Annotated in this window: 47 protein-coding genes and 3 pseudogenes (1 of these 50 running past the window's edge); 27 read left to right on the top strand and 23 right to left on the bottom strand. The window is 60.3% G+C overall.

The window, feature by feature from the left end:
* From NCT05_RS33290 to NCT05_RS33280, 4 genes and pseudogenes are all read left to right on the top strand, one after another.
* A protein-coding gene (locus tag NCT05_RS33290) for a hypothetical protein (protein ID WP_250504301.1) crosses the window boundary here: on the top strand, positions 1–337 show its 3' end. The gene continues 554 nt to the left of window position 1, outside the view; the window shows 337 of its 891 coding nt (coding positions 555–891); its start codon lies off the left edge, out of view; its stop codon occupies positions 335–337.
* A 157-nt stretch (positions 338–494) separates the two neighbouring features.
* Positions 495–602 carry a LacI family DNA-binding transcriptional regulator gene (locus NCT05_RS36895; protein ID WP_350030110.1) on the top strand — a complete coding sequence of 36 codons (108 nt, stop codon included), beginning with the start codon at positions 495–497 and terminating at the stop codon, positions 600–602.
* A gap of 144 nt (positions 603–746) precedes the next feature.
* Positions 747–1,046, top strand: a complete 300-nt coding sequence (locus tag NCT05_RS33285) for a DUF4148 domain-containing protein (protein ID WP_250504300.1) — start codon at positions 747–749, stop codon at positions 1,044–1,046.
* Positions 1,047–1,350: 304 nt separating this feature from the next.
* Positions 1,351–1,566 (top strand): annotated as a pseudogene (locus NCT05_RS33280) (LysR family transcriptional regulator); the annotation flags it as partial.
* A 366-nt stretch (positions 1,567–1,932) separates the two neighbouring features.
* On the opposite strand, the gene NCT05_RS33275 reads toward NCT05_RS33280, so the two are convergent.
* The 9 genes from NCT05_RS33275 to hydA all read right to left on the bottom strand — a co-directional run bounded on the left by NCT05_RS33275 (position 1,933) and on the right by hydA (position 12,126).
* Positions 1,933–2,718 (bottom strand): GntR family transcriptional regulator, encoded by a 786-nt coding sequence (locus NCT05_RS33275; protein WP_350030108.1) that lies wholly within the window; start codon positions 2,716–2,718, stop codon positions 1,933–1,935.
* 15 nt (positions 2,719–2,733) lie between these two features.
* The gene (locus tag NCT05_RS33270) at positions 2,734–3,636 is read right to left on the bottom strand and encodes a polysaccharide deacetylase family protein (protein WP_250504299.1); all 903 of its coding nucleotides are present in this window, start codon (positions 3,634–3,636) and stop codon (positions 2,734–2,736) included.
* 29 nt (positions 3,637–3,665) lie between these two features.
* Positions 3,666–4,424, bottom strand: a complete 759-nt coding sequence (locus tag NCT05_RS33265) for an SDR family NAD(P)-dependent oxidoreductase (RefSeq protein ID WP_250504298.1) — start codon at positions 4,422–4,424, stop codon at positions 3,666–3,668.
* 34 nt (positions 4,425–4,458) lie between these two features.
* On the bottom strand, positions 4,459–5,379 hold the full coding sequence (locus tag NCT05_RS33260) for an NAD-dependent epimerase/dehydratase family protein (RefSeq protein WP_250504297.1): 921 nt from the start codon (positions 5,377–5,379) through the stop codon (positions 4,459–4,461).
* Positions 5,376–7,040: an ATP-binding cassette domain-containing protein gene (locus NCT05_RS33255; protein WP_250504296.1), complete on the bottom strand. Its 1,665-nt coding sequence runs from the start codon at positions 7,038–7,040 to the stop codon at positions 5,376–5,378. Before NCT05_RS33255 ends, NCT05_RS33260 begins: the two co-directional genes overlap by 4 nt.
* Positions 7,037–7,879, bottom strand: a complete 843-nt coding sequence (locus NCT05_RS33250; RefSeq protein ID WP_250504295.1) for an ABC transporter permease — start codon at positions 7,877–7,879, stop codon at positions 7,037–7,039. The genes NCT05_RS33255 and NCT05_RS33250 overlap by 4 nt, the downstream gene beginning before the upstream one ends.
* Positions 7,876–8,916, bottom strand: coding sequence for an ABC transporter permease (locus NCT05_RS33245; protein ID WP_250504294.1), 1,041 nt, complete (start codon positions 8,914–8,916; stop codon positions 7,876–7,878). The genes NCT05_RS33250 and NCT05_RS33245 overlap by 4 nt, the downstream gene beginning before the upstream one ends.
* Positions 8,917–8,988: 72 nt before the next feature.
* On the bottom strand, positions 8,989–10,629 hold the full coding sequence (locus NCT05_RS33240) for an ABC transporter substrate-binding protein (protein WP_250504293.1): 1,641 nt from the start codon (positions 10,627–10,629) through the stop codon (positions 8,989–8,991).
* A gap of 51 nt (positions 10,630–10,680) precedes the next feature.
* Positions 10,681–12,126, bottom strand: a complete 1,446-nt coding sequence (gene hydA / locus NCT05_RS33235; protein ID WP_250504292.1) for a dihydropyrimidinase — start codon at positions 12,124–12,126, stop codon at positions 10,681–10,683.
* A 304-nt stretch (positions 12,127–12,430) separates the two neighbouring features.
* Here hydA and NCT05_RS33230 point away from each other — a divergent pair, with 304 nt between their 5' ends.
* The 9 genes from NCT05_RS33230 (at position 12,431) to NCT05_RS33190 (ending at position 21,356) form a co-directional block, all read left to right on the top strand.
* Positions 12,431–13,774: an amidase family protein gene (locus tag NCT05_RS33230; protein ID WP_250504291.1), complete on the top strand. Its 1,344-nt coding sequence runs from the start codon at positions 12,431–12,433 to the stop codon at positions 13,772–13,774.
* A 39-nt stretch (positions 13,775–13,813) separates the two neighbouring features.
* Positions 13,814–14,695, top strand: coding sequence for a polysaccharide deacetylase family protein (locus tag NCT05_RS33225; RefSeq protein ID WP_250504290.1), 882 nt, complete (start codon positions 13,814–13,816; stop codon positions 14,693–14,695).
* A 36-nt stretch (positions 14,696–14,731) separates the two neighbouring features.
* Positions 14,732–16,102, top strand: a complete 1,371-nt coding sequence (locus NCT05_RS33220; RefSeq protein WP_250504289.1) for an MFS transporter — start codon at positions 14,732–14,734, stop codon at positions 16,100–16,102.
* Between the two features lie 18 nt (positions 16,103–16,120).
* Positions 16,121–16,876 carry an SDR family NAD(P)-dependent oxidoreductase gene (locus NCT05_RS33215; protein ID WP_250504288.1) on the top strand — a complete coding sequence of 252 codons (756 nt, stop codon included), beginning with the start codon at positions 16,121–16,123 and terminating at the stop codon, positions 16,874–16,876.
* Between the two features lie 27 nt (positions 16,877–16,903).
* Positions 16,904–17,662, top strand: coding sequence for an SDR family NAD(P)-dependent oxidoreductase (locus tag NCT05_RS33210; RefSeq protein WP_250504287.1), 759 nt, complete (start codon positions 16,904–16,906; stop codon positions 17,660–17,662).
* Between the two features lie 17 nt (positions 17,663–17,679).
* Positions 17,680–17,994, top strand: coding sequence for a hypothetical protein (locus NCT05_RS33205; protein ID WP_250504286.1), 315 nt, complete (start codon positions 17,680–17,682; stop codon positions 17,992–17,994).
* Positions 17,991–19,049 carry a CobW family GTP-binding protein gene (locus tag NCT05_RS33200; RefSeq protein ID WP_250504285.1) on the top strand — a complete coding sequence of 353 codons (1,059 nt, stop codon included), beginning with the start codon at positions 17,991–17,993 and terminating at the stop codon, positions 19,047–19,049. Before NCT05_RS33205 ends, NCT05_RS33200 begins: the two co-directional genes overlap by 4 nt.
* Positions 19,050–19,081: 32 nt before the next feature.
* A complete protein-coding gene (locus tag NCT05_RS33195) occupies positions 19,082–20,260 on the top strand; it encodes an ABC transporter substrate-binding protein (protein WP_502801820.1) in 1,179 nt (392 codons plus the stop codon).
* 76 nt (positions 20,261–20,336) lie between these two features.
* Positions 20,337–21,356 (top strand): GntR family transcriptional regulator, encoded by a 1,020-nt coding sequence (locus tag NCT05_RS33190; protein ID WP_250504284.1) that lies wholly within the window; start codon positions 20,337–20,339, stop codon positions 21,354–21,356.
* 176 nt (positions 21,357–21,532) lie between these two features.
* On the opposite strand, the gene NCT05_RS33185 is transcribed toward NCT05_RS33190, so the two are convergent.
* Complete coding sequence (locus tag NCT05_RS33185) at positions 21,533–21,766, bottom strand: hypothetical protein (RefSeq protein WP_250504283.1); 234 nt, start codon at positions 21,764–21,766, stop codon at positions 21,533–21,535.
* Between the two features lie 130 nt (positions 21,767–21,896).
* Between NCT05_RS33185 and NCT05_RS33180 the strand changes: the two genes are divergently transcribed.
* The 5 genes from NCT05_RS33180 (at position 21,897) to NCT05_RS33160 (ending at position 28,065) form a co-directional block, all read left to right on the top strand.
* Complete coding sequence (locus NCT05_RS33180; protein WP_250504282.1) at positions 21,897–22,406, top strand: hypothetical protein; 510 nt, start codon at positions 21,897–21,899, stop codon at positions 22,404–22,406.
* Between the two features lie 595 nt (positions 22,407–23,001).
* Positions 23,002–24,279 carry an HsdM family class I SAM-dependent methyltransferase gene (locus NCT05_RS33175; RefSeq protein WP_250504281.1) on the top strand — a complete coding sequence of 426 codons (1,278 nt, stop codon included), beginning with the start codon at positions 23,002–23,004 and terminating at the stop codon, positions 24,277–24,279.
* 11 nt (positions 24,280–24,290) lie between these two features.
* Positions 24,291–25,181 carry a phosphoribosyltransferase-like protein gene (locus NCT05_RS33170; RefSeq protein WP_250504280.1) on the top strand — a complete coding sequence of 297 codons (891 nt, stop codon included), beginning with the start codon at positions 24,291–24,293 and terminating at the stop codon, positions 25,179–25,181.
* A gap of 8 nt (positions 25,182–25,189) precedes the next feature.
* Complete coding sequence (locus tag NCT05_RS33165) at positions 25,190–27,142, top strand: ORC-CDC6 family AAA ATPase (protein ID WP_250504279.1); 1,953 nt, start codon at positions 25,190–25,192, stop codon at positions 27,140–27,142.
* The gene (locus NCT05_RS33160; protein WP_250504278.1) at positions 27,142–28,065 is read left to right on the top strand and encodes a hypothetical protein; all 924 of its coding nucleotides are present in this window, start codon (positions 27,142–27,144) and stop codon (positions 28,063–28,065) included. The genes NCT05_RS33165 and NCT05_RS33160 overlap by 1 nt, the downstream gene beginning before the upstream one ends.
* A 5-nt stretch (positions 28,066–28,070) precedes the next feature.
* Here NCT05_RS33160 and NCT05_RS33155 read toward each other — a convergent pair whose 3' ends face one another.
* A complete protein-coding gene (locus NCT05_RS33155) occupies positions 28,071–28,511 on the bottom strand; it encodes a pyrophosphatase (protein WP_250504277.1) in 441 nt (146 codons plus the stop codon).
* 660 nt (positions 28,512–29,171) lie between these two features.
* Here NCT05_RS33155 and NCT05_RS33150 point away from each other — a divergent pair.
* Positions 29,172–29,957, top strand: a complete 786-nt coding sequence (locus tag NCT05_RS33150) for a hypothetical protein (RefSeq protein WP_250504325.1) — start codon at positions 29,172–29,174, stop codon at positions 29,955–29,957.
* A 374-nt stretch (positions 29,958–30,331) separates the two neighbouring features.
* Here NCT05_RS33150 and NCT05_RS33145 read toward each other — a convergent pair whose 3' ends face one another.
* Positions 30,332–31,249 (bottom strand): DUF2971 domain-containing protein, encoded by a 918-nt coding sequence (locus NCT05_RS33145; RefSeq protein ID WP_250504276.1) that lies wholly within the window; start codon positions 31,247–31,249, stop codon positions 30,332–30,334.
* An 89-nt stretch (positions 31,250–31,338) separates the two neighbouring features.
* Here NCT05_RS33145 and NCT05_RS33140 point away from each other — a divergent pair, with 89 nt between their 5' ends.
* Complete coding sequence (locus NCT05_RS33140) at positions 31,339–32,337, top strand: DUF6896 domain-containing protein (protein ID WP_250504275.1); 999 nt, start codon at positions 31,339–31,341, stop codon at positions 32,335–32,337.
* Positions 32,338–34,040: 1,703 nt separating this feature from the next.
* On the opposite strand, the gene NCT05_RS33135 is transcribed toward NCT05_RS33140, so the two are convergent.
* Both NCT05_RS33135 and NCT05_RS33130 read right to left on the bottom strand, forming a co-directional pair.
* Positions 34,041–35,939, bottom strand: coding sequence for a hypothetical protein (locus tag NCT05_RS33135; RefSeq protein ID WP_250504274.1), 1,899 nt, complete (start codon positions 35,937–35,939; stop codon positions 34,041–34,043).
* 1,337 nt (positions 35,940–37,276) lie between these two features.
* Positions 37,277–37,672 (bottom strand): annotated as a pseudogene (locus NCT05_RS33130) (transposase); the annotation flags it as partial.
* Positions 37,673–38,299: 627 nt separating this feature from the next.
* Between NCT05_RS33130 and NCT05_RS33125 the strand changes: the two are divergent.
* The 3 genes from NCT05_RS33125 to NCT05_RS33115 all read left to right on the top strand — a co-directional run bounded on the left by NCT05_RS33125 (position 38,300) and on the right by NCT05_RS33115 (position 42,885).
* The gene (locus NCT05_RS33125) at positions 38,300–40,141 is read left to right on the top strand and encodes a hypothetical protein (RefSeq protein WP_250504273.1); all 1,842 of its coding nucleotides are present in this window, start codon (positions 38,300–38,302) and stop codon (positions 40,139–40,141) included.
* Between the two features lie 351 nt (positions 40,142–40,492).
* Complete coding sequence (locus NCT05_RS33120; RefSeq protein WP_250504272.1) at positions 40,493–40,723, top strand: hypothetical protein; 231 nt, start codon at positions 40,493–40,495, stop codon at positions 40,721–40,723.
* A gap of 1,697 nt (positions 40,724–42,420) precedes the next feature.
* Positions 42,421–42,885, top strand: a complete 465-nt coding sequence (locus NCT05_RS33115) for a hypothetical protein (RefSeq protein ID WP_250504271.1) — start codon at positions 42,421–42,423, stop codon at positions 42,883–42,885.
* A gap of 315 nt (positions 42,886–43,200) precedes the next feature.
* Here the strand turns inward: NCT05_RS33115 and NCT05_RS33110 are convergent, their stop codons facing one another.
* From NCT05_RS33110 to NCT05_RS33070, 9 genes are all read right to left on the bottom strand, one after another.
* Positions 43,201–44,196, bottom strand: coding sequence for a D-2-hydroxyacid dehydrogenase (locus tag NCT05_RS33110; RefSeq protein ID WP_250504270.1), 996 nt, complete (start codon positions 44,194–44,196; stop codon positions 43,201–43,203).
* A gap of 82 nt (positions 44,197–44,278) precedes the next feature.
* Complete coding sequence (locus NCT05_RS33105) at positions 44,279–45,592, bottom strand: dicarboxylate/amino acid:cation symporter (RefSeq protein WP_250504269.1); 1,314 nt, start codon at positions 45,590–45,592, stop codon at positions 44,279–44,281.
* 73 nt (positions 45,593–45,665) lie between these two features.
* The gene (locus NCT05_RS33100; RefSeq protein WP_250504268.1) at positions 45,666–46,049 is read right to left on the bottom strand and encodes a VOC family protein; all 384 of its coding nucleotides are present in this window, start codon (positions 46,047–46,049) and stop codon (positions 45,666–45,668) included.
* Position 46,050: 1 nt separating this feature from the next.
* A complete protein-coding gene (locus NCT05_RS33095) occupies positions 46,051–47,373 on the bottom strand; it encodes an MFS transporter (RefSeq protein WP_250504267.1) in 1,323 nt (440 codons plus the stop codon).
* 57 nt (positions 47,374–47,430) lie between these two features.
* Positions 47,431–48,441 carry an SMP-30/gluconolactonase/LRE family protein gene (locus NCT05_RS33090; RefSeq protein ID WP_250504266.1) on the bottom strand — a complete coding sequence of 337 codons (1,011 nt, stop codon included), beginning with the start codon at positions 48,439–48,441 and terminating at the stop codon, positions 47,431–47,433.
* Between the two features lie 12 nt (positions 48,442–48,453).
* Entirely contained in the window at positions 48,454–49,419 is a 966-nt protein-coding gene (locus NCT05_RS33085) for a hydroxymethylglutaryl-CoA lyase (protein ID WP_250504265.1), read from the bottom strand.
* 12 nt (positions 49,420–49,431) lie between these two features.
* Positions 49,432–50,622 (bottom strand): CaiB/BaiF CoA transferase family protein, encoded by a 1,191-nt coding sequence (locus tag NCT05_RS33080; RefSeq protein ID WP_250504264.1) that lies wholly within the window; start codon positions 50,620–50,622, stop codon positions 49,432–49,434.
* A gap of 122 nt (positions 50,623–50,744) precedes the next feature.
* On the bottom strand, positions 50,745–51,650 hold the full coding sequence (locus NCT05_RS33075) for a LysR family transcriptional regulator (protein ID WP_250504263.1): 906 nt from the start codon (positions 51,648–51,650) through the stop codon (positions 50,745–50,747).
* A gap of 762 nt (positions 51,651–52,412) precedes the next feature.
* Entirely contained in the window at positions 52,413–53,303 is an 891-nt protein-coding gene (locus NCT05_RS33070) for a LysR substrate-binding domain-containing protein (protein WP_250504262.1), read from the bottom strand.
* Between the two features lie 104 nt (positions 53,304–53,407).
* On the opposite strand from NCT05_RS33070, the gene phnA reads away from it, so the two are divergent.
* The 4 genes and pseudogenes from phnA to NCT05_RS37120 form a co-directional block, all read left to right on the top strand.
* A complete protein-coding gene (gene phnA, locus NCT05_RS33065) occupies positions 53,408–54,637 on the top strand; it encodes a phosphonoacetate hydrolase (protein ID WP_250504261.1) in 1,230 nt (409 codons plus the stop codon).
* 48 nt (positions 54,638–54,685) lie between these two features.
* Positions 54,686–55,975, top strand: coding sequence for an MFS transporter (locus NCT05_RS33060; protein ID WP_250504260.1), 1,290 nt, complete (start codon positions 54,686–54,688; stop codon positions 55,973–55,975).
* Between the two features lie 126 nt (positions 55,976–56,101).
* Complete coding sequence (locus NCT05_RS33055; protein ID WP_250504259.1) at positions 56,102–57,277, top strand: ABC transporter substrate-binding protein; 1,176 nt, start codon at positions 56,102–56,104, stop codon at positions 57,275–57,277.
* Between the two features lie 64 nt (positions 57,278–57,341).
* Positions 57,342–57,569 (top strand): annotated as a pseudogene (locus tag NCT05_RS37120) (aldehyde dehydrogenase family protein); the annotation flags it as partial.
* Positions 57,570–57,671: the final 102 nt, after the last annotated feature.

The raw sequence follows: 57,671 nt of genomic DNA, 5'->3' as shown, positions 1-57,671 counted from the left end.
GTTCGCCGCGCTCATCGTCACCCTGAACGACGCTTCGCTCAACGTGCTGCGTCAACGCTTTGATGCAGATTTCCGAGGAACAGGCGACATCGAAGATTACGCCTGGTTTCCAGCGTGGCTGCTCATCATCAAACCGGCAGTCGCAGAAGGGCTCGGCGAGGCGCGCGTCCAGCGCGATCTGCCGGCATCGCGTGCGACTGCCTTACTCCGAGAGGTTCTGCGTCGGGAATGTGAAGGCGAACAGCACGAACTGATTGCCCTGCGTCAAGAGATCCGCCGCCTGCATTCGGGCCTTTTTGACATATACATGGCAACGCGGAACGTGCAGCACCGATGAGGCCACGCCGCGTACGTTGCAGGGCCTGGGCCCCCCGCGTCCCGAACGAAAACCGAATCACTGACTCGGAAATCTTCGCTGCAGACTTTCGGCTGCGTGTGGACGGCGATGCGGACTTTGGCGTTTGCATTTTCTCCATAGGCATTGTTCGCCGACCGTGCAGGACGTCGCGCGCCGCGCGAATGTCTACGTGGGTTTTGTATCGCGCGTGCTCAATGGACGCGACAACGTCGCGCCGATGATTCACAAGGCCGTGACCCACTGAGTAGCTCGACCTAGGGTTATCCCGAATACAGCAAGAATTTGTTGTTCAAACGCTCATTAATCTTAAGCGGGCGCTTACCTATACTGAAGTCACTGAAACGCAAACAGGGCTGTTTGCGAAAAACAAGACTCGGAGGTAAGTATCATGAAACTCGCAACTATCGTCGTCGCCGCTGCACTCGCTATCCCGGCAGCTTCTTCGTTCGCTCAGAGCCAACCGGTGACCCGCGCACAAGTGAAGGCAGAGCTGGTTCAACTGGAACGCGCTGGCTATAACCCGACCGCCGATCAGACAACATATCCCGCGCAGATTCAGGCAGCGGAAGCGAAGGTCGCAGCACAGAACGGGCAAGCGAGCTACGGCGGCGCGGCTGACACTGGATCGGCATCGGGCGGTCCCGCCCATACCGGCAACAGAGTCGCTCCTGTCTATTTCGGTCACTAATCGACCGGCAGAGTCGAAAGGCTCTCGCACAATAAGAGGACTGGCCGCTGTGGTGGTACGGCCAGTTTACCTAACAACACCTCCGCCACCGGCCTAGCCGATGGCTTGCCCAGCACCTAAGTCGTCCTGGGCCTTTTTGCGTGGGTGTTTTCCGGAGGAAAGGACAGCGGCGATATCTCTGGCGTCAGCAGGAGCGTGAATTGCGTCGATGCGCGGGTTGCCCGGTCACGCGGTAGAAGACCGGGCAGCTGCCGTAACAGGATGCCGCACGTTGCCCTGTTTCCGTCACGCGTCGTTTTCGATGCGCGCCAATAGCGATCTCTCGCAACTCGCACTGATCCGAGCGGGTGCGGGAATCGGCGGTTGTCATGTCGCGATTGCGCGCTGCGATGGTCTCGTACGCGTGCTGTCGAAAGCGTTCGCGCTCCCGCTCGAAACCTGGGTGACGATGCACGAAGATCGGCGCGCGAGCCCGCGCTGCCGCGCTACCTTCGATTCCCTTGCTGACGCGCTCGAATAGTGCGCGCGATAACGCCGCGACTGGGCGACACGCGCATCCGCGCGTCGGCGCGCGCTAATCGCCGATTGCGCCCTGCGTGGCTGGCCGTCATGTACTTCAGATATACCGTCTGGGATTTGACGCTTTGCCTGACCGGTTCGGCGGACACCTTATCGGCCCAAATTCCCGCGGTCCATGGACAGTCTAGTGCGACGATCCAGAACCGCGTCGGTAATGGTCGGTCAGACGATGACGGCAGTCCGCGAAGTGGCTTTGATGTATCGTGCTGGCCGCAATCGCTCGGCGAAAGACAGAGAGGGAGGCTAGCTCCGCACATGCGGCACGTCTGGGCCAGCCCTGATTCGGCGGCCGACCGCGGCGAGGGCCTCAATCGCGCCGCCTGAATATCTCCTCGAGGTCGACCTGTTCTTCGACGACATCGAGGTTCAGCGAGCTTTCGATGTGGTCGAGGTGATGAAGCATGAGTTCGACCGCCCGTTCGCCTTGGCCCTCCGTGATCGCGTCCACGACGGCGGCATGCTCGTCAGCCCGGCAACTCGCGCTTATCGGTGCGTCGTAGAGCAGGATCACCAGGCAGGTAAGCGTCGTCAGCTCACGCATGCTGCGCGTGAAGGCGGAATTGCCCGATAACGTCGCGACGAGGTTGTGGAATTCCCCGGAGAGCCGAATGACCGCGCGCTTGTCGGCGCGCTCGCGGGCATCCATTTCAAGGGCTAAGTGGTTGCGCAGTTGCGCAAGCTTGTCAGGCGTGGCGGCCCGCGTAAGCCGACGTATGACGGCCGGTTCGATGACCCTGCGCGCCTCGAACACGTCTCGCGCCTGATCGACCGACGGCTTCGCGACGAACCAGCCTTTCTTCGGATAGACCTCGACGATCTGCTCATAGGCAAGACGGCTGAGGGCATCGCGAACGCGCGCGCGATTCACGCCGAAGATGCTTGCAAGCCGCTCCTCGGCGAGTTTCGTGCCGGGCAACAAACGGTGTTCGAGCAGCGCAACGTAGATCTGCTCGTAAATCTCTTCGCTGGTATTGTCGCCCTCACGCATCTTGCGGGGTTTGCCTGTCTGCTTTTCGCCGACTGTTTTTAGCATGTGCTGCACTTCGAGAAATAGCGCATGTCGAGGCCGACATGCCGTTGAATTGACGTCCACGAGCGCTGGTCGGTGTTACGCAATGAGCGGATGCTCCGCAATCCAGTGCCGCGCGATGTCGATACGCCGCGTCACCCATACGTCTTCGTGCTTCATCACGTGATCGAGGAATCGCTCGAGCCCGGCGGCGCGCGCCGGATGACCGATCAGACGCATGTGCAGTCCGATCGACATCATCTTCGGCTGCGTCGCGCCTTCGCGATACAGCATGTCGAAAGTATCGCGCATGAATTCAAACCACTGACTGCCGGTTCCGACCGAACTCGCGTACTGTCCGTCGTTCGTGGTGAGCGAGTAGGGTATCACCAAATGCGGACGATTCCCGACGACCTTCCAGAACGGCAGTTCATCGCCGTAGTAGTCGGAATCGTAAAGGAAACCACCTTCTTCGGCGAGCAGGCGGCGCGTGTTCACGGACGGCGAATAACGGCAGTACCAGCCATAAGGGCGTTCGCCGGTGGTGTGGGTCAGCGACTCGATGGCGCGGCGAATATGCTCGCGTTCGGTGGCTTCGTCCAGTTCGTAATGCTTGATCCATCGCCAGCCGTGACTGCATACGTCGTGGCGTGCCTGGCGGATCGCTTCGGCGGCTTGCGGATTACGCTCCAGCGCAAGCGCGCAGCCGTAGACGGTGAGCGGCAGGCCGCGCTCTTCGAAAAGCCGCATCAGGCGCCAGAAGCCGACGCGGCTACCGTATTCGAACAGACCTTCCGCGGCGAGATCGCGGCCGCGCACGCCCGAGTTCAATCCGTGCGATTCCGTGAACCAGGTCTCGGTCGCACTCTCGCCATCGCCGATGGAAGGCTCGGAGCCTTCCTCGTAGTTCATCACGAAGTTGATCGCGATGCGGGCCTTGCCTGGCCATCGCGGGTCCGGCGGCGTTGCGCCATAGCCGATAAAGTCGCGCTCCAGTTCCATGCGTCGCTCCAGTTGAGTCGAATGAGTGGTCAGAGCATCACGTCGCCGCCGTTGGGCGAGAGCGTCTGGCCGATGAAATACGCGCCGCCCGTCTCGGACGCGAGCAGCAGCGCCGTTGGCGCGATTTCGTCGCTTTCACCGAAACGGCCGGCGGGAAGCTGCGCGAACTTTATTGCGCGCCAGGCGTCCGTGAAGCTCGCCAGCATTGCGGTTTCGACCGGCCCCGGCGCGATGGCATTAACGGTTACGCCGTGCGGTGCGCCTTCATAAGACAGTGCGCGCGTGAACCCGACGACGCCCGCCTTCGATGCGCAGTAGTGCGCCATGTCGTGCGTGCCCTTGTAGGCGAGCTGCGATGCAATGTTTATGACGCGCCCATACTTGCGCGCGATCATGGCGGCGAAAAACTGCTTCGTCACGAGGAACGTGCCGCGCAGGTTCACAGCCATCATGCGGTCCCATTCGTCGATGGACAGGTCGACGAATGATGTTTCGCCACTGATGCCGGCCGCGTTCACGAGAATATCGACGGCGCCGAGTTTTTCGCGTGCCCATGCGCCGAGGCGCGCGACGGACGCCACATCCGTCACGTCGCATTCGGTTGTCGCGACACGCGTGCCGTTCGCGCCGAGTTCATCGGCGAGCGCCTGGGCGCCGGCTGCATCGCCGATATGCGAAATGCCGATGCTCGCGCCCTGCGCCGCGAAGAGCCGCACGATGGCGCGGCCGATGCCGCTGTTGCCGCCCGTCACGAGCGCGGTACGACCTTTCAGCGAAAACGATTCCATGAACACTCCCTGTCAAGAGGAAACCGGCGCCGCGTCAGCGGGCGGCTGCTTCGGCAAGCCATTGCGCATACGCCCGGATGCCGGTCTCGATGTCGTGGCGTGGGCGAAAACCCAAATCGGTGGCTGCGGCCGAGATGTCGAACTGCTCCTGAAGTTCGTCGAGCGGATCGGGCCCGGGTTCGAGTTCGATATCGGCGTCGGGCATCACACGGCGCACGACCTCCGCCACTTCGCCCAGCGTGAGTCGGATGCCGCCCGTGATGTTGTAGACGCGCCGGCGAAGCACGGGCGCGTCGAGGGCCGCGAGCAGAGCGGCGGCGGCGTCGTCGACATGGATGTACTGGCGATGAAAGTCTGCGCCGAACGGCACGCGCGTCGGCTGCGCGCGCATTGCGTCGGTCAGCATGCGGCGAATCACGCAGTCGTTGGTGCGATGCGGACCATAAACCCACGACAGACGCAGACTCACGCCGTCCACGCCGTATTGCTTCGCGTAGGCGCTGACCAGTTGCTCGCCGCAGACCTTGCTCGCGCCATAGAGGCTCGCCGGCGCCATCGGCACGTCCTCCTTCACGGGGCCGGGCGGCGTATCGCCGTAAGCGCTCGTCGACGAGCAATAGACAAAGCGCCGCGCGCCGTGGATGCGTGCGAGTTCGAGCATGTTGGCCGTGCCGCCGATGTTGACATCGAACATGGCGACGGGATCGTCGCGCGCGACCATCGGCCCGGAAAACGCGCCGCAATGAATGACGGCATCCAGCCCGTCGCGCGCGAGCGCATGCAGCCGATGCACGTTGCGCAAGTCGCCTTCCAGTACGGTCATCTCGCCGATGCGCAGTCCGCCCTCGCGATCCACCGCAATCACCGCGTCACCGCGTGCGTGCAGCAAATGCGACACGGCGCGTCCGACGAGACCGGCCGCGCCGGTCACCAAGATTTTTTGCGGCTGGCTCATTGTCGTGCCCCTGCGACGTCGAGATGATGAACGGTTTTCGCCACTTCCTCGATCGGAAGCTCGGCCTGCAACAGCTTGCGCGTGTAATCCTCGACGGGCCGCTCGAACACGGTGTCGGCGGTGCCCGTCTCGATGATCTTTCCGTGCCGCATCACCGCGACATAGTGCGCGAGCGAGCGCACCGAGTTCAGGTCGTGCGTGATGAAAAGTGCGGACAGGCCCATCTCGCGCTGAAGATTGCGCACGAGGTCGATGATCTGTGCGCGCACTCGGATGTCGAGCGCGGTCGTGCATTCGTCGAAGACGACGAAATCGGGGTTCGCGGCGAGTGCGCGCGCAATGCCCACGCGCTTCTGCTCGCCCGCCGTGAGGTCGTGCGGATACGCGTTCGCGCGGCGCCGCGAAAGATTCACGAGATCGAGCAAATGCAGAATGCGCGCCTCCCGATCGGCGCGGCTCAGCTTGTCGCCGAGTGCGAACGGCTCGGCGATCAGATCGCGCACCTGCCAGCGCGGATTCAGCGACACATACGGTTCCTGAAACACCATCTGCATCCGTCGCCGCACGCTGCGAAACGCGCGAGGCGTCATGTCGAGCGTACTCACGCCGTCGAAGCGCACGACACCCGAGTCCGCGTCGAGCAGACGCAGTAGGCATTGCCCGGTCGTCGTCTTGCCCGAGCCGCTTTCGCCGACGAGCGCGAGCGTCTCGCCCCGTCCGATCGAAAACGAGACGTCGTCGATCGCGCGCACCACGGCGTGATTGCGGTCGGAAACGAAAGTCTTGACCAGATGCTCGACTTCCAGCAGTGGACGCGGCGTCTGCGCGGCTTGCTCTCCGGCGGCTTGCGCGCCGCGCGGCGCGGGACGCACTTTCGCGGCATCGAGCAACTCGCGGCTGTAGGAGCGGGACGGTGATCGAATGAACGGGCCGACGTCCGCGAGCTCGATCAACTGGCCGTCCTTCATGATGGCAACGCGGTCGCAGTAGTTCGCAACGATGCCCAGATCGTGCGTCACCATCACGACGCTGAGACCCAGTTCGCGCGCCTTGCTCGCGAGCAGGTCGAGCACCTGCAACTGGATGGTCGCGTCGAGCCCGAGCGTCGCGTCGTCGGCGAGGAGAACCCTCGGCTGCGCGATCAGCGCCATCGCGATCACCACGCGCTGCGCCATGCCGCCCGAAAGTTCGTGAGGATACGCGTGGGCCCGCGCTTCCGGATTGACGATGCCCACTTGTTCGAATAGTTCGATGGCTTCGCGCCACGCCGCTTTCCGGCCGATGCGCTTATGGACGCGCAGCACGCGCACGATCTGCGCACCGACCGTCTCGACAGGATCGAGCAGCATTTTCGCGTTCGTGCCGATCAGCGCGACATCGCCGCCGCGATAACCGCGCTTTTCACGCGCGGACATGTCCAGCACGGACTTGCCGTCGAGCACGATGCGGCCGCCGACCACGCGGCCGCCCTCCGGCAACAGGTCGATGATGGAACGCGCCAGCACCGACTTGCCCGCGCCGGTTTCGCCGACGATGCCGAGGATTTCGCCCTTGCGCAGCGCGAAGCTGACGTCGTCGAGCACGTGCCGGGACGGCGCGTCGTCGAAGGCGACGCTCAGGTTGTCGACTTCGAGCAATGAAGTTGAGAGCGAGCTGCTCATGACTTGCCTCGCGTGACGGGATCGGAGAGACGCTTGACGGCATCGCCGAGAATCGCGAAGGTCAGCACCGAGACGATGATGGCGAGGCCCGGAAAGAGCGCTGCCCACCAGACGCCGAGAATCATCTGCTGCGCGCCATTGGCGACCATCAGGCCCCACTCGGGCGTCGGCATGCGCACGCCCGCGCCGACGAACGAGAGCCCTGCCGTCAGCAGAATGGCCATGCCGATGCTGATGGAAATCTGCACGATGGCAGGCGTGATGGCATTGGGCAGGATGTGGCGGAACATGATGGCCTTATCGGTGGCGCCACTGCACACCGCCGCGCTGATGAAGGGCCGGTCGCGCAACGACAGCACTTCAGCCCGGATCAGGCGCGCGAACATCGGTATGAAAAGGACGGCCAGCACGATCGCGACGTTCCAGATTTCCTGACCCATGACGGACACGAGCGCCATGCCGATGACGAAAACCGGAAACGACTGGATGAAGTCAAATACACGCATCACGAGCGTGCTCACCAGGTTTCGGTAATAGCCGATGAAAAGCCCGATCGGCACGCCAATCGCGAAGGCGATGGCCACCGCCGTGACGCTGATGAGCAAGTTGATGCGGGTCGCGTAGATCACGCGCGAAAGGATGTCCATGCCCGACACATCCGTGCCGAACCAGTAGCGCCACGACGGCGGCTTCAGGATGTTGGACGGATCGGCGTCGATCGGCGAGTGCGGCGCGATGACGGGCGCGAAAACGATCAGCACGATCTGCAGCGCGAGCAGCGCGAGCCCGATGACGAGCGTTGCATTCGCGCGGCCACGCAGGGAAAAGAGCGGTTTCATATCTCGATCCTCGGGTCGGCGAGGCCGTAGAGCACATCCACGGCGGTATAGACGAGCAGGATGAATGCGGCGGCCACGAGCACGAAGCCCTGCAGCGCGGGATAGTCGCTGTTCATCACCGCTTGGACCGCGTACTGGCCGAGGCCGCCCCACGCGAAGATCGTCTCCACCAGCACCGCCGCGCCCAGCAGGAAGCCGAACAGAAAGCCGATCATCGTGATGATAGGAGGCAGGCTGTTGCGCAGCGCACTCAGCACGAGCGTGCGCTCGGAAAGACCGGATGCGCGTCCGTGACGGATGAACTCGCTCTTGTAGAGGCCCTCGAACGTGGCGCGCGTCAGCTTCATCAGGCCGCCCATGTTGACGATGGTGAGCGTGAGCACCGGCAGCCACAGATGCGATACCGACGAGCGCCATGCTTCCCAGTCGCCGGCGATCACGCTGTCGATGGTGTAGAAGCCCGTGACCGTCGGCGGCGGCGTGACGAACGAATCGACGCGTCCGAACGGTGCGGGCGCAATGCCGGCGAGATGAAACAGCGTGTAGATCAACAGTAGGCCGACCCAGAAATCGGGGATGGCGCCCGCAGCGAGTCCATACACGCGGCTCGCCCGATCGACGATGCCGCCGGGACGCACCGCCGATGTCACCGCGATGCCGACGCCCAGCACCACGGTCAGGATCATCGAGTAGACGATGAGTTCGAGCGTCGCGGGCACGCGTTGCAGCAGGTCGACGGTCACGGGATTCGACGTGAACATCGAGGTGCCGAGATCGCCGTGCATCAGCGCCGACACATAGCCGCCGAACTGCGACCAGACGCTGCCGTTCAGATGCAGCCGCTCGCGCAACGAAGCAATGGCTTCGGGCGTCGCCATGTTGCCGAGCATCAACAGGGCGGGATCGCCGGGCAGCAGTCGAATCAGCAGAAACGTCGCGAACATCACGCCGAACATCTGCGGAACGAGAATACCGATCCGCGCGATGACGATGCGCAACGGGCGCGGAACGAATCGCCATGCAGTGAAGAGAGACATCGCACTGGTCCTCGGTGAAGGAATGAACCGCGCGCACGCCCGAGGAGGCCGGTGTGCGCGCGCCGGTGCTGCTTAGTTCTTGGAAAAGTCGTACCAGGTGTTGCCGTTGGTCGTGTTCCAGCTATAGCCCTTGACGTTCGCGCGCGTGGCGAGCTGGTAGCCCGGATTGATCAGAAAGACCCACGGCGCTTCGTTCATCACGAGTTCCTGGACGCGATGCATCTCGGTCGTGCGCTTCGCTTCGTCGGTAATGGAAAGGCTTTCGTTGATGAGCGAATCGACTTCGGCGTTCTTGTAGTGCGAGTAGTTGATGAGCGATGCGCTATTGAGCCACAGGTTCGTCACGTAGGCGGCGTCCGGGACGATTGCCATGTCGCGGAAGAAGTACATCGGGATCGTGCCCTTCGAATAGCGCTCGACGAGCGTCGATGCCGGCAGCTTCTGCAATTCGACATCCACGCCGATCTTCGAGAACGCGGTCTTTAGGATGATTGCGAGCTCTTCCTCGGTCTGGTCGCCGGTCGGGTAGCCGAGCTGCGTCTTGAAGCCCTTTTCATAACCGGCTTCCTTCAGCAGCGCACGTGCTTTATTGAGGTCTTCGGTGTAGTGATAGTACTGATCGGTATAGGCCGGATAGATCTCCGACACCGGGCTTTTTGTCGGCCGCGCCGTGCCATAAAACACCGACTTCAGGATCTGCTCGCGCGGCACCGCGTAATTCAGCGCCTGACGCACCTTCTCGTTGTTGAACGGCGCGGTGTTGTTGTTCATCTCCACGCGCTGGATGTAGTTACCGTACACCTTCCAGACCTTCACGCCCGGCATCTTGTCGAGCGTGGTCTGCTCGCGCGGCGCGAGCCATTCCGCGACGTCGACCGCGCCCGCCTGCAGCGCGGCAAGGCGGTTCGCGGACGTCGGCATTTCGCGGAACATGATGCGCGTGAGCTTCGGCGCGCCACGATAGTAGTTCTTGTTCGCGTCGTAGACGACTTCCTGGCCCGGCGCGTACTTGGTCACCTGATACGGTGCGAAAGATGCCGAATGGCTCGCGAGCCAGCGCGAACCCCACGGATCGTCGGAGGTGACGTGTTTCTTGATCTCGACCGAATCGATGATTCCGAGATCGTTGTTCACCCAGATGCGCTCGATCAGCGGCGAAGGCTTCGGCAGCGTGACCTTGACCGTCTGATCGTCGATCTTCTGGAACGCGGCCTTGAAGTCGCTGATCTTCAGCACCTGCGTCATGTACCAGCGGAACGTCGCCTTGAGGTTCCAGCCGCGCTCGAAGGTCCACATGACGTCGTCGGCGGTGAGCGTGTTGCCCACATAGCTTTTCACGCCGCGACGCAGATGGAACGTGATCGAAGTCTTGTCCGGCGACGTCTCCCAACTCTCCGCGAGCGCGCCGCGGATCTTGCTGAAATCTTCCACCGTGACGCCGTTCTCGCCGGGCTTCGTCTCGTACGAAAGCAGCCGTTCGTAGATGTTGCGGCGCGCTTCGTGGCCTGCTTCAGTCGGCGGATATTCCTGATCGAGCGATTCCGGCGTGCGCGGACCAGCCACGACGAGGATCGCGTTGTTGCCCTGCGCATGCACGGGTATCGCGCCCGCAGCGATGCCGATTGCGACGGCGGCCGCGATGAGCCGTCCAAACCCGAGGGAACCCGCTCGCGCCGATGCTGACGCGCGGGCTGCTTCGTACGATTGCGACATGACACGCTCCTTGCGTGAAGAGTGAGACGAATGGCGTTGGAGACTTGAAGATCAGCGCGCCGCGCGTTCGGCGGTCCTGCCTGGAACAATGGTCGGCAGACCGCGTGCGAGAAAGCGTCCGCGTCCGGGCGTACCGAGAAAACGCTCGCCGTCCCACACGATTTCGCCACCGGCCACCGTGTAGCCCGGCCACGCTGAGAGCGCGCGGCCTTCGTACGGCGTGTAATCCACCGCGTGATGCAGCATCGCGTTGGTGAGCGCAACCGGGTCGCCGGGTCGCTCGTTCCAGATCACGAAGTCGGCGTCCGAGCCGATCGCGATCGTCCCTTTGCGCGGATGCAGGCCGTAGGTCTTTGCCGGATTCGTCGCGGTCAGCTCGACGAAGCGGTTGACGGAAATGCGCCCCGTCATCACGCCCTCTGAATACAGCAGCGGCAAACGCGTCTCGATACCCGGAATCCCGTTGGGAATGTGCGGGAACGCAACCTCCTCTCCGTCGGGCTTTTTGCCGTGCGGGTCGTCGAAGGAAAACGGCGCGTGGTCCGACGAGAAAATCGTGAAGGTGCCGTCCGCGAGCGCTGCCCAGATGGCCTGCTGACTCGCGGTGTCACGCGGCGGTGGACTGCATACGCATCGCGCGCCTTCGTAGCTGTCGTCGATGCCGAGATCCTCGGCGGTCAGAAAGAGATATTGCGGACAGGTCTCGGACAACACCTTGAGGCCACGGTTGCGCGCCCACTGAATCTGCTCGACGGCTTCCCGCGCGGATACGTGCACGAGCAGCATCGGAACGTTGACGAGTTCGGCCAGGCTGATCGCGCGATGCGTCGCTTCTCGCTCGACGAGCATCGGCCGCGATGCCGCGTGATAGCGCGGCGCAGTGAGTCCCGCGTCGAGCAGGCTTTGCGTGAGCCAGGCGATGCAGTCGCTGTTTTCGGCGTGAATCATCGCCATTGCGCCATGTGCGCGGGCGAGGGCAAGCAGACGCAGGATCTGGCCGTCGTCGAGCTTCAGATCGTCGTACGTCATGTAGATCTTGAACGACGTATAGCCCTCGGCGATGAGTTGCGGCAGCTCATTCGCGATGATGTCCGGTGTCGCGTCCGACACGATCAGATGAAAACCATAGTCGATGCACGCACGCCCGTTCGCCCGCCGGTGATAGTCCTCCACGGCCGCGCGCAGCGTCCCGCCTTTGTGCTGCGCGGCGAACGGGATGATGGTGGTGGTCCCGCCGCATGCCGCGGAGCGCGTGCCGGACTCGAAGTCGTCGGTCATGCGAGCGGGCGGCGCGATGGGCTGATCGAGGTGGCAATGCGCGTCGATGCCGCCGGGCGTCGTGACGCGGCCGCCCGCGTCGATTTCACGTTTGCCGGGGGCGAGCGAAAGCCCCATTTGAGCGATGCGGCCGTCGCGTACGCCGATGTCGGTCAGGAATGTATCGCTCGCTGTCGCGACTTGTGCGTTGCGCACGATGAGGTCGAAAACTGCGTTCATGGAGGCCCGTTGTCAGATTCGTTGTTGACATGGCAACTTAGGCTAATGCGTCAAAATAAATGTCAAAAATAAATTTGTTGTTGACATTGATGTTGACTAGATCGGTGTTCGTCATTCGCGGATGGGGCGAGCAGAGAGCCGTCGCAACCTGCGACCGCAAACTCGACTCTCCAGCGGCAACTAAGGGTAATCCCTCAGTTGCTGTTTTTTTTTGGTGTTTGCATCGTAAACGTATGTTGTTGACGAAGTACATTTTCGCGAGGACCTTCGATTGCCGAGCCAGCCTCCCCAGACAGCGTCCGCCGTGACGCTTGCCGCCGCGTATGCGGACGGAAGCGCGCATGTGGAAGACGTCGTGCGCCAGTCGCTTGCTGCCGCGCGCGGTGCCAACAGCTGCTTCGTCTCCATAGACGAAGTCCGCGCAGTAAATGAGGCCCGCGCCGCAGCCGCGCGCTGGCGCGACGGACGTCCCGCGAGCGCGCTCGACGGCGTGCCGGTCGCGTGGAAGGACCTTTTCGATGTCGCGGGAAGCGTCACGACGGCGGGGTCGGCGCTGTTCCGCGCCCGCGCTCCAGCAACTGCCGATGCGTCGCTCGTCGCGGCAAGCGTGCGCGCGGGACTGGTCGGCATCGGCAAGACGAACCTCAGTGAATTCGCGTACTCGGGCCTCGGGTTGAACCCGCACTTCGGCACGCCCTTCAATCCCGTCTTCGATGCAACCGTCGCAGATGGCGGACATCGCGCGCCGGGCGGCTCGTCGTCGGGCTCGGCGATCGCGGTGGCGATGGGCGTTGTGTCGATCGCCGTCGGCACCGATACCGCCGGCTCTATCCGCGTGCCCGCCGCGCTAAACGGCGTCGTCGGCTATCGCGCGAGCCGGGCGCGCTATCCGCAGCAGGGCATGACCGGCCTGTCGCGGTCGGCCGACACCATCGGCCCGCTCGCCCGCACAGCCGCCGACTGCGCCGCGTTCGACGCGGTCGTGCGTGGCCGCGAAGCCATCGGCGCGCTGGCCGATCTGCGCGGCCAGCGCTTTGTCGTGCCGACCGGATGGCAGGCGCGTTTCGCGGTGACCGACGCAGTCGCGGGCAACTTCATGCGCTTCCTGTCTCGACTGGCGAAAGCCGGCGCGCGCATCGACGCGACGCCGGTCGTCGCCTTCGACGCCGCCTGCGATCTCATCCGCGCGTGCGGCTGGTTCGGATCGCTCGAAGCCTTCGAGACGTATCGCGGCGTGCTGGATTCTGCCGATGCCGGGCGTATCGACCAGCGCGTGCGCACGCGGCTCGAACTAAGCCGCGGTGTGCCTGCATCGCGTCTTGACGAGTTGCTCGCGGACCGGGAGCGTCTCATCGCCCAGTTCGGCGACGAACTCGCGGGCGCGACGCTGCTGCTTCCGACGGTGCCGCACGTCGCGCCGGAATGCGCGCCGCTCGAAGCCGATCCGGAGCGCTTCGCCCGGGTGAACCTTGAGACGCTGTCGATGACGATGCCCGGCAGCTTGCTCGATACGCCCGCTTTCGCGATGCCCACCGGCGTCGACGCCGCGGGCCTTCCCACCAGCGTGCAACTCATGCGCGCCCAACACGACGACGATGCGCTCATCGCGCTCGCGCTGGCCGTCGAGCAGACGGTCGGTCCGAACTGAATCGCTCAATCGCTCAATCGCTCAAAGGAGAACATCAAGATGGCTAAGGAAATTCTGGTCGCATTCGGCATCGACGTGGATGCGGTGGCGGGCTGGCTCGGCTCATACGGCGGCGAGGATTCGCCCGACGACATTTCGCGCGGCCTGTTTGCTGGCGAGGTTGGCTCCCTGCGCCTCCTGAAGCTCTTCGAGCGTGAAAAGATCAGGACGACGTGGTTCATTCCCGGACATTCGATAGAAACGTTCCCCGAGCAGATGAAGGCGGTCGCCGACGCGGGACATGAGATCGGTATCCACGGCTACAGCCACGAAAACCCGATCGCGATGACGCCCGAGCAGGAAGAGGCGGTGCTCGACCGCAGCATCGAACTGGTGACGAAGCTCAGCGGCAAGCGGCCCACGGGCTATGTCGCGCCCTGGTGGGAGTTCAGCAACGTGACCAACGAACTCTTGGTGAAGAAAGGCATCAAGTACGACCACAGTCTGATGCACAACGACTATCACCCGTACTACGTGCGCGTCGGGGATTCGTGGACGAAGATCGACTACAGCAAGCATCCCGACACATGGATGAAGCCGCTGCAACGCGGCCGCGAAACCAGTCTCGTCGAGGTTCCCGCCAACTGGTATCTCGACGACCTGCCGCCGATGATGTTCATCAAGAAAGCGCCCAATAGCCACGGCTTCGTCAATCCGCGGGATATCGAGCAAATGTGGCGCGACCAGTTCGACTGGGTGTACCGCGAACACGATTACGCGGTGTTCCCGATCACGATCCATCCCGACGTCTCCGGCCGCCCGCAGGTGCTGCTGATGCTCGAACGCCTGATTGCGCACTTCCGCAAGCACGAAGGCGTGCGCTTTTGCACCTGCGATGAAATCGCCGACGACTTCCTGCGGCGTCATCCCCGCCAGTCCTGACCTCGACCCGACAACCGACCGACACGAGTCCCGACCATGTCCACTCCCGAGCTCCAGAGGAGCAACACGATGAAAGAGAATCCGTTGTCTGCTTCGGGCTTCAGGCTCGAACAGATTCTGCCGTCCGATGTGAAGCGGGCGACGGTCGTCGCGTTCTTCGCATGGGTATTTGCCGTCTACGACTTCATTTTGTTCGGCACGCTGTTGCCGGAAATTGGCAAGCACTACAACTGGGACGCGGCGGCGCAGGCGGAGATCGCCACGCTGGTCGCCATCGGCACGGCGGTGATCGCGTTCGCCATCGGGCCGTTACTCGACCGGCTCGGCCGCAAGGCGGGACTCCTGTGGACGGTGGCGGGCGCGGCCGTGTGCTCGGGCCTGACGGTCGTCGGTGGCGCGATGGGACAGGTGCCGCTTGTGCTGATCCGCTCGCTCTCGGGTCTCGGTTACGCCGAGGAAACCGTCAACGCGACGTATCTCAACGAACTGTATTCGGCTGCCAACGATCCGAAGCTCAATCGCAACAAGGGCTTTATCTATAGCCTCGTGCAAGGCGGGTGGCCGATCGGCGCGCTGATCGCCTCGGGCCTGACGGCGCTGCTGCTGCCGCGCATAGGCTGGCAGGGCTGCTTCATCTTCGCGACGTTTCCGGCCATCGTCATTTTCTTCATGACGCGGCGGCTCAAGGAAAGCCCGCAATTCCTGCTGCACAAGCGCATCAAGCAGTTGCGCGAAGCGGGGCAGGACGGCGAGGCGCGCTCGCTCGCGAACACCCACTCCGTCGACTACGAAGAACACGCCCGCGCCGGTCTCGCCGAAGCTTTCCGGGGCAGCGCGCTGCGCGCGACGCTCGTGCTCGGCGGCGGCATTCTGCTGAACTGGTCGGCCATTCAGGTCTTCAGCGTGCTCGGCACCACGGTGCTGACGCGCGTGCACAACGTGTCCTTCGAGAACTCGCTGCTGATTCTCGTGCTGTCGAACGTTATCGGCTATTGCGGGTATTTGAGCCACGGTTTCATCGGCGACAAGATCGGGCGGCGCAATACGCTCGCCATCGGCTGGATGTGCGGGGGGCTCGCTTTCGCGGGCATGCTGTTCGGGCCGAGCAGCGCGGGCGTCGTGGTCGCCCTATACAGCCTGGGGCTGTTCTTCCTGATCGGACCGTATTCGGCGGCGCTGTTTTTCATCGGCGAGAGCTACCACACGGTGATTCGCGGCACCGGCAGTTCGATCGTCCATGCGATGGGCCCCATCGGCGCGATTCTCGCGGGCGTCGGCGTCACCTCCATGCTGAACTACGGCGGCGACTGGCTGCACGCGGCGCTGTGGTTCGGCGCCGTGCCGTGTTTCCTGTCCGGCGTGCTGATTCTGTTCGCGCGGCACGTCGATCCCGCCGAAAACAAATAATCCGACTGGAGGAATGCTGTGAAAGTAGCCTTGATTACGGGTGCGGCGAGCGGTATCGGGCAGGCGCTGGCGGTGGCGTACGCGCAGATCGGCGTGGCGGTCGCGGGCGGCTATTTCCCCGGCGATCCGCACGATCCGCAAGCCACCGCGCATGCCGTCGAGCAAGCGGGAGGCGAGTGCCTGATGCATGCGGTCGACGTCACGCAGGCCGGGCAGGTCGAAGCCTTCGCGAACGCCGCGATGGAGCGCTTCGGGCGCATCGATTACGCGGTGGCGAATGCGGGGCTGCTGCGCGCGTCGCCGCTGACGGAGATGAGTGACGCGCAATGGCATCAGATGCTCGATGTCGATCTGTCCGGGGTAATGCGCACGTTCCGCGCGGCGGCGCGCCACATGCCGGACGGCGGCGCGATGGTGGCGGTGTCGTCCATCGCGGGCGGCGTGTACGGATGGGAGAACCACACGCACTATTCGGCGGCGAAAGCCGGCGTGCCCGGTCTGTGCCGCGCGATCGCGATGGAACTCGCGCCCCGCAACATCCGCTGCAACGCAGTGATTCCGGGGCTCATCGAAACGCCGCAATCGCTCGATGCCGTGAACTCGCTCGGCCCGGACGGATTGCGCGAAGCGGCGAAGGGCATTCCGCTCGGGCGCGTGGGCAGGCCGCAGGAAATTGCTTCGCTGATTCGCTACCTCACGAGCGACGACGCGTCGTACATCACGGGCCAGTCGATCATCGCGGACGGCGGGCTGACGGTCCGCTGGCCAGGCTGATTCATCGCATACAGGACGCTCAACGATATGGCATCGGCATTCTCACTCGATGGCCGCCGCGCGGTCGTCACCGGGGCGGCCAGCGGCATCGGCGCGGCGATCGCGCTGGCGTACGCGCAGGCCGGCGCGCGCCTCGTGCTCGCGGATCTCAACGAAGCGCGCCTCGCCGCGCACGCGCAAACGTGCCGCGCGAGCGGCGCGCAGGTGGACACCGTCATCGCCGATGTGGGCGACGAAGCGGGCGCGCACGGCATCGTCGATCGATGCATCGCGGTGTATGGCGGCATCGACATTCTCGTGAACAACGCGGGCATGCTGACGCAGGCGCGCTGCGCGGACCTCACCACGCAAATGTGGGACGATATGCTGCGCGTCGATCTGCGCAGCGTGTTCCTGTGCTCGCGCCGCGCGTTGCCGTCGATGACGGCGCAACGCTGGGGGCGCATCATCAACGTCGCGTCGCAGCTCGGCATCAAGGGCGGCGCGGAACTCACGCATTATTCGGCGGCGAAGGCGGGCGTGATCGGCTTCACGAAGTCGCTCGCGCTCGAAGCTGCGCCCGACAATGTACTCGTGAACGCGATTGCGCCGGGTCCTATCGAGACGCCGCTCGTGGATGGCATCAGCGCAGCGTGGAAGGAAGCGAAATCGAAGGAATTGCCGTTGCGGCGCTTCGGCCACGCGGAGGAAGTCGCGCCCACGGCGGTGCTGCTCGCGTCCGATCCCGGCGGCAACCTGTTCGTCGGCCAGACACTCGGCCCAAATTCCGGCGATGTCATGCCCTGACGAAAGGAGTCAGCGAAATGTGCGGTATGTGCGGTTTGCTCGGCGGCGGGCGCCACTGGTCGAACACGGTCGCGGCGGGCGAAGGCGCGAGCGCGCGGCAGCAGCGGTACGTGCAGGTCGCCCATGCGAACCGCGTGCTGGAAGGCTTCCGGCTGAAGCTCGTGGATTTCCACGGGCAGTCGTTCGTGCTGTCGTCGCCGACGGGCGCGCAGGTCATCGTCGAGGATTTCATGCAGGTGTGGAAGGCGGCCGAAGGCATGCTCGGGCGTGCGCTCGATCCGTTGACGCTGTTCGATGACAACGATCACGACAATGAGGAGGCGCACGCATGAGCCTTGCCTACGACGTGATTCCGGTGACCATCGTGACGGGCTTCCTGGGCAGCGGCAAATCCACCTTGCTCGCCGATGTTCTGAAGGGCGACGCCGCGCGCGACACCGCCGTGCTCGTCAACGAATTCGGCGAGGTCGGGCTCGACCATCTTCTGATCGGCCAAGTGGATGCGCAGACCGTGTTGCTGGACAACGGCTGCATCTGCTGCGCCATTCGCGGCGAACTGAAGGATGCGCTCGCCGCGCTGTTTTCGCGCCGCGCGCGCGGGGAAGTGCCGCCGTTCTCGCGCGTCGTGCTGGAAACGACGGGATTGGCGACGCCCGCGCCGATCGTCGCGACGCTGCTGGGCGACCGCATCGTGTCAAGTCATTATTCGATCGCCGCGATCGTCACGGTCGTCGATGCCGTGAACGCGGAGCAGCAACGCATGCGGCATCCGGAATGGCTCGCGCAGGTGACGGCGGCGGATCGCATCGTCATCAGCAAGACGGATCTCGCGGGCGATGCATCCGCGCTCGAAAGGACGCTTGCGCAACTGAATCCGGCAGCGCGGATTGTGTGGCGAACGAAGAGCGACGATCCATCGATCGTCCTCGACGAAGCGGCGAACGGGCACGACTTCGCGGATTTTGTGCGGCGCACCGGCATGCGCGGGCACGACGCGCGCAGCGACGCCGGCAACCCGCTAGCGCGATTGAACGCGACGCCTGGGCACTGCGAAGGGTTGGAGGCGTTGAACGCCTTCTGCATCGAGTTCGATGCGCCGCTCGACTGGCCCGTGTTCACGCTCTGGCTAACGCTGCTGCTCAACCGGCACGGTGATAACATTCTGCGCGTCAAGGGCATGCTAGCGCTGACCGGCGCGGCACAACCGGTCGTCGTGCATGCCGTGCATCATCTCGTGCATCCCGTTTTGCATCTCGATGCGTGGCCCGATGAAACCGCGCATCGTTCGCGGCTCGTTTTCATCGCGCAGGGTCTCACGCGCGAGGCCGTGGCCGATTCCTACCGGCGTTTGTGCCGGCATCTCCGAACAGCCGAAACTGTCGATTGAAACCCGTCCGTCCGAGTCCGTCCGCGCCTGCCGTGCATCCGTCCAAAGTGGAGTTGCGCGTGCTTGGCACGACCGTGACGCTGCAGGAGCACATCCGCAAGCGCGCCGAGCAGGATCTCGGCATCCGGCTGCGATTCATCGTGCAGGACGGCGGCGCGGTACAGCGCGACGGCGCGATGCATCCCGAGCGCTACGAGCTTTACGACCAGTGGTTCCATAGCCTCGACTGCGTGTGGCCGACGCACGCGCTGCAACCCATCGAACTGGCGCGCATCCTGCGCTGGAACGAAGTCAACGCGCTGCCGCGCACCGGGCGCATCGATCCCGGTCAAGCCACGAACGCAGGTTGCACGCCCGCCGACCGCCTGTATGTGCAACCGGACGGATCGCTCGGGCGCGAGGCAAGCGGGCGCATCAGCATGCTGCCGCTCACGCATAACGCAGACAGCTTCGTTTATCTCGAAGACGCCATGCCCGCCTCGCTCACTGGCACGGAAGAGAGCTGGGCGTGGCTGCTTGCGCCGGAGTTGTCGGGGCGGGTCGCGTTGCAGGCGGATGCCGCGATCGGCGCGATCGATGCCGCGCTGGCCGTCGAAGCGAGCGGGCTCATGCGCTTTGGCGACATCGGCAATCTGAGCATCGAGGAAATCGACGCACTGATCGCCGTTCTCATCGACTTCAAGCGGCGAGGGCACTTTGCGGGCTTCTGGTCGAGCTTCGCCGAAGCCGCGCAACTGATGATCGCGAACAAGGTGGCGATACAAAGCATCTGGTCGCCGGCGACCATCGAACTGGAACGCGCGGGCCTGAAGTTCCGGCTGGCGCGGCCGCGCGAGGGATATCGCGCGTGGTTCGGGGGTATCGGCATATCGCGGCTCGCGCATGGCCGTGTGCTGGATGCGGCGTACGATTATTTGAACTGGTGGCAGGAAGGCTGGGCGGGCGCGACGGTGGCGCGGCAGGGTTTCTACATCTCCAATCCGGAACGTTCGCGCGCGCACATGGACGCCGCCGAATGGTCCTACTGGTACGATGGTGCTCGCGCGAGCGCGGACCTTCCCGGCCCCACCAGCAAGCATCTCGTGCCCGTGGGCCAGATGCGGGACGGCGGCAGCTACCTCGCGCGCATGAGCCGGATCGCGGTCTGGGATTCGGTGATGGATGAGCACAATTACCTCGTGCGCCGCTGGACCGAGTTCATGCGCTCCTGAAGGCGAAGTTCGTTCGACGATGACAAGACGCGCAGGCGCCCCCCGATCTACACGACCCGACGCGACAGCCCGCCGGGTGCCCGACATCGATTCGACCGATGTCTCGTCCGAAGCCGACAGCCGTCTGCGTTACCGCGTGATTCACGATCAACTGAAATCGGCGATTGCGCTCGGCAACATCGCGCCGGGCCTGGTGCTGCTGGAAGGGCCGGTGGCACGCATTTTCGGCACGAGCCGGGTGCCGGTGCGCAAGGCGTTCGAGATGCTGCACGCGGGCGGCTTGCTCATTACCTTTGAAGGGCGCGGCTATCTCGTCGCGCGCGCGGACGGCAGCGCGCCCGAACCGCTGCGCGCGCCCATCTCCGAAGAAACGCTGGGCTTCGACCGCCCGCCCGAGCCGCTCGATATTCCGACCAACGCCGAGCGCATCTACGACTCGTTGGAAGCTGCGATTTCGTTGGGCATTGTGTTCGGGCATTTTCGCATCGACGAGAGCAATGCCGCCGAAGCGTTCGGCGTGAGCCGCGGCACCGTACGCGAAGTGCTTAACCGTCTGCGCGACCGTGGACTGGTCGAAAAGTCCGCGTATTCGCACTGGCTTTGCGGGCCGCTCACCGCGCGCGCCGTGCGGCAGGATTACGAATTGCGCACGCTCCTCGAACCTGCCGCGTTGCGGGCCAGTGCCCCGACGCTGCCGCGCGAGAAGCTCGAAGCGGCGCTGCGCGATATTGAACGCGCCATCGACGACCCGGACGCTGTTCATGCCGCAGCGCTGCATCAACTCGAGACCACGTTACACGATACGTTTCTCGCGGGGGCATCAAACCGCAAACTGCTCGCGACGATCAGCCATGCGCACATGCCGCTGATCGTCAATCACGCCTTCTATGATGCGTTTCGCTTGCATCCCGAAATGGGCATGCTAACCGAGCACCGAACGGTCATTGAGCTGTTGCTGCAAGCAAAGTTCGACGCAGCGTCCGAAGCGCTTGCGGCGCACCTCAGGAACGGCGAAACACGCACGCGGCAGCGGTTGAAAGTCCTTGCGGTGCTGCCCGATCCGAACCTGCCGGCCTACATGCAGCGAATCGCCTAGCGACGGAACGGGCAAAATTCCGACGGTCGGCCGCACTACGGCTAGCGTTCGAGGGGCGGCTTCGTTTCGAACTCGGCCTAAGGGCCAATGTGGGCTTATCGGCCATTGCGGTCAATTGGCCGATGGCCGGATAACGATCGCTATAGCCAGCTCAGCGGTCGCTGTAAGACCTTTATTTAGAGTGAGAGTTCTCGTACCCCAGAGACCGGCGCCCGGTCCGCTGCTGTCGTTTGGGCGGTTGCAGTTTCGACGGCGGGTACGGTAACCTCCGTTGCGCTAGAAATCAGCCCCTTGGCGAATACGTCCGAGTCCTGCACGATTTTGTTTTCTTCGTTGGTCTGATACAGCGCGATCACGGCGGCAAGGATCAGCTTCGACAACAGTGCCGATGGCGAAGCGCGTACCGTCATCGGCCCGTTTCATGCACATAGCCGAGTCTCGTCGCGAAAACTTGACGGGCCTAGCTCTGGCATACTCATGTGGCGGATCAGTTTCTCGGCGGCACAGAACAAGCCTCCGCAGTCATTTCACGGAGATGCAATGCAGAAAAAGGTAAAGCCCAGGGGCATCGACAAGGACGACCGGACCACGGCGATCGGCCTTGCCAGATTTGCCTTTGAATACATCGACGCGGCAATCACCGTCGACAAGAACGAGGCCGAGAAAAGCCCGAACAACGCAATATCCCCGACGCCCGCCTACTTTCTCGCGTATCACGGCATCGAACTCACGCTCAAGGCGTACCTTCGACATAAAGGCTTCACTCTTCGTGAACTGAGGTCCGGCAAATATGGACATGACCTGCATGCCTGCTACCGCCAAGCCAAGCAACTCAAACTGCGGGATATCTTCAAGGAGACGCAGGATGACATTAACGCAATGGAGTTGCTTGTCGCGCTAAACGTCGATCACGGCCTTCGATATATTCAAACTGGCTACAAACAGTTTCCGTTGTGGTCAATCGTCGAGCCACTTGCGGTTCGGATGCATCAGGCGGTCGCACCTTTGGTCGGCTATCGCTCCTTCAGCAAGACGTACGGAGGCTACTGAGGTCGAGATCCTCCGGCGGTCCCCCACCATCGCCGCAGCGACCGCACCAGTTCAGTCGTTCAGTCGAAGGTAGAATTCGAGTTCTTCAATTGGCTGGATTTCCGCCGCGTGCTCTTGTCCAAAAACTGCCGGGTATTCGATGAGACAATTCGGCCTTTGCCATTCGTCGTTCCGTCAGCGCACGGCTGCTCCACTTCGCTTCGCTGTCGTTGGCGGTGCGGCAATAAATTAATGTCGGCTTCCGAGAACGGCGAATGAGTCTTTGCGAGCCGAAGGGGGCGTCCGACTAAGCAACACGACTGACTGCTCAGTGCCAAGCACCCGAAAGCGGACCTCCGATGTCCGGGACATACCGACGTGACATTGCTGGCGCGATGGACCTTGACGGCTCCTTTTCAATGCTTAGGCCGGTTGCAGCGACCACTGGCGTCGCGAGCGGCGCCGCACCAGCGGTCGCAGTAAGAACGCCCGCTGCAGTCGTCGAAGCTCGCGCCTAATCGTCAAAGCTCCCGCGTAAGATACAATCTTTGGACGAAACGATCGAGACGCGGGGTCGCCTATAGCGTTAGGAAATCGCGTTGCGCAAGGGGAGGAAATGACGGCGTCATCAGGCGGTCTCAGGCAATACCTAACCCAGTCGGGCCAGTGCTCCGATCCATGGGGGCGCTATTATACGTCGGCTGAAATCAGCCGCTCGCTGATCGAGCGCATCGAGGCACGCAAGCCCAAGCTGGTGCTGGAACTCGGTTCAGGCGCAGGATCTCTGTGTATGGCCGCCGCCAACCGATGGCGCGACGCCCAGCTTGTCACAGTGGATGTTGATCTCGAGGCCCCGAAGCGACTAGATGTGGGACATATTGGCCGAGACACGAAACATATCCACTTTGTGCACGACGCGCTTGATGAAGCTCTCTCGGACAAGATCGGACTTTGTCTGGGGACCGTAGACGTCGCGGTCTGCAATCCACCCTACATTCGGCCGCGGTGGCGATGCGACTTCGGCAAGATTCTGGAGGACGCAGGCCTTTCAGGGGCTCTTGCCTCACTTCGGGACGCCGGCGCCGACCTGCTTTTCTTGGCACAGAACCTGCGGCTACTACGACCCAACGGCAAGCTCGGATTGATTCTGCCGGATGGGCTGGTCACCGCCGAGCGTTTCAGCGGCGTGCGCAAAGCTCTCATGCGCCAACACAAGCTTGAGCAAGTCATTCAGCTTCCGCGCGGAGTGTTCAAGAACACTGAAGCCCAAACCTACCTCGCCGTGCTCTCGAAAATGGCAGGCGAGACCGAGCAAGTGAAGGTGCGGCAGATGAAGCACGGCGGGTGTCTGAGCGCGGCTATCGAGGTTCCTCAGGATCTCGGAGCCAAGCGACTCGACTACAGTTTCCACGCGCGGCCGAGCGTTCAAGCGCGCGAGGGCACCGTTCAGCCGATCACTATAGGCGCGGCCGTTACGAATGTCGTGCGGGGGACGATCTGCTCGTCAGCGATCGCGGCCTTCCCGGAGCCGGTGTTCCACCTTGGCGACTTTGCTGAGTCCGCTGGGCAGCAAGCTGCTCGAATCGTCCCAAAACGCTTCGCCCTCGGAAAACGATCCGCCACAATTGCGTCGAACCACGCCCGCCTGGCGCTACCCGGCGATATTCTGCTCGCGCGCGTAGGCCGTAAGCTCGAGAGGCATCTTGCGCTGGTGGTCCACGGCCCGTGCGTGATAAGCGACTGCATCTTCGCTCTGCGCACTACCGACGAGCACCGGGAAAGGCTCTACCGTTTCTTTGAAAGTGAAGCTGGCCGGCTTGCGCTGGCGACATCGGCCCATGGGGTCGCGGCCAGGTTCTTATCAAAGACCAATCTTCTCGAAATCGAATTTTGAACGGCCAGACGATGTCGCAGATACCCCCGCTCGGTGGCTTCGATCAACTTGGCGTGGAGCGAGCGGTCCACGCCCTTAGCCGCTCGAACGTGCGCAGCCCTCTGTCGGTCGAGCGCATCAAGGTGTGGGTCAAGCAGTTCGTGTCGGACGAGGAAAAAACGCTTGCTTGGCTGATCCTGCGCAACCTAATTTTCAGGACCAACGAACAGCTGTTGTCGTCAATGCGGCAAGCGTTGAAGCAGGCCGCGCTGCATTTCCTCGACAAGACCGGCCAGCGGGCAACGGTCGCGTGGACCGACGCCTTGAAAGGCGCCGCTGGCTTGGATTTCTACTGCGGTCCACCGTCGGTCGTGCTCTATGGTATGGCGAAGCCCGGCAAGAGCGGCGACGTGATCGCCAGGGCGATCAATCAACGGTACGGGATCGCGAAGTTGTTTCCGTCCGACGTCACCGTGCTGAGTGAGAAGGAGCGGTTCATCGTCGTGGACGACGGCACTTACACCGGCATGCAGCTTGCCGCCTTCCTTCGGAGTTGGGAGCAAGACTATTCCAGCGGACGCGTGGCCATTGCTGTCGGAATGGCACACCAAACGGCTTGTGATCACCTGCGTGCCCAGTTCCCTGAGGTACCGCTGTTCCACGGTGAGTTGCTGACGCCGGAAACCTGCTTCGCCTCGCTTGCCCAAAAGTGGATCGAGACTCAGCAGTGGAAGTACGAAAAATCGCCCCTTGATGTCTACGCTGAGGTTCACAAACGCGCCCAGCCATTTGAAGGCGGAAATGGAGGAAATGGCTACGGCAACATTGGGGCGTTGGTAGCATTCAGCCATGGCGTGCCGGATGACTCAATTCAGTTGCTCTGGGGCGTTTCCAAAAACTGGAAACCTTTGGTCGAACGATAGCCTTGATCATGCATATTGACGCTTCCATGCTCGCGCGAACCCGCGCAGAGGAACACAGCGCCGACATCTGGGGCGAGTTCTTCATCCCTCCCTACTTTGAGCGGTTGGCTCTCACGTCGGCAACGCGCTCGGTCTACATCACCGGCAAGCGCGGCTGCGGCAAGACGATGCTGCTGAAATACTTCGATTACCACACCGCATTTTCCAAGCGGCGCAAAGAAATCCCGTTCGATGCCATCAACCATGTCGGCATCTACTGGCGCGTCGATACCCAGTTCTGCAGCTCGCTGAATCACCGTGGCATCGGAGACGACGAATGGAGCGTGGTGTTCGAGAGCTACTTCGGCCTAGTGATCGCCACCGAACTCCTCCGTGCCGTCGAGACTATCGCCGAGAGCGCCTTCCCAGGCTTCAATCGTGAGGACCTGGCCGCACAGAGCCTGCCCAGCGCCCCGGACTTCCTTCCAGGGGCACCGACTAGCGTGCGGGAACTGACCAAGTACTTGGAATCGCTGCGGCGAAGATTCACGACTTGGGTGTCCAATGTCAAGGCTATGGATTGCCCTGTCCTCCCTCCGGGTCGAGAGTTCATCTTGTCCTTGATCGCTGACTTGCAGGCGAACGTGACGCTTTCGACGCTCGCCGTCTTCGTCTACGTCGACGAGGTCGAGAACTTGGTCCCTTACCAGCGCCATGTGCTGAACTCCTTCCTAAAGCACAGTCAGCGCCCCATGATCGTCAGCTTTACTTCGAAGGAGCATCCTTCCGACAACGACACTTCCGGCGCGGAGTCAATTAATGCAACCCACGACTATCGGCTGGTGGACCTGGACTACTTGCTGACCCTCAGCGAGGCCGCGATGACGTTTTTCGCCGAGGTATTTCTCGGCAACCTAGACATCGCCGCCGGCCGACCCGAGAGTGAGCGGCTGGAAATCGTGAGGTCGCACAACCGACTGGCTGAGCGTCAAACGCCCGCATATCAGAAGGCGGTGCTGGCGGACATGCGCATGCGGTTCCCCAATATCGCGGACAAGCAGATCGCGGCCCACGCTCTGCAGCAGGCACCGCTACGCAAGAGCATCCACGAGCGGATCAGCAAGGCCCTTAAGGACCGTAGAAGTAGCCTGACCGTTGATCGCTTTCTGTTCGAGGGCGCGCCGGCTGAAGCCGTTGTGATACTGCCCGCGCTGCTCAACAGGGAAACGCTCCACCCCGACAAGGTGCTGGCGGAGCTTAAGAGCTTTGCGGCCGACCAGAAGGGCTCATTCAGCAGCAGCTGGGTGCACAACAACCTGTTCGGAGCCTTGCTCGAGCTGTATCGACCTTTCGGGCGCGAATGCCCTCTGTACAGTGGCTTCGAAACGCTGTGCACGATGTCAAACAATAATCTGCGAAATTTTCTTATCCTTTGTTATAAGACCCTCGAAGTAGCGGAGCTGCGGGACCAGCCCGACGCGCCTTACGCTGTGTCGATTCAATGTCGCGCGGCATACGACGCATCCGAACAATTGATCAAGGAAATTCGGACGTTCGGGCGATTCGGCGAGCCTCTACGGATGTTCGTGCTAAGGTTGGGGAATATTTTTCGAGCGCTGCAGGCCAGCCCGACCATGAGCGAGCCTGAGCAGAATCAGTTCACGATCAATTCTGGCGGTCGCGCGCTCAATGAAGCCGAGCTGGGCTTCATCGGGGAGGCGCTGCGCTACGGAATCTTGGTCGAACAATTGGAAACCAAGTCGAAGTCCGGCGTTGGACAGGACATCGTCGACTATCAGTTGAACCCTATCTACGCGCCCTACTTCCAGATTAGCTACAGGCGCAAGCGCAAACTCGAGATGTCGGTGGAGCAGTTCCACACGCTCGTGATGGGCAACGAGAACGAATATAAGGAGCTGGCGCGTGGCCTCGCGCGGCAGCTATCGGACGCCGACGCCCAACAGCTCGGCTTGCAGCTGTGATGAAGATAAATTTTTTCTCGGCCTCAGGCAAAAGCGCTGCAGACCTCCAACTTCCCGAGGACATGGTCTTGCTGCACGGCGAGGAGCTGGATGATCGAGGTGAATCGGCCTGCCGCGTCGCGCCTGATAACGGCCGCGTCCAATTGAGCTTCGGAGTGGACGACATGTCGCTGACCGTGGGTGCACGGAAAAAATCCAGCGACTCGGCCGTGGAACTGCTGAGCGAGTACGACTGGCGGAAGGTGGTGCTAGAAGCCACCACGCTCGGCTTTGCGGAGCTGTTTTGTGCCGTTAACGCGCTGCTGGCCAGCGGCGCCACTTCGATCAACATCATCTACGTGGAGCCCGCCCAGTACACACGTGACGGCAGGGGCGCCGAGCTGTTTGCGTTGTCCGAGCCGACCCGCGGTTATGTGGCAATCCCGAACGCGATCGTCGATCTGGCTAGCGAGGAGGTCGAAGCCGGTGTCTTCTTCCTCGGCTTTGAGCCCGAGCGGCTTGACCGTGCACTTGAGGAATATCAGATGATCGCGTCGAAGTACGTAAAGGTCGTGTTCGGCATCCCGGCATACCACCCGGGCTGGGAGCTCGACGCCATCATTCCGCACCTCACGGCCCTAGAAAGCCACAAGCTGCAGCTCGACTATTGCTCCGCCAACGACCCCGAGGCCGCATTCGAATGCCTCGAACGCACACGCGACACGCTTGACGCGGAGAAGCGGATGTTCGTTGCGCCGATCGGCCCGAAACCATGCGGCATCGCTTCGGCGATCTTCGCCAGTGTCTATCCCGAGCAGGTTGGCCTTCTGTTCGACCACCCGCGTCGCAAGAAGAAGCGTTCCTCGGGCATTGACCTGTGGCACCGATTCACGGTGACGGTCGACCGCAGCGACGAATCGACCGCTGCCACCGCGCCCGCGTAAGCCGCTTAGGCCTTGGCGTTGGTGATAGCGGCCTGCAAGAGTTCCCTGATCTTCGGCTCGGGCTTCCAGTAGCTCGGCCCCTTCAGGAACTTACCGTTGTCGTCGTAGATCGGCTTGCCATCCGCGCCGAGTTTGCTCTCATTGCTATCCATGATGATGGACAAAACTTCTTCGAGCGGAATGCCGTATTTCAGCGCTTCAGACCGGCAGTAGACAATCACGTCGCCAAGAAGATCGGCCACTGCCACGAGGATATCTAGGGGATCCGCCTGCCGTTCCAAGGCAGTGACAATATCGTCGATCTCATTGACCTCGTCCAGCAGGATCGCCTTGAATTTTCGCAACCGGTCAGCGGATGCGGCTGACAGCACGGGGCTCGGCTGCGCCGGCAGCTTGTACATCGCATTCATCGCGGCGATTCGCTTGGCAAAGGTCGTTTCACTCAATCTTGTTCTCCAACAACGGTTCGAGGATCAGCTACAACTATACCGCCCGCCTCAAGGTCACTTCTTCTGAAGCTGTCGCCGGCGCAAGGCGACAGAGCGGCGAATGATTCTACTGCGTCAGCATCGCCAGCCTCAAGCCTCACATGCTCTTCACCAGCGACGACCGCGCCCGCTGCTGCTGCTGCTGCTGCTGCAAGCAGTAGAACAGGTTTCGAAGCAATCCGTCCAGTCGCTCTGTCAGAATCTAACTTTGTTGCTGTCTTGGCATCAGCAGGGGCTCGTGTCCAAGCGGACCTAACGTTCCGCTTTCGGCCTGATGCGGTCAGCCAAGAGAATGCACCTACCAATTGCTTCTGGCCGACTGTTCGCGTGAGGCTGCCTTCATCGGAAGCCGCCGTATGCACATCCAACCTGCGGCAGTGGCAGCTTTTTGGCGTCATGGATGAGCGGGTACAGCCGGCCATGAAGGGACATTCGTCGGTTGCGGCGCGTCGCCATTCAAAGGTCGGCTCGCTGTTCGATATTCGCCACTCAATGCGGATCTGGTCGGAAGGCAACTCGGGGTCGGCAAGCGAAAGCGGTCCGGGTAATCGCGGCATTCGCCGGCCCTCGCGACCCCACCACACGTTAGAATGCGGCTTTAAGTGCCTTGAGATCATGATGCTCGCGCTCAAGCTGACGCTGGTCCCGCTTTTTCTGCTTGTCGTTTCGATGTCGGGAAAGTGGTGGGGACCGTCGATCGCTGGCTGGTTGGCGGGATTGCCGGTTGTAGCTGGGCCGATTTTGTACCTCTTGACGCTTTCCCACGGGCCTGCCTTCGGAGCCCGCGCGGCGAACTTATCGCTGGCGGCAATCCTAGCGTCCGAGGCGTTCAATTTCGCTTATGCGTGGACGTGCCGATCGCGCAGTTGGCCAATCGCGTTAATTGCAGGCCTGGTCGTCTGGTTCCTGTCCGCCTGCGGTCTCTCGCTCCTGCCGACCTCGCCTTTGTGGGCCTCGATCTCTGCAGTCACAGCGGTTTGCTGTGGGCAGTCGTTCTTGCCGAGGACTACGGCCGTTACGGCCGGTGCGCCTCTTTCTCGGTTCGATCTGCTCGGCAGAACGACCGCCGGGGCTCTTCTGACTTTGTCTGTCACATCGGTGTCGGCCTGGGTCGGCCCAACGTGGAGCGGGTTGCTTGCGGTCTTCCCGCTGCTCGGGATCATCCTTTCCGTTTCGTCCCATCGCGCGCACGGTCCGGCTTTCGTGATTTCGTTATTGCGAGGTATGGTGCTGGGGCGTTTCTCATTCGCCGCGTTTTGTCTTGTTCTGACGTTCGTGCTTCCCTTCCAACGACCCATCGTGGCATTCCTCGAAGCGGCGTTGCTCGCGATGATTGTTCAATGGTGCACGAGGCGCATTGCAGCGAGGCAAGAACACGCGTCAGTCGTCGTTGCCGCTGAATGACGCATTGCATCCCGAGCCAGTTGAGCGTGGCGGATCAGGAGGCGGGCGCCGGCCACAAGTTGCCGCTCGACTCAGCCATGAAGCGGCCTTTCGAACGGCGGGTCCGCTAGGATTTCTGTCTTTGAGGTTTGATGGCATGCTCGGCAGAAACACTGTAGGACGGGCTCATTCGCTTAACCAACCGAATCGCCAACTGCAAGCAACCGAACACTGCGTCTTGCGATCCGATGCGGCAACGATGAACGAGCGTCCGATGCACAGACGCCTTCTAGCAATGGACGGCTGCAAGAAGATGTCGTAAAGAACGCGCCGGAGGACGTTCGCGACCGTTACAGCCATAAACCGGTCTTGCCAGCGCTTCGAAGCGACTGAAGCTACCTAGGCTGAGCATCCGCGGATCTTGCGGCGACGCTCTTGGATCTTGAACTTGGTCGTCCGTCCCACTGCTTAGACGGCCCGACGAGATGGGTGAAAATGCCGACGCCGTAATGCCTCGGGGAAAGAGTCGCCTTCCACTCGTATAACCGTCGGCGACCGAGTTTCTCTCGGCGAGCAATCATCGTCTGAACCCGTTGTACGGTCTCGGGTGTACAGCGGGCCCCATAAATCACACCGACAAGCGCGCCCGGCGCGAAAGGGACCGACGTTCTGGTTTGCCCACGCAAAAAAAGCCTCCACTCCTCTTCGTACCTCCACTCAAGCGATTTGGTGAGGTATGCGCGAAGCGCACCTTTCTCACGGTCGGTCCTATCGAGCATGTTCACTACGGGGAAATTTTCTGAGTAAACAACGGGTAACGCGCCCTTGAATAGCGAGAGATCTTCCGGCAGGTAGAACTGGAGGCAAATACCCTTATGTTCTGCAGCGTAGTGCGCCCACATCAACAAACTGCGAGGCGTTTCTGCAAGCGAATAAAGTCCGATGCTGTCAGCGATCTCCTCTGTCGTTCGCTGCGAGAGTTTTCTAGCCCTGTCGGGATCAAGAAACTGCGTCCGCAACTTTTCCCGTGTCTTAAATGAGATCTTTCTCCCTTCGATCAGTTCTCGGAACCGCATTTGTCTTTCCTGGCCGGACCCTTCCAGGACTGTGTTGCACCGGGCGTCAAACGGATCATTGAAGTCGTCGCGGTGAGAGAAATACAGTTCGGAGTGAACGATTAAGCGATCAAGATAGTCTTCGTTGCCTGTCCGATACTTGTACAGGAACACTGGGTAGGGATTGCGCGTCTGCTGGACCGTGATTAAACGCCTTACAGACCGATCGGCGTCAGGAAGTAACTTGCTGAGAGACATTTGACATAGCCTAGAAGGACGACGGCGCAGTATAACGGTTAAAATCACGCACAAACGGTTTGAATGCGAGGCCCGGATTGCAGACAGGATTGCCCAACCTCATTGCCGATTACCAGGCGAGTGTCCGCTCGGCAGTCGCGCTTATGTATCGCTCCGGGATCGAGCTGCCCTCTTGTAGCTCGGATTGGATCGACTCCGGGATTGACCTCAACGGCATGCTCGATGGTGGCATTCGATATCTCAAGCATGGTACTGGATGCGCGGTGTTTCTACCAGCCGGTGAAGTCGACTTCGACTTTGGACGACACGGTGAAATTAACGGTATTGATCCTTGGAAACTTCTCTGCTTTGCAAGAGACCATTTGCCCAGCTACGGTTTCACGGAACGATCCTTCAAAGAAGCGTTCGCAAAAGCAGTGCAATCAGGCGAGCTGGTCCTCTCGGATGACAACTTGCACTACGTCGCAAATGAACCGCGCGCTTTTGCTGTTGAAATCGACAGTACTATGCCAGGTGACAAGCTTCCAAGCCGAAACCTTGATCGGGTTTTAGACCTGTATGCCCATCAGTATCTCGCTGCGGAATTGATGCGAAAGAATTACGATCGACTTTATGACAGATGGCGGAAACGCCGATCGTTACCCGCCACGCAGACCACCGAACTCAGGATATATTGTTTATCATGGCTGGCCTACCTTCGTGCAACGTGCGAGGGATTTGAGGCGCTTCGCGTCCGAGTCTTGCTTTTGGAAGATCGGCCCGAAGAATTTGTAGAGCTGGTCCCCGATGCAGATGCTATCGGGAAGGCAATGAAACGACATTCTGATTTGCTGCGGAGGGTAAGAAACAACGTTTTTCATCTTCGTTCAGACGTTGATGTTGTCCGGCGCTTCTTCATTGAGGGCGCTGACCGACTAGCTTGGGCGAGGGAGGTACACCTTGCGTTCGCGGACTTCTTTTCTTCTTACCGTGTTCTATGCGAAGTCCATTACATGGTGAACGGTCGTTACGGGGAGCTGACGCGGGGTCGACGGGGAACTGCTCGGGCGAGCGGGATCGGACGCCATAAGGAATCATCGGTTGGGTGAGCTGATGTGTAACTAAGTCGTCTCGTCCGGCCGTATTCCGCCTTCGTGGCGGCGCGATAGAAACGAACAGTCACCCGTTTGTAATAATAGGCTGGTCGTCTTCCTCGAGAATATTCGATCGCTTATCTCCTACAGCTGAATTATCGCTTCGGATGGTTGCGGCGGTCTGCTCATGGCTACGACGCCTTCTTTGTTCGGCCCGCATCCGAATGTCGGCGCTCTTTCAGTTCAAAATGGAAAGATAGGGGAGGTTTGGCAACCAGTCTTCGGGCTTACCTTTCATTTGTAAACCGCTGTGCCTATACTCTGGGAACCGCAAGGAGGTGCCAGAAATGCTCAGCCGATATCTGATGTTCTTTGTGCTTGCGGGTGTTGTCGCCTAGCCTGCGAAATGCTACGTACGACCGCAACGGCGTGGGAGGTGAGCGATGAAGGACGGTTTGCATACGATCCACGGGCAGACGCGCTGCGGTCTCTTACATGCCTTGGCTCGTTCGCGCAGAGCATTAGGACCAGTCATGTTGACTTGGCTGATTAGCGCCTGTGTTCCTCTAAAGACCGAACAAGAATCGACTGCCGACATCAAGTCGACGGGGGCTGCGGGTCCACAGTGCCAATGCACTAGAAGCTATGCTGAATACCCGCTTTTCCCACAGAACAATCCCACTACCAGTTTCTACGCGTGCGTCTGCGGGTCCGCAATGTGCGGCATTGTCGTTGGCGGCCACTCCGCGTCGCCGCCGGTCGCCATTTCCTGCACGAAACTTGGGCCGTGAGCACCACACTAAGGGCTCCTCGCAGCGGTCAGCAGATCAGCGCAACGGTCGAACTACGATCTCGGGCCCAATTCGCCGTTGTCCTCGAATCCGGCAGATTGGCCATTCGTTGAGTGACTGCTCAACCTTGGAAAGAGACGCCGAGGGCGTTGATGGCCACCGGCCGCAGTGGGTCGCGTCGACTTCCTGCCCTGAATTCGGCCCCTCACTTGCGATCTCGAATTTTTGCGGCGATTTATTTTGATGCGGGCCCGGGCAGTTGCCGGGGTGAGAACCACGCCAATGCCGCTTGTCACCCTGATCTGACCGGTAAAAGCGATCGGTGCCTCAATCACTGAATTGACCCCGAACCGGCGCTTTTTGATAAGACAGTTCTAGATGCCTCTGGGCCCTCGATTCTTGCTGGTAGAGTCCAAGGACCTGTTCATTGGCAAGAATACTCGGGGGACCAACTTCCATTGGCTTGACAGCGCTTGCATTTGGCTTGGGCGCAATGGGTTGTCCAAGAGAGACATTTGCTCACGCCACTGCCGCGCAGCCAGTGCCGGTGCCGTTGTCGCATTCACTTCAGGAGGCGTTGTTCTGTCCGCTGGGTAATTTTGCGAATCGAACGCGGAACAGCCACAAAGCGCAACCGTAAGGACCGAAAGTAACGCCGATGCAGAGGAATGTTTTCATTGCCTGCGTCCAAATTATCGAGATCGCGAACTAGAGATCAAACGGAGGCGAGGGTAATCCGTATCGGACACAGAAGTCGGAGCGCCGTGGAAACGTCGATTTGAAGTCGCTATAACATTGGTTCCGTGCCCGATCAAAATGTAGACCTTGTACATTCAGCGTTCGGCGATCTTTAGAAAAAGCGGATATTTCTTGTGCCGCCGCCGTTGTGGCAGACCTCTCGACCTATAAAGACACTGAAGTGTTGAGTCATTGCAGGAATTGGCTAAACGCGGACCACGATCTACTTAGATCGCCGTCAACTCGTACATAAAAGCATCTATCTCTGCAGACGTAGCAATTCCCATATAACTGACCGATTATTTTTAAGTTCTGAGTAACTATCGCTGATCCAGAGCTTCCGGGTTCAGTATTGCCTTCGGCAATTAGGCTGTGAAGGTATTCCGACTTCGGAAGTCCAACTGAACTGCAATAGTTCATGTGCTCCTGAAAGTCACCGATTCCCCGTGAATAGGACTGCGACAGCAACCCAGGATGAGAAACTCTGTGAAACATGTAGTCGTTATACAGTTGGATGCCAAGCTGCCATCCAAGCGCAGTCCTTTCGCCGCCAACAGCTGTCACCTTAAAGAGTACTGCATCGCTTTCAAATCTTGCAGCAAGCAAACGCGCCTCACGGCTCCGTGGCAGAAGTAGTAGCTCCGCATTCCCGAACATCACCGGTCCGCTCGCGTTGCAGGTCGTTGTGCGGTAGTCCCATATCACCTCAGTTGGAGACACCTCCTCAGGCGACGCGTTTCGTTTGGGCGGGTTGCCATCAGAAACGAAACAATGATTTGCCGTAAGGATGTAAAAGCCGTTAGGGTCACGCAGACTAGCGATTCGTGTGCCGGTACAGAACCCTGAGACAAATGTTCCTCTCCCTCTGCCGACAATGGTGGAGAGTAGTACGGTCGCGCTTTCGAGCTTTCTGACAAAATCAGAGGCATTTCTATATTGGGTATTAGTGTCATTTTTACATGAGCTATCTATTGCGACATGGCGCGGTGTTGCCGGAAGCGCAATGGGAGAAGCCTGGAAACTGGAGCCTTTTACGAGAGGCAAGTTTGCCTCGCCAAGTTCGAACATTTCCATGACTAGATCCACAACGACACGTCCATTCTTCGAATCGGAGTCGATCTGGATCCAAAGCGTATCTCCGGCAACGATTGGCGTCCAGTTCGCGTCGGCATTTGAACGTGAGACTGGCATTTTTAAAGAAATATTGCTTCCCCAGACGCCTATCCGAGTCGTGCTAGATAAGCCCGTCGTTTTCACACGAGCTCGCAACATATATGCATCGTGGATCTTTATCCTAGCGATAAAGGTGTAAATATGGCGAACAGGATCAAAGCTTGCCGGAGCAATGCGGTCGAGTGCCAGCACCGCCTCCTTCGGCAAAGTACGACTGATCCCATTCAAGACAGGCGATAGGAACTTAGAATTGTGGTTTGATATGTAAAGTAGTTGCTCGCGTGCGGCCTTTGATGCCGGCTCCAAAACCGCAAGGAACGGCGTGTTCTCGACCGTGACCTTAGCAAATTGAACCGCTTGTGCAACTGTCGCCCGTGTAGTGACTGCTTCTGCCTGCGTGACGTCTGTCTTAGTCCCAACGATTTTCCAACCCGACGTCTCCATTTTGAGAGTGACCTCGAAGGATACATCAGTGAGGGGGATCTCAGTAAGTGAAGGGACCCTCACCATGTTCGCCAGGGGAATAGTTGAAACGCGTTCTGGACCGTCGCCAAGTTCTCTCGCGACGGTAGCTTCCCAATCTGGGCGCCGCCCGGTTATTCGAACACGAGCTTTTGCTTCGTCGTGTGCGATTTCAGCGAGTTCTGATACCTTGGTATCCACGAGCGCGATTTTGCTTTTCTCAAATGCCACGTCCCCCGGGCTGTCACTGCCAGAGTACGTCACAAGTTCATTTGCAGACTTCGCGTCTCCAGTCTGGACTGCCTCGACAAACCTGCGTACCGTTGATACTGGATCTGCTTGTGATTCACTTGCCCCGTTAGTTTGTTGCGCTGCCGACGTTCGTGAGAATATTGGCGAAAAAATGCTGCCGATTGCGACCGCAAGGCATAACAACATTTGAGTGATGTGCACGCTGGTCACTCCGATGTCATGTTATGAAAAGTGCCTGCCAATGCAATCATATGGTTGCTGTTGCGAGCCGGGACAATTCATTTCGAGCACTCCATTGCAAACGTCGGAGAATTGGAAACCAGTGGAGGAGAGGACATGACGCACTGCAATGCGCGGCATTGACAATTGAAAATGTAAAAGGTCGAATTTTGATGCGCTCTTGGATCTCTCATTGGTGTCTCTACGCAACAACATGCCGCCGGCAGCCCTTATCGGCGGACAACTGTCCAGATGGAGCTTGTTGGGCAGCCGTCGCGCAAACGGTGTCAGTAAGAGTTCCTAACCAAAAAGTTAGCAGGAGCAACGTTCTAAACCATCTTTCTAATGTTTTTCATTTCGCACCTATATGGAGCGATCTCTTGGTGTTGCCAGGCGGCTCCTCAAAAATAGCACTATGAAAGCAATGTAGACCTACCAGTCGCGCCATGCAAAAGCTTAATACTTCGCGTGAACCTGCCCGCCACGACCGGGCTCATGCTTCGATTGGTGAAGCTGCGCACGAGGACGGAAGAAGGAGGAGATTGTCGACGATCTCGGCGATAAAGGCATGTATACCAACCTTCCGAGAAGACGTATCGCGCCGTGTGCTATCTCATCAGAACCAGCCGGTCCAATTTCGATTTTGGCCTCTTGCAAGTCAACCGTAACCTTTGAAGCTGTTACATGGCGGTCTGACGCTCAGACGCGGTTTGCAGCGAAGGGGTTTTCGCAGGGGGCATGGCTATTTCGATAAGATCGATATGGGGTATCCATTTAACCGGAGGTGATCGCATACTACCCGGCATGGAGATCCCAATCGCAGGCATTGACTACCCTCGTTCCTTTGGCGAGTTCCAGACCTGGTTCCAGTCCGACGCCGACTGCTTGGACTACCTGGAGTGGCTGCGCTCACGCGGGCGGATGGCGGCTGGGAGACGGTAGGGTCATGTGTGCGGACTGTGACACCCGAACATCCGTGACGGCGGGGACCATCTTCGACCGAACCCGTACGCCACTCACAGTTTGGTTCGCAGCTTGCTGGAACTTCGCCTGCGGCAAGGACGGAATCTCGGCCCTGAGCCTGAAGCGGACTTTGCAAATCGGCTCGTGGCGCGAGGCGCATCGCCGGCGATCGCTGAACCCGCCCCTTGAAAGCGAGCTCGCTCAAGCCACTAAACTGGGTCGAGTGCGGCAGCTCGCAGGGCGTCGAATAGGGTGCTCAGCGCCTGTCTCTATCTTCGGTGGAGGGCGACAAATGGAATGAACGCCCCCAACCTTTCGACGTCATCCTGCAAACTTCGATTCACACTTTTCGTTGCTCAAGTCGGCTTTGTACTCATATGCTCCGGGTTATATGCTCTGCCATGCATGAGCACCGCCCAGATTGTTCGCGCCATCTTGTTCGCCATCGCTACCGTGACGACATTCGATGGTCGTCGCGTCTGCAACTGCTCGACCCATGGCCCCGTCTGCTTGCCATGGAAGAGTACGCTGCGTGCGCCGTCGATCAGGAGCGTGCGCACGTGTGTATCGCCGCGTCGACTGATGCCCAGTAGCTGGACCTTTCCGCCAGTACCTATCTGCTTAGGGACGAGGCCAAGCTAGGCGGCAAACTCGCGTCCGGATTTAAATGACTTCGCGTCTCCCATTGTCGCAACCGTCGCGGTGGCCGTGAGCAGGCCGACACCGGGAATCGCCGCGATCGCTTTACAGGCGTTCATATAAAATCATCTTGGCCGCCAGCCAAGATGGTTGTCGGTAAACCGGCCGTGCTGCTTGACGCTGTCCACTTCGGCAACGGCCCAAGAGCTCGGCTCCGACCTATGAAGCCGCAATTCGAGTCCCAAGGTAAAGCAAGAAACGGCAAATCCCGTCAGACTGGTGCGGTCCCGTCTCCAAATCAGCATTGAGATCATTGTGGCGAGACTTATACGGACTTCCCCGACCTTGCCTTTTCCTTTTCAGCGACTACGCTAGATTCTTGTTAAAGGCGGTTAGAAGGATGCCAGCCCAAAAGCCGTAAAAATATCTTCTTGCAACGCTTACCGTAAGTCCCGAATGTCAAAGAGCGCGGCGCAGATGACCACGGGGTCTTGCCATACACGTAAGCCGAGGGTTACATGCTTAGCCGCCAATTGGTCAGTTTGTAACGCGCCGCCGGGCAATTAGTCGCTCGCCCGTATTCGCTTTGCGGGTCAAAGTCTGTATCGGCAACGCGTGCAGAGCACTAAATGAAATTGGCGACAATATGTTCGATCGAATGCCACGCCCGGTAGGAAAAACCGCGACGTTTGAAAATCGAATCGGCAGGCAAAGCCGATTTTCGAATGCATGGGAGGCGCATGAACGTTCCAAAGTTAATGGCATATCTCACCGCTGCAGCGCTATATCTCTTACCTTTCCCAATCCACAGTCTACCTTGTTTTGCCTTTTGCGGCGACGATTTGATAAATGTTCAAGCAGGCGGCGGAATCGTAGACGAATACCTGGCGACGCCGACTATAGACCATTTCGATGACGCCTTAAAAAGACGGAGCGAAGAGACAATAGAACTCGCAAGGAAGGTTTTGAATGGAATTCTAAGCGATAAGTTGAAAGAGCTTGACGAAATGGCGAAGAACAGCATTGACCTTGCTGAGAAGAGACTTAGGGCAATCAGTAGCGATGCATTGAAAGATTTAGACGCCGTATTTTCGCAAAATATCGACAAAATCAAGAAAGCGCTGGATGAAAGTGAGGCGAATATCTATGTGATATTAACGACGATCATCGCTTTTCTTTCTCCCTCATTGATTTTAGCCTCGACCGCGGCGGCTTTAATTGCTGTATTTGTTGTGTTTCTTATGAGAAAACGCAGAAAAAATGCCGCCAGCTTTGAATGGAGTGCACTCATTAAAATAAGCGCGGTAACGACCGTCTTTGGAATCGGGCTGGCCGCTTTCAGTTTCTTCTTCATTTCCCATCTATTCCAGTTCTATAACGAGAAGCAAATGTTCAGGGCGCTGGAGGAAAGAAGAATAGTGGACGCTGTTTTTTTCGCTCATGCACTAAATCGTTCCGATGGAGGCAACAAACGATATAAAAATTATGAAAGACGTGTCTTGCTGTTGCAGGACATCGTCTTCAGGCCTCAGCGCGCATCGCAAGACGCAGACGATATGCTTGTGCGCGCGATGGAAACAGTTTCTTCCGTTTTTAATGAAGAACAAATTTTTGATGAAGCCTCATTCAGTCTTATCCCTGTGATTTATTGGACAGGTCACAAGAACCGGATATCCGAATTCATTGCTGCACAACTGGCCGCAGTGGCATTGCAAGAAGGCAACACAAAGGAAAAATGGCCAGTGACGTCGATCTTTGAAGGAACAATGCGAACAATTATACGAAACTACTTGATGTTCCCGTTGAGTGCGGAGGAAATCGCTTTCGGTGAGGGGGCGTGGAAACAGGCAACCGAAGCCCTTCCGCTGAGTGTCAAGCCTATTGATCCCGCTTCTCTACTCTCCCGCTTGGGCGATACTTCACAAGTCGAATACTCGGGCAGGGTTCGAGCATTGTCGATACATACGTCAGACGCGTACTTTCATGTTGTTGACACTATATCAAAAAGAAGTTTAATGCTTTCTGCGACTGATCTGACCGACTTGAAAAAATATATAGACAACATTCTCTCGGAATGGGACGCGTTTCTTAATTCAGCTGAATATAAGCATAGTTCGAAGACGGAGAAAATATTTACTCTCAAGTCTCCAGTTGCACTGTTGGGCCGGATCGCGGATTATGCAGTGGCGCTCCAGAAAAATGAGATTCGATCGGCGCCTAATCTGTCATGTCAAGGGTATGTTCCTGAGAGCGACGATCGGGACGAGCAAGATCGAAAGACAGACAGAAACCTACGGACCATCGCGGGATTCATTGCGCCGACAAGAAGCCTTGACACAATTATTGACAAGCTAATGTCGGCCCTAGTAGATCAGAGGCTCAAGGATAAGCTCCCCTATGCTGCAGTTCTCGCATTGCGTACCGAGGTCTTGGCGGCATCACGACGTCTCACTAAAGACTTATATGAGATGGAGGATGAACTCGTCTTCACTCGGCTACCCGAGGACGCAATCATCACTGATTGCCTGAAGGTGTTGCCGAAGAATATGCAGTGCGGGATGCCCCTGCGTGGCGACATTTAATCAGCGCCGTGCCCGGAAAACAATGAGAGCGCAACGGTCGCTACGTGCGTCGTTGCTACGCAGTGGGGGGTGGCGGGTCCGCTTTTCGCCCCCTCCGTTTGCCCAGATCTGAGCAAATTCAAGACTTCATCTGTTAATCGTCTACCTATATTGAAAAAGTCAGCCGAACGCGTCGCTTCGCTAGGGATCGTCGTGTGTGAGTCAACAGACGCGTCGTTAGGCGCGTTATCGAAGTGTCCAAACGGAAAATACCCCATGCCGGCATACCAGACGTTAGGTGCAAAGCCTCTAGACAGTCTGCGATCGGCTTTTTCTGTAGCCAATCTTGTCCCGACATCTTAGGGGGAGTCAATGACGAACAAGGTAATGTTGCGCTATGCCGGGATGGTTATTTTGACGTTGGCAGTATCTGGCTGCGTTAAAGGTTGTTCGGGTTCGATTTCGGTTTCCGGTCTTCCTTGGAGCGACAACAACGACGCCAAGAAGGAGTGCGAGAATTGCTACAACGAATGTGAGAAAAACGCCAACCAATGGTTGTGCAAGCAAGGCTGCGCAAGCTCTCAAGCATGCAAGAAACAATGAGACCGTTGATATGCTTGCCTCGTGCGGTTTGCTCCGCTTGCGTCCCACAAAATCCTTGTCGGGGTGCAGCTCTGCGATTGGTCTTTGTGAATCCGGTCGTTGTCGCGACGCCCACGCGCGAACCTTGGCGCACGCCTAACCAGCGTTCTTCTAGCCGCGTTTCGGCAGCCGCGCGCCGCTTTTGCCATTCGCTATCGCTGATGTCGTTTCCGAAAGCACTCGCGTAGGCTCATCGTCGCGAGAATGAGCGAAGACACCATCCTTGCCGGTCCAGTACGCGATACACATAGCTCGTCCAGTTCTGCGGCGGCGCCCAGGAAGCTCACGCCGCAACATCTCCGCTTGCAACTTGAAGGCCGACGCGGCAACTTAGTCATCCTCGCCGATGTGACTCTCCCGTAAGCGCACGCATGCTACCTTCTCGAATCGAGGTTTTGCGAATAGGAGTGCCATAAAAGCGGCCTTTGGCGACCTCACCTGATCGTCCAGTTTCTGCCCATTCTCGACAATTTCCGCATAATCACTCAACCGGGCGATCGATTCTTTAAGGCACGCACGTAGACCGAGGATCGAGCGGTGCGATGGTTTGACCTCGACACCGTTCCGGAAACGGCTCTTTCTTCGCTACTTGATTAATTGTTGCATTCAACTACAACAGAAGACGACAACGAGGGGAGCAAACATGGCGCGGGGAATGTGGTCGACCGAAGTCCTGCTAATCTTCGCGCTGACAGCCTGCACGGCCCAATCATTGCAGATACTTCAGCCGCTACGTCAGGTCGACGACGAAGGCAACCCAAACATAAGCGCTGTCGTGCCCGCATGGGAGGCAGAGTTGTATTGTGACGCTCCGTACAGCCCATTTAAGGGTATTGACGAACGGCATTCTTGGACGGAAACCATTCCCCCCGATATGAAGCTGTGTCGCGTCGATACCGAGCTCCTTACGGGGCCCTCGCACGCTTGGGCATCCTGGTCTCTTGCTGCATCTAACAGAGTGCAATTCTCGTGCAAGGCGAAGAATGGTCCATGGTTCGACCGCTTTGGCGGCGATGTCCACATCCGTTATCGGGTTTGGTATCTACGGACTGAAACGCCACCGGGTAAACAAGACATTATTTTCGATAGAGGTATTTGCCGACCCGACAAGAATTGGCGCATCGATTCAGACGGCCCCGTGTAACCGTAGCGCTATCTGATGTAAGTGACGGCAGCGGAACGGGCGGGTAGTCGGACCGTTCAGCGGAAGAAGTCCGGCTTTCCCACGGCATGCATCGAGCGCCCAACTTCGAAGAGGCCGGCACCTGCTAAGGGCCAGGTACTAATTGACGTGAGCGGCGGAATCGGGCGTGACCGGGAAACGGTGGAATCGGTGGGGATGGTGGTGACGGGCACGATGGAGGCTCCGGTGGAATGCCTCGGCGAAGAAATCGAACGCCAGACCAAAAAGGCTGAGGGTCCTAAGCTGATTGCACTTGCCGGCACTCCAAAGCAACAGACTACGAGGTTCTGGTCCGAGCCGTGCACCGGCTTGTGCGCAAAATCCGGGGGGCCACGGCGCTGATTTTCGAGGAGGACAAGCCGATTAGTCGGTCTACCAAGCTCTCTTCGGTCGGGTGCCCGTTGTACCCTTACAAAAAGGCCGTTGCATCTCTGACGCCTCTACTGTCGGCAATGGGTCGGTTCGCACGTCGCTTTTGACGGACGGCACCGCGTACGGACGCCCCGCAGGCCCAGACGGTGAAGAGTTCACGCCGACTACAACGCTACCCGTTTTTCAACCGCTTGATATTGACGTCGAGTGGAAGGTGTTGCCCGTCGATCTAATGTACGCGATTTTGCGACTTCCTGACCAGCATGAGCAGCTTCAGAGCTGGCTGGCTGGTATCGGAGAGTTCGACGACGACTACCCCGACCACACCGACTACTTTCGCAAGAGGAGGCGAGGATATTCGAGTCTCGGCCTCCAGGCCTCAGACTTGGCGCGGCAGGTCCGGAAGCACGTCGGGATGCCGCTCGAAGACGATCCTGCGCCCAATGGCTGGAACCGGGACCAGGGGCTGAGAGAACTGATACGACAGATCGACGCGGCGCAAGCTGAGTATGATCGTCGGCTCGCTGAAGTCGCAGCGAAAACGCCTTCTGTCTCCACGCCCGAATAGGGGAGGCTCCGAGACGGTGCTTGTGTGGCCGTTGTACTATAAAAGCGGCCATTTCGAAGGAGACATGTCGAGCGGCCGGGTTGGGTCGCACGCAGTCGGCCGACTCTCTAGCCAGACGGCAGCGCCGTACGCGCATCATCTCAGGCGCCGACCGGCCACTTGCCATCATTGAGCGTGATCGGACGTTGCCGTTCCGATTGGCGGCTCCAATTGCGAATAAGGCCGCCGACTGAATTCTTGCTCGGGAGGACGTAGACGGCAGAGATCGACGCAGAGCGCAAGTACTGATCCTTTAGAAATAGTTCCGGGACCCGGTTACCAGCCAGTGGTGCGCGGTGCGTTAAGGACGTTTCGCGGTTGTCCCGCGACATACGCACCAATGTTCTCCATCAGTTGATCGGCGAGCGCCTGAATGGCCTCTTCGCTGGCCCACGCGACGTGAGGCGTCAGAATGAATGCGGGATGATCTAGGATTTCATTCAACGGATTGGCTTCCGGCAGCGGCTCCTCAGTGGCGACATCAAAACCCGCGCCGGATATCGAGCCGTCTTTCAGCGCACGAACCAGTGCCGCTTCATTCACCAGTCCACCGCGCGCCGTGTTGATAAGAATAGGGCGTCGCTTCATTCTTGCGAATTCAGCATCGCCGATAAGGTCGCGGGTCTGATCGTTTAGCGGGCAATGCAGCGTGATGATGTCGGATTCTTCGAGTACGCGGTCGAACGGCGTGTAGAGCATGCCCATGTCGTTGCGCCCCTTGAACGACGAGAAAAGCACCTTCAGCCCTAATGCTCCTCCAATTTCGGCGGTCGCCTTTCCCAACGCGCCATCACCGACGATGCCGAGCGTCGAGCCCGTCAGATCCTTGATGGGATAGTCGAAGAAGCAGAACTGTCCGGACGCCTTCCAGCGACCCGCCTGCACTGCCGAACGATAAGCCGTCAGGCTGCGCCTAAGCGCGAAGATCAGCGCGAAGGTGTGCTCAGGGACAGTGTGCACCGCGTAGTTGCGAACGTTGCAAACCGATATGCCCATTGCATCGCAGGCGTTCATGTCGACGTTATCAGCGCCGGTTGCCGCGATCGCGACCAGTTTCAAGCGTTTCGCATGAGCGATAACGTCGGCGGAGAGCTTCACTTTGTTGGTGATGACGATATCGGCATCGCAGACTCGTTCGCGCACCTCTTCAGGCTTGGTGGATTCGAACACCTCAAATTTGTTACTGAAGGGCAAACTCTTCAGGCGCGTATTGGGCGGAATGGTCGATCGGTCGAGGAAGACGACACGGAGCGGTGACGATGATGAAGTCATGTTCTGTCGGTTGCTTCGGCTGCGGTGGTGATGAGGCGCTTCAAGGAGCGATGCGTCGGTTCGAACGGAAAGATGCGCGTACTCAGTCGTCACCCGGTCCCGATGCGAGCTGGCGTTTCAACGTGTCGCGGTCGAGCGCCTCTTCCCATTCGGCGACGACGATCGTCGCGATGCCGTTGCCGATGACGTTGATCAGCGCACCGCCTTCCGAGATGAATCGATAAATGCCGAGCACAAGGACGAGGCCTGCGACGGGAATGCCGGGCACCGAGCTAAGTGTCGCGGCCAGTACGATGAATGCGCCGCCGCTGACGCTCGCCGCGCCCTTGGACGTGAGCAGCAGGACAAGCAGAAGCGTGAGCTGGTGACCAATGCTGAGTGTGCTGTCCGTCGCCTGTGCGATGAAGATCGCGAGCACGGTCATGTTGATGCAACTGCCATCGAGATTGAAAGAGTATCCAGCGGGAACGACGAGACCGATGACGGATTTTTCGCAGCCGAGTTTTTCGAGTTTCGCCATGAGCCGAGGCAGCGCCGACTCTGAAGAGGACGTGCCGAGCACGAGCAGCAGCTCCTCGCGGATGTAGCGCAGAAAGGCGATCAGACTGAATCCTGCGAGTCTGCAGACCGTGCCGAGAACGACGAACACGAACACGAGCCCGGTCAGATAGTAAGTCAGCAGAAGTTGTCCGTACGAGCTGAGCGAAACGACGCCGTACTTGCCGATGGTGAACGCGATCGCACCGAACGCGCCGATCGGTGACGCGTACATCACGATGCGCACCATGTTGAAAAAGGTGTTCGCGCCTGCATCAATCACGAAGAGCAGAGGCTTGCCGCGTTCGCCGAGCATCTGAAGCGCGAAGGCGAAGATGATCGAAATGAACAGTACTTGCAGAATGTCGCCCTCGGCCAACGCGCCAAACACCGTCGTTGGAATGATGTGCGACAGGAATCCAACGACGCTCTGGTCGTGCGCGGCCTTGGTGTACGCTGCGATGGACGAGACGTCGAGCGTACGCGGATCGATATGCATGCCGCCGCCGGGCTTCATCAGATTCACCGCGACGAGACCGATGGCGAGCGCGAGCGTGGTCATCGCTTCGAAGTAGATGAGCGACTTGATGCCGACACGTCCCACCGACTTGATGTCGTTCATGCTCGCAATGCCGTGCACCACCGAACAGAAGATCAGCGGCGCGATCATCAGCTTGATGAGCTTCAGAAAATTGTCTCCCAGCGGCTTCATCGCTTCGCCGACAGACGGATAGAAGTGCCCGAGAAGGATTCCGAGCACGACCGCCAGTAATACCTGGATATACAGATGCTGGAACCACCGCTTGCGCGGCCGGGAAATGGGTTGCGCCTCGACGGGCGCTTCCGTTGCGATGTTCATGATGTGTCTCCTGCTACGTCGTTGAGAAGCGGGTCGACCTATCTGCCGTTCACCGCTCGATGTGGACCGTCTGTTACACAAGTTCGGATATTTCGATGAGGTTTAGATCGGGATCCCGCACGTAGACAGAGCGAATTCTTTGAGTGGCGCCTGTGCGTTGCACCGGGCCTTCGATGATCGGCCAGTTGCATTGCGCCAGATGAGCGACGACATCGTCGAGCGGAACCGCCGCGATGAAACACAAGTCCAGCGCGCCCGCGACCGGAAGATGCGCTTTCGGCTCGAACTCGGCCCCGCGAACATGCACGTTGATCTTCTGATCGCCGAAGCGGAACGCGATGCGCCCCTCGCCGAAAGTCTCGAGCCGCATCTGCATGACTTCGGTGTAGAAGCGCTTGGTAGCGTCGATATCAACACAGGTGAGGACGAGGTGGTCGAGATGGTCGATGAGGTTCACGTTAGACTCCCCTGCCGGGTTCGAATGTCGAAACGTCGGAGCTTTCTTGTCGTCGTGTGCCCCGCATCCTGCGCGTGACAAAGAGCAGAATGACGAGCGCCGCGACACCAAACGCCGAGATTAGTCGCAGGCCGCCGTCGAAACTGCCGGTGGCATCCTTGACGAGGCCGACGGCATACGGATTGACGAAGCCAGAGAGATTGCCGAGTGAGTTGATGAGCGCGATGCCGGCCGCAGCGGCAGCCGGTCCTAGCAATCGGGGCGCGACTACCCAGAACACCGGCAACGCCGAGAACACGCCGAAACTTGCCAGGCACAGCAGCGCGAGTTTGAGCACGGGCGCGTTGACGATCGTCGAGCCGGCCAGTCCGATTGCAGCGAGCGCCAGCGGAACGAGTAGATGGAAACGCCGCTCATCGGTGTGATCGGAGTGACGGCCCCATAGAATCATGCCCGCCGCGCCCGCGACAAACGGCAGCGCGCTGACAAAACCCACTTGCTGGAGGGTCAAATCGAATGCGCGTACGATCTGCGGCAGAAAGAAGCTCAATCCGTAATTGAAGCCGGTGACGCCGAAGTAGGCGAGCGCGGTCAGCAGGATCACCGGACTCTTCAGCAGATTGAGTATGCCGCGCTCGACGGCCGTCGCGCGGTTTGCGCGTTCGGCGGCCAGCGTCGATTCGAGCCATGCGCGTTCGTCGTCGTCGAGCCATTCGGCGTCCTTCGGCGAATCACGCAACACGCGCAGGACGACGAACGCGAGCACGAGCGATGGCACCGCCTCGAGCAGAAACATGATCTGCCAGCCAGCAAGGCCGAGCCATCCGTGCAGGCTCATCAGATAGCCGGAGAGCGGCGAGCCTATCACGCTCGCTAGCGGCATCGCGGCCATGAAGCCGCCTATCACGCGCGCGCGGTGCGTCGCCGGAACCCACAGTGTCAGGAAGAACACGACGCCGGGAAAGAAGCCGGCTTCGGCCGCCCCGAGCAGTACACGCACTGCGTAGAACGACGACTCGCCTTGAACGAATGCGGTCGCCGCTGAGCAGAGGCCCCAGGTCAGCATGATGCGGGCGATCCAGCGCCGCGCGCCGACACGTTCCAGCAGGATGTTCGACGGAACTTCGAAGATGAAGTAGCTGACGAAGAAGAGTCCGGCGGCGAGCCCGAAAGCCGATGCGGAAAGACCGAGGTCGCGGTTCATCGTGAGCGCGGCGAAGCCGACGTTCACGCGATCCAGAAAGGCGACCACGAAGCAGATGGTCAGAAGCGGCGCGAAGTGGCGCAGTAGTTTGCGCATCGTTCGCGATTCGATGTCGTTCATGCTCGTCTCCTGCATAGGTCGATGATGGGATCGGTGTGGCTCTGCGGCCTCATCCGATCAGCTGATACGGCGGCTTCGATGCGGCAACGCCAACCCAGCGATCGGGCTTTGGAACGAACGGATGCAGTCGTCGAGCAGACAGCCGAGGTACGCCGTGCGCATGTCGCGCTCGCCAAATGCAATGCTCGACACATTGCCGAGCCGCGAGCGTCCCGGCGTCTGCATGTCGGCGTGTTGCAGCGTGCCCATGCGTATGCCGCGTGCGATGCGGTCGGCGTGTTCGGCGTCGGTATCGGCGAGGATCACCTGCACCTCGCCATCGGGGCGCACGAGCAGCACGCGATTGCTCGCAATGCAGGTCAGCCACAGCCCGCCGTGCGCGTCGAAGGCAAGGCCGTCGGGGAGATCGGCGCCATCGAGCTGCGCGACGGTTTCGCGCGGACCGAGCACGGGCGCTTCCTGCTTGCCGAGCAGCGGGAAGCGGCTCACGCGCTGCGCGTAGGTTTCGTTCACATACAGCCAGTTGCGGTCGGGCGAGATCGCGACCTCGTTGGTGTAGCCGAGTCCGTCGGCGAGAATGCGCGCGCCGTTCTGATCGACGACACCGATGAAACCGTCCGGCACCGAGTGGTTCCACGCCTCGCTGCGCGGAATCTTGCGCGTGCTGACGGTGAACCACAGCACGCCGTGCTCATCGACGAAGAGGAAGTTGCTGGGAGGAAGCGCGATGCCGTCTACGGCATCGAGCACGGTTTCGAGCTTGCCCTGCCTGTCGATGGAAAAGAGGCCGCCGTGCGCGTGGCCGAGATCCGCGAAGAGCACGCGGCCATTCGGCGCGAGCGCGATGCCGTTCGGCACATAAGCGCGCTTCGAATCGCGCGGCTCGATCAGCCGGTGCGTGAGCGCGCCATCGGACGCGATGACCGAATAGCCGCCTTCGCCGTGCGCGGCGATCACCGTGCCGTCGTCGAGCGCAAGCACGCATTCGGGTCGTACAAGGCCGCGCGCGACCAGCTTCAGATCGCTGAACGACACGTGGAAATCGCGCGAAAGAGGATAGCTTTGCATGCCGTCGCTCCCTCAGTCCGCTTGCGCGAAGGCGCGTTGTGCCGGCCGACCGTCACTGGCGGCGCACGGCATCGCGTGCAGATCGAGACGACGCCCAGCCTTGAGCAATTGACTCGGCACGTCGTGCCCGATCAAACCCGGCAGCAGTGCCGACGCGCACAGCAGCGCGGACAGATCGACGCCCGTGTCGTAGCCGTCGAGTTCGAGCATGTGAACGAGTTCTTCAGTGCAGACGTTTCCGGTCGCGCCCGGCGCATACGGACAGCCGCCCAGCCCGCCGAGCGATGCATCGAAACGGTCGATGCCCGCATCGAGCGCGGCGAGCGTGTTCGCCAGAGCCATGCCGCGCGTGTTGTGAAAGTGCAGCGTGAGTTCCAGCGTGGGAAAGCGCTCGCGTGCCGCCGCGCACAACGCGCCGACCTGCGACGGGAACGCCATGCCGGTTGTATCGCAAAGCGTGACGCCATGCACGCCGTGATCGGCGAATCGCTGCATCCACGCGAGTACATCCTCCTGGGCGATGTCGCCTTCCATCGGGCAGCCCATCGCGGTCGAGAGCGACACGTTGATCGCCACGTTCGTCTGCTTCACGACGCCGATCACATCGCGCAATTGCGCGAACGACTGCTCGCGGCTCATGCGCAGATTCGTGCGATTGTGGCTTTCGCTTACCGACATCACCAGATTCACTTCATCGACGGCGCACGACAGCGCGCGTTCTGCGCCACGAATATTCGGCACGAGGACGGTGTAGACGATGCCTTCGCGCCGCGCGATGCCGTGCATCACCGCCTCGGCATCGCGCAGCGCGGGAATCGCTTTCGGCGAGGTGAACGAGGTGACTTCGATCTTCGCGTAGCCGCACGCGCTCAAGTCGTCGATGAGAGCGATTTTCGCGTCGGCATCGACGAATTGCGCTTCGTTTTGGAAGCCGTCGCGGGTCGCGACTTCCTGGATATGCACACGCTGGCCAGTCATGGAGCGCTCCTGTCAGATGATGCCGCGCGCACGCCATGCGTCGCGGGTCGTTTGGTCGATGCCGATGCGTTCGAGCACCGCGTCCGTGTGCTGGCCGAGCGTCGGCGCTTCGCTTTCGACCGTGCCGGGCGTCGCGCTCAGCTTCGGAACGATGCCCGGCACTTGCACGGGCGTGCCGTCGTGCAGATGCGCATTGAGGATCATGTTGCGCGCGCGATAGTGCGGGTCGCTCGCGATATCGGCGACGTCATAGATCTTGCCCGCCGGAATGCGCGCTTCGTTGAGCGCGGCGAGCACGTCGTCAAGCGGCTGGCGATTCGCCCATTCGGCGATGGCGGCGTCGATACGCTCGACCTGCTTCACGCGGCCGTCGTTCTGTGCGAGGGCGGGATCATCAGCGAGATCGCGGCGGCCGATCAGATCCATCAGGCGGCGGAAGATGCTGTCGCCGTTGCCCGCGATCAGCGCGTATTTGCCGTCAGAGCAGCGATACGCGTTCGACGGCGCGATGCCCGGCAGGCTGCTGCCCGCCGGCTGACGCACCGTGCCGAACACGGAGAACTCGGGCAACAGGCTTTCCATCATGTTGAAGACCGATTCGTACAGCGCGACATCGATCATCTGTCCTTCACCGCCGTTCTGATCGCGATGACGCAGCGCGAGCAGAATGCCGATCACGCCATGCAGCGCGGAAAGCGAATCGCCGATGGACACGCCCACGCGCACCGGCGTGCGGCCGGGTTCGCCGCTTAAATGCCGCAAGCCGCCCATTGCTTCGGCGACGACACCGAAGCCGGGCCGGTCGCGATACGGCCCAGTCTGGCCGTAGCCCGAGACGCGCAACATAACGAGATCGGGATTGAGCGCGTGCAGTTCGTCCCAGCCGAGGCCCCACGCTTCGAGCGTGCCGGGGCGGAAATTTTCGATCAGCACATCGCTCTGTGCGATGAGCTTTCGCGCGACGTCTTGTCCTTCGGGCGAGCGAAGATCGAGCGTCAGCGATTCCTTGTTGCGGGACTGCGCCGCCCACCAGACCGACGTGCCTGCATGAAGCAGGCGCCATTTGCGCAGTGGGTCGCCCGTGCCGGGCGGTTCAATCTTGATGACCTGCGCGCCGAATTCGGCGAGCATCTTTCCAGCGAAGGGACCGGCGATGAGCTGTCCCATTTCGAGCACGCGTATGCCTGCGAGCGGCTTCGTCACAGCTGTCTCCTATGAAGCGTCGTCATTGATTGCGATGCTTCACTGTGAAACGAACCGGCCGCGCTGAAAATCAATGAATTTTCAACGACCCTTTCCATTTTGGAAAGGCACTCGGAGCGTTGTCAGGCATGCGTTTGCGCGGACATGAACTCGAACAGACGGGCGGCTTCGGGCGAAAGCTCATCGCGCGAGCGGGTGCCGATCCAGAGCGTGCGGTCCGCCCAGTCGTCGAGGAGACGAACGGGGCGAAGGCCGGCCGCGAGAATCTCGGTGCGCACCGCCGCTTCCGGCAACACGCCGATGCCGAGTCCTTGCTCGATCATTCGGCAGATGCCATCGAAACTGCTGACCTGAATTCGAACCTTGAGCGTGCGTTCGGCGCTGAACGCGGCATCCAGCAGCCGCGCGAGGAGCGAGCTGCCTTCGTTGAGACCGACGTACTCGTAATCGAGCGTGTCGACGAATGCAACGTGTTCGCGCGATCCGAGCGGATGTTCGTTCGGCACCAGCAGCACGAGCCGGTCTTGCCGATAGACGACCTTGGCGATGTTCGGCGCGGGCACGTTGTCCGCGAAGATGCCGATGTCCGCATCGCCAGTCGTGACCGCCGCGACGATATCGCCGCTCAGACGCTCTTCCAGCGATATCTTGACGCTCGGGTTATCGGCGAGAAAGATGCGCACATCACGCGGAAGGAACTGCACGATCGCCGATGTGTTCGCCCACATGCGCACATGACCGCGCACCCCGACGGCGTAGTCGCTCATCTCATTGGCCATGCGGTTCACGCGTTCGACCACCTGACGCGCATGCGCCAGAAGACCCTTGCCGGCCGCGGTCATTTCGACGCCGCGCGGCTGGCGCAGCAGCAACGTGCAGCCGGTGCTGCGCTCCAGATCGGCGATGCGCTTGCTCACCGCCGACAGCGTCATGCTGGTGCGGTCGGCGGCGCGCGTCAGACTGCCCGTTTCCGCGACGACGATGAAAAGGCGCAGCGAATGCAGATCGTAATGAAAGTAGCTGGTCATGTGTGGCTTCACGTGGATCGTGCCGTGTCGCCACTGTAACGGAAACGCCTTTAGCTATGGCGCGGCCCTGCTGAGCGCCGGCTCGACACGAGGAGCAGCTGACTTCCGACGATCGCGGACAGCGCGCTCTCAGGACGTCCTCAGCTATGGAAGCGGAATCGCTTGCCATTAGACCGAACAGTAGCGGTGCAATCGCAGTGGCCGCTCTCGTTCGTATATCTGCCGCTGATCACTTGATGAGTTGAGAGTCTGCTCAGGGTCGTAATGCCTAGTTCGCCGTCCCCGGAAGCCGCCGTTCAAGCGAGCCGCATCGCGAACGACAGCTAACAGGCAAGCTGCGGCCGCACAGTCGGTGAACATCGAACGTCCGCGAAGGCCGAGACTCGGGCATTCGGTTTGAGAAAGCACCCGGCTGGACGGTAGAAATTCGTTTCTGCACTGCGTGTAGCTGCTCAAAACCGGTGATGAGGCTCTTCGGTGTCTGCCGCGCGGACATCATCGCATCGTCGTGCGTGTGTCCTGATGCTCTCAATTCGGGCGAGAAGCTACACACAGCCGTTGCACGCTGCACCAGGTTCTGGCTTCCAAGGATCAGGCAGATTGAGGTCTCCCGCCAATCGTAAGTAAGACGGGGAATTGTGCGGAGAACATCGCCAAGCTGCTCTCGGTCACCGCCGGTCATGGCGACATTTTCAGCCAAGACACGGGCCGCAAAGGCTGTACGAGCCGCCTGCGGAGCGGCTGTCGGACCGAGAAGCAGGATCACGGGCGGTCTTCGCCTCTCGCTTTGAGCCAGTCGATGAAATCCCGCATGTGGACCGGCTTGTCGGCGTCGAGCGGAACCAGCACGTAGTAGGTCGCGCCTTTGCAGGTCAACTCGGGGAACGGCCTCTGCAGGCGCCCCAGCGTGCAGTCAGATTCCAGCGTCGGGAACGGTCCAATGCCGAAGCCGAGTCCGTCGACCGCGGCCTGCAGGGTCACGAAGAAGTGATCGAAGCGTAAGGTGCGGCTCGCACGAAGGGCAGGCTGGCCGACGGCGTCCGTCCATTCCTCCCAGTCTCTCGGACGCGATTGCGTCGTCAGCCATGTTTCTGCCGCAAGCTGTTCCACCGACGACAGCCGCGCAGGAGTGATCAGCGCCGGGCTTGCAATGACCGTGTTGCGCTCCTCGAACAGGGGCGAGGCCTGGAACTGTCCGTCGGCGGGCACTTCCCGGCGAATCGCCAGGTCGAAACTGCCCCTCAGTGCTGAATCGCTTGTCAGGGTCGTCGACACGCGCACATCCACGTCCGGATGGATTGCCGTGAACAAGGGCAGCCGAGGAATCAGCCAGCGCATTGCCACCGTGGCCGCCGCGCTCACCCGGATCACCTTGTGGTCGTGACTCTTGCCATAGCGCTCGGCAGCGTCTGCGATATGGTCAAATGCCCCGCCGATTTCGCGCGCGAATGCGCGCGCATAGCCGGACGCCACCATGCTCTTACCTTCGAGCGCGAAAAGAGGCTGGCCCAGCCATTCTTCGAGGATGGCGATATGACGGCTCACTGCGCCGTGCGTCAGATTCAGTTCACGCGCGGCCGCCGAATAGCTGCCCGCGCGCGCCGCGACCTCGAACACCCGCAGCGCATTGAGAGGGGGAAGTCTTGATCTCATCTGTGAGTTTTTCTTTCAGATATCGCGAAGTTATTTCGGTTGTGTGAGCGAATTGCTCATCATACGCTGACGTTTCCAGATCACTTCACAGCAAAGGTATTCGAATGAGCCGCGCGTTCCACGTCAATTCCCGTAGCTATATGATGCCCTCGGAGCCCACTATCGTCGTGTGCGTCGACGGTTGCGAGCAGGAGTACATCAACCAGGCGATCCTCTCCGGCAGCGCGCCGTTTCTCGCCAGTCTTCAAACCGCCGGCACCGTCCTCGAGGGCGATTGTGTGGTGCCGTCGTTCACCAATCCGAACAACCTGTCCATCGTCACTGGCGCACCGCCGTCGGTGCATGGCATCTGCGGCAATTTCTTCTTCGACGAGGAAACCCAGGCCGAGGTCCTGATGAACGACGCCCGCTATCTCCGCGCGCCCACCATTCTCGCGGAGATGTCGCGCGCCGGCGGACGCGTCGCCGTGGTGACAGCGAAGGACAAGCTGCGCAGTCTGCTGGGTCATCGGCTGGAAGGCATCTGCTTCTCAGCGGAAAAAGCCGATCAGGTGACGCAGCGGGAGCACGGCATCGAAGACATACTCGACCGAGTCGGCATGCCGGTGCCGTCGGTGTACAGCGCCGAACTCTCAGAGTTCGTGTTCGCCGCGGGCGTCTCGATCCTGAAGAAGGAGCGCCCCGACCTGATGTACCTGTCCACCACCGACTACGTGCAGCATAAACATGCGCCGGGCACGCCAGAAGCCAACGCTTTCTACGCGATGATGGACGGCTACCTGAGGCGGCTGCACGAAGCTGGCGCGGTGCTCGCGATCACAGCGGATCACGGCATGAACGCGAAAACCGATTCGGTCGGACGGCCCAATATCGTGTTCCTGCAAGACCGGCTCGATGCGCGATATGGCTCCCACGCAGCGCGCGTCATTCTGCCTATCACGGACCCGTACGTGGTCCATCACGGGGCGCTCGGCTCTTATGCGACCGTCTATCTGCGCGATGCCGATGACGCGCGCCAGGGCGATGTCATGTCCTTCATCGCGTCGATCAGGGGCGTGGAGGCGGTACTGACGCGTGCGGAGGCGAGCACACGATTCGAATTGCCCGCGGACCGGATCGGCGAGCTGGTCGTGCTCGGAGAGCGCCTCGCGGTGCTCGGCAGCGCGGCGCAACAGCACGACCTGTCCGGACTCACGGTTCCCTTGCGCTCGCATGGCGGCCTGTCCGAACAGCAGGTGCCGCTCATCTTCAATCGCAAGCTGCGCGGAATCGACGATGCGCGGCGTCTGCGCAACTTCGACGTAATCGATCTCGCACTGAACCATCTCGCCTGAAGACAATCGGCTAGCGTGGCAAAGACTGCGCACGGCCAGGAGACAGCAATGCCCTCAGATTCGACTGACGCCTTGCAGTACACGTCCGAACGAAGAAACGCCTCGTTCACGCACTACAAGTGGCGCGCGCTCGTAGGCGTCACGTTCTGCTACCTGTTCTATTACACCGGCCGGCAGACGCTTGGATTCGCCGTGGCGGGCATTCAGCACGATTTCGGCCTGTCGAAGTATGAAATCGGATGGATCAGCGCAACGATGCTTTGGTGTTATGCCGGCGGCCAGTTCATCAACGGCAATCTGGGCGACAAGCTGGGCGGCAAGGCCATGATGATTGCCGGCGCCGTGCTTTCGGTGGCGGCGAACTGGCTCTTCAGTTTCGGCCATACATTCATGTTTTTCCTGCTGGCTTGGGGCCTCAACGGGTATTTTCAGTCGATGGGTTTCGCGCCGGGCAGCCGCTTGCTGACGAACTGGTGGGACCACACGCATCGAGGCTTCGTCTACGGCGTGTACATAGGGTTCTCCGGATTCTCGTCGGTGCTCGCCTATATTTTTCCAGTGGTGATACTCGGCGCGATGCAGCTCGGCTGGGTGTGGATATTCCGTCTTGCTCCGCTGTCGATGTTGTTGGGCGCGCTCGTGCTGCTGCTTTTCGTGTCCGAACGGCCCGCGGCCAGCGATTTCCCGGGCACGCACCAATCGTCGGCCGCCGCCACGTCAGCCGGCACGGAACGGGAACTGACGAGTGCGCAACGCTACGCGCTCGTCATGAAAGACTGGCGGCTCTATATCACGGGTTTTGCCATCGGCTTTCAGAATGCGGCCCGGTACGCACTCGTGGTCTGGGTGCCGGTTCATTTTCTCGGTCTGGACTGGAAGACCTCGGCGACGCTGATCGATCCGAAGTGGATCACGGTGGCCTTGCCGATCGGCATGGCGCTCGGCTCGCTCTCGAATAGCTGGATTTCCGACGTGTTGTTCCAGGGACGGCGCTACGTGGCGATCGTCTGGTACATGGTGCTCGCCTGCGCGACTGCGATCCTGATGATGTTCGTTCCACATGGCAGCGTTACCGCGATTGCGCTGCTTTTCTTGTGCGGCTTTTTCGTCTTCGGCCCTGCGTCATCGTTCTGGGCGCTCTGTCCGGACATATTCGGACGACGCGCCGCCGGAACCGCGACAGGCGTCCTCAACACCATGTCCTACATGTTCGCGGGGATCGGCGAGCCGGTGATTGGACATGTCATCGATATGACCGGTCAGACGTCGATCATCTTTCCGATCGTCGCGGGGCTTTGCGCGGGCAGCGCAGTGCTCTCTTTGCTGATAAAGCGTTGACGAGTCGCGCGCCGCGCGGACATTCCGCTTCGTCGACGAAAATTTTCGGGCTCTTCCATGAACGAAGACGGGCGACCGGGTGGTCGATGCCATGAACGTCAAGTCAGCCTGCCAAGGAGATACTCAATGAATGACATTTATCGGTATGACGCGTCTGTGGATGGGCCATCCGCCTCCGCGCATCGCGCAGGCAAGAATTCCGTGTCCCGGCGTCGCCGCAAGATGCTGCTCGCCGCAGCCGCAGCCCCCGCGTTATCCGTGCCGGCAATCGGCTTCAGTCAGTCTTCGCCTCCTTCGCCATCGATTGGAGACCGGCCTGCGGCTGCAAGCCCGGAGAACGTTTCAGGACGTGAGCGTGGACAGAACATCACCGTAGTCATCGGCGGTTCGACGGGGGTCGGAATTTCCTATCTGCCGTTGATCGTGATGGTGCATAACAAACTGCTGGAGAAGCACGCGGCCTTGCTCGGGATCCGCGTCAGGGCGCAATGGCAGCGGTTTCCGCGCGCAGCGGCCATGTATGACGCGCTCGTGTCGGGCCAGCTCGACTTCGCTTCCGGCGGCGTCAGTCAGTTGCTGGCGAGCTGGGACAAGACGCGCACGAGCGTCAAGGTGAAAGGCGTCGGTGCGCTAGTGTCGATGCCGATCTATCTTGTGACGTCCAACCCCTCGGTCAAAACGATCGCGGACTTCACAGCGAAGGACAGGATTGCCGTGCCCGAGGTGCGCACATCCATTCAGGCCGTCACGCTGGCGATGGCGGCGGAGCAGAGCTTCGGCAAGGGCCAGGTCAGCAAGCTCGACCCGTACACGGTTGCGCTTGGTCATCCTCAGGCAATGAAAGCTTTGCTGGATGGAAACACGGACATCGACGCTCACTTCAGCGCGGCACCACTGATGTACGAGGAGATGGCGGCGCCGGGAATCCACAAGGTCCTCGACAGCTATACGGTGCTCGGCGGTCCGCACACATATAACGCGGTATGGACAAGCACGCAGTTCCACGATGCCAATCCCAAAGTCTTTGCGGCGTTCGTTGCCGCGCTACGGGAGGCTCACGGTCAGATCCAGGTCGATCCGGCCGGCGCGGCCGCCCTCTGGAAACAGACCGAGGGCGTCAATGACATGTCGGCCGCGCAGATCGAGCGGATCATCCGCGATCCCGAGATCGAGTGGACGATGACACCCAGAAAGTTCATGACCTTCGCGTCTTTCATGAACGAGATTGGACTTCTCTCGACCAAGCCCGACAACTGGCAGGATTTCTTCTTCGCCGACGTCAACGGCCTTCCCGGAGACTGAATGCCGGCTTGAATTATCGCCGATAACTGGCACGCACATATCGACCTATGTGGGGGTAAGAAGGATGGATCAGATCAAACAGGAGCCGGCGCGGTTTCGCGAAGAGGCCCTGCGGATCGACGGAGAGCGGGTGTGGCGCGACCGGGTGGCTAAGGTTTTCAATCCGTACACTGGCGATGTCGTTGGCACCGTTCCGATGGCTTCAGTGGAAGACGTACGCATGGCCTGCGATGCGGCGCTTCGCTACAAGCCTACGCTATCGCGCTTCGAGCGCGCATCGATCCTCAATCGTGGGGGGGGGGGGGGGGGGGGGCGCCCCCGCCGGGGGGGGGCCCCGCCCACCCCGCCCTCACGGGTCTTGCCCGATTGCAACCCCCGCCTGATCTGGGGGGGG

The sequence above is a fragment of the Caballeronia sp. AZ7_KS35 genome, assembly GCF_023631045.1.
In the GTDB taxonomy this organism is placed as follows: Bacteria; Pseudomonadota; Gammaproteobacteria; order Burkholderiales; family Burkholderiaceae; genus Caballeronia; species Caballeronia zhejiangensis.
This window is presented reverse-complemented; position numbering and strand designations above follow the sequence as displayed.

What these genes read in the sequence shown, in the direction of transcription:
- NCT05_RS33285 (WP_250504300.1), top strand. Translation starts at nt 747, where the DNA reads ATGAAACTCGCAACTATCGTCGTCGCCGCTGCACTCGCTATCCCGGCA.
- NCT05_RS33270 (WP_250504299.1), bottom strand. Translation starts at nt 3,636, where the DNA reads ATGGAACTGGAGCGCGACTTTATCGGCTATGGCGCAACGCCGCCGGAC.
- NCT05_RS33265 (WP_250504298.1), bottom strand. Translation starts at nt 4,424, where the DNA reads ATGGAATCGTTTTCGCTGAAAGGTCGTACCGCGCTCGTGACGGGCGGC.
- NCT05_RS33260 (WP_250504297.1), bottom strand. Translation starts at nt 5,379, where the DNA reads ATGAGCCAGCCGCAAAAAATCTTGGTGACCGGCGCGGCCGGTCTCGTC.
- NCT05_RS33255 (WP_250504296.1), bottom strand. Translation starts at nt 7,040, where the DNA reads ATGAGCAGCTCGCTCTCAACTTCATTGCTCGAAGTCGACAACCTGAGC.
- NCT05_RS33250 (WP_250504295.1), bottom strand. Translation starts at nt 7,879, where the DNA reads ATGAAACCGCTCTTTTCCCTGCGTGGCCGCGCGAATGCAACGCTCGTC.
- NCT05_RS33245 (WP_250504294.1), bottom strand. Translation starts at nt 8,916, where the DNA reads ATGTCTCTCTTCACTGCATGGCGATTCGTTCCGCGCCCGTTGCGCATC.
- NCT05_RS33240 (WP_250504293.1), bottom strand. Translation starts at nt 10,629, where the DNA reads ATGTCGCAATCGTACGAAGCAGCCCGCGCGTCAGCATCGGCGCGAGCG.
- hydA (WP_250504292.1), bottom strand. Translation starts at nt 12,126, where the DNA reads ATGAACGCAGTTTTCGACCTCATCGTGCGCAACGCACAAGTCGCGACA.
- NCT05_RS33225 (WP_250504290.1), top strand. Translation starts at nt 13,814, where the DNA reads ATGGCTAAGGAAATTCTGGTCGCATTCGGCATCGACGTGGATGCGGTG.
- NCT05_RS33220 (WP_250504289.1), top strand. Translation starts at nt 14,732, where the DNA reads ATGTCCACTCCCGAGCTCCAGAGGAGCAACACGATGAAAGAGAATCCG.
- NCT05_RS33210 (WP_250504287.1), top strand. Translation starts at nt 16,904, where the DNA reads ATGGCATCGGCATTCTCACTCGATGGCCGCCGCGCGGTCGTCACCGGG.
- NCT05_RS33205 (WP_250504286.1), top strand. Translation starts at nt 17,680, where the DNA reads ATGTGCGGTATGTGCGGTTTGCTCGGCGGCGGGCGCCACTGGTCGAAC.
- NCT05_RS33200 (WP_250504285.1), top strand. Translation starts at nt 17,991, where the DNA reads ATGAGCCTTGCCTACGACGTGATTCCGGTGACCATCGTGACGGGCTTC.
- NCT05_RS33185 (WP_250504283.1), bottom strand. Translation starts at nt 21,766, where the DNA reads ATGACGGTACGCGCTTCGCCATCGGCACTGTTGTCGAAGCTGATCCTT.
- NCT05_RS33180 (WP_250504282.1), top strand. Translation starts at nt 21,897, where the DNA reads ATGCAGAAAAAGGTAAAGCCCAGGGGCATCGACAAGGACGACCGGACC.
- NCT05_RS33175 (WP_250504281.1), top strand. Translation starts at nt 23,002, where the DNA reads ATGACGGCGTCATCAGGCGGTCTCAGGCAATACCTAACCCAGTCGGGC.
- NCT05_RS33170 (WP_250504280.1), top strand. Translation starts at nt 24,291, where the DNA reads ATGTCGCAGATACCCCCGCTCGGTGGCTTCGATCAACTTGGCGTGGAG.
- NCT05_RS33165 (WP_250504279.1), top strand. Translation starts at nt 25,190, where the DNA reads ATGCATATTGACGCTTCCATGCTCGCGCGAACCCGCGCAGAGGAACAC.
- NCT05_RS33160 (WP_250504278.1), top strand. Translation starts at nt 27,142, where the DNA reads ATGAAGATAAATTTTTTCTCGGCCTCAGGCAAAAGCGCTGCAGACCTC.
- NCT05_RS33150 (WP_250504325.1), top strand. Translation starts at nt 29,172, where the DNA reads ATGCTCGCGCTCAAGCTGACGCTGGTCCCGCTTTTTCTGCTTGTCGTT.
- NCT05_RS33145 (WP_250504276.1), bottom strand. Translation starts at nt 31,249, where the DNA reads ATGTCTCTCAGCAAGTTACTTCCTGACGCCGATCGGTCTGTAAGGCGT.
- NCT05_RS33125 (WP_250504273.1), top strand. Translation starts at nt 38,300, where the DNA reads ATGAACGTTCCAAAGTTAATGGCATATCTCACCGCTGCAGCGCTATAT.
- NCT05_RS33120 (WP_250504272.1), top strand. Translation starts at nt 40,493, where the DNA reads ATGACGAACAAGGTAATGTTGCGCTATGCCGGGATGGTTATTTTGACG.
- NCT05_RS33110 (WP_250504270.1), bottom strand. Translation starts at nt 44,196, where the DNA reads ATGACTTCATCATCGTCACCGCTCCGTGTCGTCTTCCTCGACCGATCG.
- NCT05_RS33105 (WP_250504269.1), bottom strand. Translation starts at nt 45,592, where the DNA reads ATGAACATCGCAACGGAAGCGCCCGTCGAGGCGCAACCCATTTCCCGG.
- NCT05_RS33095 (WP_250504267.1), bottom strand. Translation starts at nt 47,373, where the DNA reads ATGAACGACATCGAATCGCGAACGATGCGCAAACTACTGCGCCACTTC.
- NCT05_RS33090 (WP_250504266.1), bottom strand. Translation starts at nt 48,441, where the DNA reads ATGCAAAGCTATCCTCTTTCGCGCGATTTCCACGTGTCGTTCAGCGAT.
- NCT05_RS33085 (WP_250504265.1), bottom strand. Translation starts at nt 49,419, where the DNA reads ATGACTGGCCAGCGTGTGCATATCCAGGAAGTCGCGACCCGCGACGGC.
- NCT05_RS33075 (WP_250504263.1), bottom strand. Translation starts at nt 51,650, where the DNA reads ATGACCAGCTACTTTCATTACGATCTGCATTCGCTGCGCCTTTTCATC.
- NCT05_RS33070 (WP_250504262.1), bottom strand. Translation starts at nt 53,303, where the DNA reads ATGAGATCAAGACTTCCCCCTCTCAATGCGCTGCGGGTGTTCGAGGTC.
- phnA (WP_250504261.1), top strand. Translation starts at nt 53,408, where the DNA reads ATGAGCCGCGCGTTCCACGTCAATTCCCGTAGCTATATGATGCCCTCG.
- NCT05_RS33060 (WP_250504260.1), top strand. Translation starts at nt 54,686, where the DNA reads ATGCCCTCAGATTCGACTGACGCCTTGCAGTACACGTCCGAACGAAGA.
- NCT05_RS33055 (WP_250504259.1), top strand. Translation starts at nt 56,102, where the DNA reads ATGAATGACATTTATCGGTATGACGCGTCTGTGGATGGGCCATCCGCC.